This window comes from Pseudoduganella sp. jia 9 (assembly GCF_055502615.1).
Window position 1 is genome coordinate 115,343 of the sequence record NZ_JBUPWE010000008.1, and the last position, 56,972, is coordinate 172,314.

General features: G+C 67.8%; 45 protein-coding genes, 2 tRNA genes and 1 riboswitch (2 of these 48 running past the window's edge). Of the genes, 21 read left to right on the forward strand and 26 right to left on the reverse strand.

Features of this window, described 5'->3' with window-relative positions:
- The 3 genes from ACY34H_RS11760 to ACY34H_RS11770 all read right to left on the reverse strand — a co-directional run.
- A protein-coding gene (locus ACY34H_RS11760) for an ABC transporter permease (protein ID WP_464977675.1) crosses the window boundary here: on the reverse strand, positions 1–460 show its 5' end (the start). The gene continues 512 nt to the left of window position 1, outside the view; 460 of the gene's 972 nt are visible here — the first part of the coding sequence; the start codon lies at positions 458–460; its stop codon lies off the left edge, out of view.
- Positions 451–2,052, reverse strand: a complete 1,602-nt coding sequence (locus ACY34H_RS11765; protein ID WP_464977676.1) for an ABC transporter substrate-binding protein — start codon at positions 2,050–2,052, stop codon at positions 451–453. The genes ACY34H_RS11760 and ACY34H_RS11765 overlap by 10 nt, the downstream gene beginning before the upstream one ends.
- Before the next feature lie 244 nt (positions 2,053–2,296).
- On the reverse strand, positions 2,297–3,577 hold the full coding sequence (locus ACY34H_RS11770; RefSeq protein ID WP_464977677.1) for an aminotransferase class V-fold PLP-dependent enzyme: 1,281 nt from the start codon (positions 3,575–3,577) through the stop codon (positions 2,297–2,299).
- Positions 3,578–3,744: 167 nt separating this feature from the next.
- Positions 3,745–3,967: riboswitch (cobalamin riboswitch) on the forward strand.
- A gap of 174 nt (positions 3,968–4,141) precedes the next feature.
- On the opposite strand from ACY34H_RS11770, the gene ACY34H_RS11775 reads away from it, so the two are divergent.
- Complete coding sequence (locus tag ACY34H_RS11775) at positions 4,142–6,280, forward strand: TonB-dependent receptor (RefSeq protein ID WP_464977678.1); 2,139 nt, start codon at positions 4,142–4,144, stop codon at positions 6,278–6,280.
- Between the two features lie 13 nt (positions 6,281–6,293).
- Here ACY34H_RS11775 and ACY34H_RS11780 read toward each other — a convergent pair whose 3' ends face one another.
- A complete protein-coding gene (locus ACY34H_RS11780; protein WP_464977679.1) occupies positions 6,294–7,190 on the reverse strand; it encodes a LysR family transcriptional regulator in 897 nt (298 codons plus the stop codon).
- Between the two features lie 102 nt (positions 7,191–7,292).
- Here ACY34H_RS11780 and metE point away from each other — a divergent pair, with 102 nt between their 5' ends.
- The 4 genes from metE to ACY34H_RS11800 all read left to right on the forward strand — a co-directional run bounded on the left by metE (position 7,293) and on the right by ACY34H_RS11800 (position 12,249).
- The gene (gene metE / locus ACY34H_RS11785; RefSeq protein WP_464977680.1) at positions 7,293–9,584 is read left to right on the forward strand and encodes a 5-methyltetrahydropteroyltriglutamate--homocysteine S-methyltransferase; all 2,292 of its coding nucleotides are present in this window, start codon (positions 7,293–7,295) and stop codon (positions 9,582–9,584) included.
- Positions 9,585–9,666: 82 nt separating this feature from the next.
- A tRNA-Gly gene (locus tag ACY34H_RS11790) sits at positions 9,667–9,742 on the forward strand.
- A gap of 35 nt (positions 9,743–9,777) precedes the next feature.
- Positions 9,778–9,853: transfer RNA gene (locus tag ACY34H_RS11795), tRNA-Gly, on the forward strand.
- A gap of 350 nt (positions 9,854–10,203) precedes the next feature.
- Positions 10,204–12,249, forward strand: coding sequence for a TonB-dependent receptor (locus tag ACY34H_RS11800; protein WP_464977681.1), 2,046 nt, complete (start codon positions 10,204–10,206; stop codon positions 12,247–12,249).
- 9 nt (positions 12,250–12,258) lie between these two features.
- On the opposite strand, the gene ACY34H_RS11805 is transcribed toward ACY34H_RS11800, so the two are convergent.
- Positions 12,259–13,704, reverse strand: coding sequence for an NAD-dependent succinate-semialdehyde dehydrogenase (locus tag ACY34H_RS11805; RefSeq protein WP_464977682.1), 1,446 nt, complete (start codon positions 13,702–13,704; stop codon positions 12,259–12,261).
- Positions 13,705–13,942: 238 nt separating this feature from the next.
- On the opposite strand from ACY34H_RS11805, the gene ACY34H_RS11810 reads away from it, so the two are divergent.
- From ACY34H_RS11810 to ACY34H_RS11820, 3 genes are all read left to right on the forward strand, one after another.
- Positions 13,943–14,584 (forward strand): glutathione S-transferase family protein, encoded by a 642-nt coding sequence (locus ACY34H_RS11810; protein WP_464977819.1) that lies wholly within the window; start codon positions 13,943–13,945, stop codon positions 14,582–14,584.
- A gap of 150 nt (positions 14,585–14,734) precedes the next feature.
- On the forward strand, positions 14,735–16,405 hold the full coding sequence (locus tag ACY34H_RS11815) for a DUF5060 domain-containing protein (protein WP_464977683.1): 1,671 nt from the start codon (positions 14,735–14,737) through the stop codon (positions 16,403–16,405).
- A 31-nt stretch (positions 16,406–16,436) separates the two neighbouring features.
- Entirely contained in the window at positions 16,437–17,723 is a 1,287-nt protein-coding gene (locus tag ACY34H_RS11820) for a DUF1593 domain-containing protein (protein ID WP_464977684.1), read from the forward strand.
- Positions 17,724–17,752: 29 nt separating this feature from the next.
- On the opposite strand, the gene ACY34H_RS11825 is transcribed toward ACY34H_RS11820, so the two are convergent.
- A complete protein-coding gene (locus ACY34H_RS11825; protein WP_464977685.1) occupies positions 17,753–18,637 on the reverse strand; it encodes a MipA/OmpV family protein in 885 nt (294 codons plus the stop codon).
- Positions 18,638–18,744: 107 nt separating this feature from the next.
- Here ACY34H_RS11825 and ACY34H_RS11830 point away from each other — a divergent pair, with 107 nt between their 5' ends.
- Positions 18,745–19,749: a formylglycine-generating enzyme family protein gene (locus ACY34H_RS11830; protein WP_464977686.1), complete on the forward strand. Its 1,005-nt coding sequence runs from the start codon at positions 18,745–18,747 to the stop codon at positions 19,747–19,749.
- Here ACY34H_RS11830 and ACY34H_RS11835 read toward each other — a convergent pair.
- Entirely contained in the window at positions 19,739–21,157 is a 1,419-nt protein-coding gene (locus ACY34H_RS11835) for an arylsulfatase (RefSeq protein WP_464977687.1), read from the reverse strand. The two genes, ACY34H_RS11830 and ACY34H_RS11835, sit on opposite strands and share 11 nt — an antisense overlap.
- A gap of 166 nt (positions 21,158–21,323) precedes the next feature.
- Here ACY34H_RS11835 and ACY34H_RS11840 point away from each other — a divergent pair, with 166 nt between their 5' ends.
- From ACY34H_RS11840 to ACY34H_RS11860, 5 genes are all read left to right on the forward strand, one after another.
- Entirely contained in the window at positions 21,324–22,946 is a 1,623-nt protein-coding gene (locus ACY34H_RS11840; RefSeq protein ID WP_464977688.1) for a mechanosensitive ion channel family protein, read from the forward strand.
- A gap of 127 nt (positions 22,947–23,073) precedes the next feature.
- Complete coding sequence (locus tag ACY34H_RS11845; RefSeq protein ID WP_464977689.1) at positions 23,074–23,325, forward strand: hypothetical protein; 252 nt, start codon at positions 23,074–23,076, stop codon at positions 23,323–23,325.
- 110 nt (positions 23,326–23,435) lie between these two features.
- A complete protein-coding gene (locus tag ACY34H_RS11850; protein ID WP_464977690.1) occupies positions 23,436–24,380 on the forward strand; it encodes a nucleoside recognition domain-containing protein in 945 nt (314 codons plus the stop codon).
- Between the two features lie 189 nt (positions 24,381–24,569).
- The gene (gene adh, locus ACY34H_RS11855; RefSeq protein ID WP_464977691.1) at positions 24,570–26,090 is read left to right on the forward strand and encodes an aldehyde dehydrogenase; all 1,521 of its coding nucleotides are present in this window, start codon (positions 24,570–24,572) and stop codon (positions 26,088–26,090) included.
- A 13-nt stretch (positions 26,091–26,103) separates the two neighbouring features.
- A complete protein-coding gene (locus ACY34H_RS11860) occupies positions 26,104–26,484 on the forward strand; it encodes a DUF779 domain-containing protein (protein WP_464977692.1) in 381 nt (126 codons plus the stop codon).
- Positions 26,485–26,498: 14 nt separating this feature from the next.
- On the opposite strand, the gene eutC is transcribed toward ACY34H_RS11860, so the two are convergent.
- Entirely contained in the window at positions 26,499–27,293 is a 795-nt protein-coding gene (gene eutC / locus ACY34H_RS11865) for an ethanolamine ammonia-lyase subunit EutC (RefSeq protein ID WP_464977693.1), read from the reverse strand.
- 10 nt (positions 27,294–27,303) lie between these two features.
- Entirely contained in the window at positions 27,304–28,725 is a 1,422-nt protein-coding gene (locus ACY34H_RS11870; protein WP_464977694.1) for an ethanolamine ammonia-lyase subunit EutB, read from the reverse strand.
- Positions 28,726–28,920: 195 nt separating this feature from the next.
- Here ACY34H_RS11870 and ACY34H_RS11875 point away from each other — a divergent pair, with 195 nt between their 5' ends.
- A complete protein-coding gene (locus ACY34H_RS11875) occupies positions 28,921–31,917 on the forward strand; it encodes a glycoside hydrolase family 2 TIM barrel-domain containing protein (protein ID WP_464977695.1) in 2,997 nt (998 codons plus the stop codon).
- A gap of 43 nt (positions 31,918–31,960) precedes the next feature.
- Here ACY34H_RS11875 and ACY34H_RS11880 read toward each other — a convergent pair whose 3' ends face one another.
- The 11 genes from ACY34H_RS11880 to ACY34H_RS11930 all read right to left on the reverse strand — a co-directional run bounded on the left by ACY34H_RS11880 (position 31,961) and on the right by ACY34H_RS11930 (position 43,545).
- Complete coding sequence (locus ACY34H_RS11880; RefSeq protein ID WP_464977696.1) at positions 31,961–32,674, reverse strand: DUF4198 domain-containing protein; 714 nt, start codon at positions 32,672–32,674, stop codon at positions 31,961–31,963.
- Positions 32,675–32,854: 180 nt separating this feature from the next.
- Complete coding sequence (locus tag ACY34H_RS11885; RefSeq protein WP_464977697.1) at positions 32,855–34,552, reverse strand: PQQ-dependent sugar dehydrogenase; 1,698 nt, start codon at positions 34,550–34,552, stop codon at positions 32,855–32,857.
- Between the two features lie 101 nt (positions 34,553–34,653).
- Positions 34,654–35,286, reverse strand: a complete 633-nt coding sequence (locus tag ACY34H_RS11890) for a DUF3299 domain-containing protein (RefSeq protein WP_464977698.1) — start codon at positions 35,284–35,286, stop codon at positions 34,654–34,656.
- On the reverse strand, positions 35,283–36,545 hold the full coding sequence (locus ACY34H_RS11895) for an ABC transporter permease (RefSeq protein WP_464977699.1): 1,263 nt from the start codon (positions 36,543–36,545) through the stop codon (positions 35,283–35,285). Before ACY34H_RS11895 ends, ACY34H_RS11890 begins: the two co-directional genes overlap by 4 nt.
- Entirely contained in the window at positions 36,542–37,303 is a 762-nt protein-coding gene (locus ACY34H_RS11900; RefSeq protein ID WP_464977700.1) for an ABC transporter ATP-binding protein, read from the reverse strand. The genes ACY34H_RS11895 and ACY34H_RS11900 overlap by 4 nt, the downstream gene beginning before the upstream one ends.
- Entirely contained in the window at positions 37,303–37,707 is a 405-nt protein-coding gene (locus ACY34H_RS11905) for a MerC domain-containing protein (RefSeq protein ID WP_464977701.1), read from the reverse strand. Before ACY34H_RS11905 ends, ACY34H_RS11900 begins: the two co-directional genes overlap by 1 nt.
- A 24-nt stretch (positions 37,708–37,731) precedes the next feature.
- Entirely contained in the window at positions 37,732–39,834 is a 2,103-nt protein-coding gene (locus tag ACY34H_RS11910; protein ID WP_464977702.1) for a TonB-dependent receptor, read from the reverse strand.
- 242 nt (positions 39,835–40,076) lie between these two features.
- Positions 40,077–40,919: an undecaprenyl-diphosphate phosphatase gene (locus ACY34H_RS11915; RefSeq protein ID WP_464977703.1), complete on the reverse strand. Its 843-nt coding sequence runs from the start codon at positions 40,917–40,919 to the stop codon at positions 40,077–40,079.
- A 19-nt stretch (positions 40,920–40,938) separates the two neighbouring features.
- Positions 40,939–41,550 (reverse strand): exopolysaccharide biosynthesis protein, encoded by a 612-nt coding sequence (locus tag ACY34H_RS11920; RefSeq protein WP_464977704.1) that lies wholly within the window; start codon positions 41,548–41,550, stop codon positions 40,939–40,941.
- Entirely contained in the window at positions 41,547–43,112 is a 1,566-nt protein-coding gene (locus ACY34H_RS11925) for a TerC family protein (RefSeq protein WP_464977705.1), read from the reverse strand. The genes ACY34H_RS11920 and ACY34H_RS11925 overlap by 4 nt, the downstream gene beginning before the upstream one ends.
- A gap of 121 nt (positions 43,113–43,233) precedes the next feature.
- Positions 43,234–43,545: a hypothetical protein gene (locus ACY34H_RS11930; protein ID WP_464977706.1), complete on the reverse strand. Its 312-nt coding sequence runs from the start codon at positions 43,543–43,545 to the stop codon at positions 43,234–43,236.
- A 155-nt stretch (positions 43,546–43,700) separates the two neighbouring features.
- On the opposite strand from ACY34H_RS11930, the gene arfB reads away from it, so the two are divergent.
- A complete protein-coding gene (gene arfB, locus ACY34H_RS11935; protein WP_464977820.1) occupies positions 43,701–44,096 on the forward strand; it encodes an alternative ribosome rescue aminoacyl-tRNA hydrolase ArfB in 396 nt (131 codons plus the stop codon).
- A gap of 61 nt (positions 44,097–44,157) precedes the next feature.
- On the opposite strand, the gene ACY34H_RS11940 is transcribed toward arfB, so the two are convergent.
- The gene (locus ACY34H_RS11940) at positions 44,158–45,996 is read right to left on the reverse strand and encodes an AI-2E family transporter (protein ID WP_464977707.1); all 1,839 of its coding nucleotides are present in this window, start codon (positions 45,994–45,996) and stop codon (positions 44,158–44,160) included.
- Positions 45,997–46,165: 169 nt separating this feature from the next.
- On the opposite strand from ACY34H_RS11940, the gene ACY34H_RS11945 reads away from it, so the two are divergent.
- The gene (locus tag ACY34H_RS11945; RefSeq protein WP_464977708.1) at positions 46,166–47,023 is read left to right on the forward strand and encodes a thioredoxin domain-containing protein; all 858 of its coding nucleotides are present in this window, start codon (positions 46,166–46,168) and stop codon (positions 47,021–47,023) included.
- A 54-nt stretch (positions 47,024–47,077) separates the two neighbouring features.
- On the opposite strand, the gene ACY34H_RS11950 is transcribed toward ACY34H_RS11945, so the two are convergent.
- Complete coding sequence (locus ACY34H_RS11950; RefSeq protein WP_464977709.1) at positions 47,078–47,845, reverse strand: hypothetical protein; 768 nt, start codon at positions 47,843–47,845, stop codon at positions 47,078–47,080.
- 409 nt (positions 47,846–48,254) lie between these two features.
- Between ACY34H_RS11950 and ACY34H_RS11955 the strand changes: the two genes are divergently transcribed.
- The gene (locus tag ACY34H_RS11955; protein WP_464977710.1) at positions 48,255–48,995 is read left to right on the forward strand and encodes a PEPxxWA-CTERM sorting domain-containing protein; all 741 of its coding nucleotides are present in this window, start codon (positions 48,255–48,257) and stop codon (positions 48,993–48,995) included.
- 125 nt (positions 48,996–49,120) lie between these two features.
- The gene (locus ACY34H_RS11960) at positions 49,121–49,915 is read left to right on the forward strand and encodes a sterol desaturase family protein (protein ID WP_464977711.1); all 795 of its coding nucleotides are present in this window, start codon (positions 49,121–49,123) and stop codon (positions 49,913–49,915) included.
- A gap of 31 nt (positions 49,916–49,946) precedes the next feature.
- Here the strand turns inward: ACY34H_RS11960 and ACY34H_RS11965 are convergent, their stop codons facing one another.
- The 4 genes from ACY34H_RS11965 to ACY34H_RS11980 form a co-directional block, all read right to left on the reverse strand.
- Positions 49,947–50,771 (reverse strand): hypothetical protein, encoded by an 825-nt coding sequence (locus ACY34H_RS11965; RefSeq protein ID WP_464977712.1) that lies wholly within the window; start codon positions 50,769–50,771, stop codon positions 49,947–49,949.
- A gap of 21 nt (positions 50,772–50,792) precedes the next feature.
- Positions 50,793–52,202, reverse strand: a complete 1,410-nt coding sequence (locus tag ACY34H_RS11970) for an alkaline phosphatase (RefSeq protein ID WP_464977713.1) — start codon at positions 52,200–52,202, stop codon at positions 50,793–50,795.
- Between the two features lie 31 nt (positions 52,203–52,233).
- A complete protein-coding gene (locus ACY34H_RS11975; protein ID WP_464977714.1) occupies positions 52,234–53,691 on the reverse strand; it encodes an alkaline phosphatase in 1,458 nt (485 codons plus the stop codon).
- 82 nt (positions 53,692–53,773) lie between these two features.
- On the reverse strand, positions 53,774–54,463 hold the full coding sequence (locus ACY34H_RS11980) for a hypothetical protein (RefSeq protein WP_464977715.1): 690 nt from the start codon (positions 54,461–54,463) through the stop codon (positions 53,774–53,776).
- A 232-nt stretch (positions 54,464–54,695) separates the two neighbouring features.
- Between ACY34H_RS11980 and ACY34H_RS11985 the strand changes: the two genes are divergently transcribed.
- Positions 54,696–55,499, forward strand: coding sequence for a ThuA domain-containing protein (locus ACY34H_RS11985; RefSeq protein WP_464977716.1), 804 nt, complete (start codon positions 54,696–54,698; stop codon positions 55,497–55,499).
- Positions 55,500–55,765: 266 nt separating this feature from the next.
- Positions 55,766–56,972, forward strand: the 5' portion of a protein-coding gene (locus ACY34H_RS11990) for a cation:proton antiporter (RefSeq protein WP_464977717.1). It continues 2 nt past the right edge of the window; the window shows 1,207 of its 1,209 coding nt (coding positions 1–1,207); the start codon lies at positions 55,766–55,768; the stop codon is cut by the window's right edge — 1 of its three bases falls inside, at position 56,972.

Sequence of the window (56,972 nt, forward strand, 5' to 3'; positions counted from 1 at the left end):
ACACGGCCAGCGTGGCGCGATCGAGCACGCCGCCCGGCTTCAGCCCGGCCAGCACGCCGAACGTGGGGCCGATCAGCAGCGAGAACGCCATCGCCAGCAGTGACAGGCGCAGCGTCGGCCCCAGCTGCCGCGCGATCTCGATCATTACCGGCTCCGCCGTCACCTGCGACACGCCCAGGTCGAGACGCAGCAGGCGGCCCCACCAGTCGCCGAGCGCCGCCAGCCAGGGGCGGTCCAGGCCCAGCTCGAGGCGCACCGCCTCGGCCGCGGCCGTCGTCACCATGTCGTAGCCATAGCGGCCGGCGGCGATGCGGTAGGCCATGTCACCCGGCAGCATGCGGGTCATGAAGAAGCACAGCGTGCCCACCAGCAGCGCCACCATGGCCGCCTGCAGCAGGCGGCGCGCCAGCATGGCACCCAGCCGGCGCCATGCGGCCGCAGAAAAAGTCGTCATGTCCATCGGAGTTGCGAAATCCTGTAGCTGCGTTCGAAGGGATCGATGCTGGCGCCGGCGATGCGGCGGCTGGTGGCGCAGACCTGGCGGTACCAGACCACGGGGATCACCGGCAGCTCGGACTGCAGCACCGCCGCCACCCGGGCGCGTTCGGCAGGGCCGGCGGGCGTGGCGGAGGTGGCGGGCGTGGCGGCGGCCAGGCGGCCAAGCAGGTCCGGCACCTCGCCGTTGCGCCAGCCCATCGCGCCCCAGTCGCCGCCGTCCGGGCCGAAGTCCTGCAGCAGCGTGGCCACCGGGTCGGGCACGTTGCCGAAGTTGCGCGCCACCAGCCCCATTTCCAGCATGCCGCTGCGGTGGCCGGCGGGAATGTCGCTGGAGTTGCCGATCACGACGCGCACGGCGATGCCGATCTGGCGCATCTCTTCCTGCAGCGCGGCGGCGATCAGCGGCAGTTCGGGGCGGTCGACGAAGGTGGTCAGCTTCAGTTCGAGGCGCTGGCCGGCGCGGCGGCGGATGCCGTCGGCGCCGGGCTGCCAGCCGGCCTGCGCCAGCAGGCGACGTGCTTCGGCCGGATCGGTGCGCAATGGCGGCAGGGCGCTGTCGTGCCACTGCGTCATCGATGGCGGGAACAGCTGCGTGGCGCCCAGGTCCGCATCGCGCAGCAGCGCGCGGGCGATGCCCTGGCGTTCCACGCACAGTGCGATGGCGCGGCGCACCCGCACGTCGGCCAGCAACGGATGGCCGGCATTGAGCTTGAGGAAGGTGGTGCGCGGCAGCATGGCCGACAGCAGTACCGCCTTCGGGCTGCGCTGCAGCGCGCGGATGCTGGGCGGGTCGAGCGAGAAGGCCAGGTCGGCCTGGCCGCTCTGCACCAGCAGCGTGCGGGTCTCGGCGCGCGCCACGCTGATATAGCGGGCGCGCCGCACGCGCCCGGGCAGGGCCAGTCCGCCATAGCCGTCGAAGCGCTCGACGTCGAACTGCTGCGGCATCGAGATCGAGGCGATGCGGAACGGACCGCTGCCGACGATGCGCACCACGTTTCCCCGCGCGTCGAACGAGGCCGGCGCGAGGATCTGCAGCGTCGAGTGCGTGAGCAGCCAGGGCAGCGGCGCAAAGGGACGGTGCAGGCGGATCACGATGACGCCGCGTTCGGCGGCCATGGCGCGGATGCCGGCCAGGCGCAGCATGCCGGGCCGTTGATGGGCGCGCCGCAGGCAGGCCAGCACGCTGGCCGGCGTGACCGGCGTGCCGTCGTGGTAGCGCCGGTTGCCGCGCAGCGGGAAGCGCCATTCCAGCCCGTCGGCGGAAACCTGCCATGCCACCGCCAGCGCCGGCTGCAGGCGCCCGCGGTCGTCGACGTCGAGCAGGGTCTCCACCACTTCCATCCGGGCGAACATGTAGCCGGCCCGCGACGGATCGAGACCCGTCATTTCCCACGGGCCGACGACGGTCAGCACGTCGGCGGCGGCCGTGGTGAACACATGGCTGTGGGGCACGCTGCTGTCGTCGGAATGCGCGCTGCGCCAGGGCAGCAGCGACGCGGCCGCGCCGGCCAGCAGGACGCGCCGCCGGCGCGAAGGAGCAGTGATCCGCATCATGAGTCAGGCGTCCAGCCGAAGGCCCGGCCGTGCCGGCGGGTACGGTTTCTCGTTGCGGGGGAGGCAGGGCTTCAGACGGCTGGGCGTGATACGGTAGGAATGCATGTTTACTGGCGGCGAATGACGCCGGGACGGCGGCGCGAAAAGCGCTGAGTGTGCGGCATGCGGCCGGGCATGGCAAGGGCGGCACGCGCCGGCCGGGGTAAAAATCCGCAAAGTGCCGCGCCCGGCGCCGCAGTCGCGCTTACGCCGGTGCCAGCTGGCGGATCGCCGTGGCCAGCCGTGCCAGGTCGTTGCCGCGCGTGAAATACGACGGCGTCACGCGGATGCAGCTGCCGCCCGCCGGCCCGGAACGCGCCACGGTGAAGATGCCGAAATCGTCGGCAAGGCGCCGCGACAGCGCCACGTTGTCGTCGAAACCGGTGCGGCCGCGCAGGCGGAACGAGGTGACGGCACCGCTCATGCCCGGCTCCTCGGGCGTGAGGATCTGCACGCCCGGCACGTCGATGACCTGGCGCACCCAGTCGTCGCGCAGCCCGCGCAGCCGGGCCGCGCGTTCGGCCAGCGGTACCTGGCCATGGAACTTCAGCGCCGCCGGGATCGTCATGATGGCGGCCATGTTGACCGTGCCGGCATGGACGCGGGCGCGGATGTCCGTCGCGGGGAAGCTCGTGGCGCCGGCCTGCATGCCGATGTCCGGCAGGCGTGCTTCGCGGATGTACAGGAAGCCGAGGCCGAGCGGGGCGCCCACCCACTTGTGCAGGTTGGCGCCGACGAAATCGGCGCCCAGGTCGGGAATTTTGTAGTCCAGCTGGCCCCAGGACTGCGCCACGTCCACGATCACGTCCACGCCGCGCGCCTTGGCCATGCGCACGATATCGGCGACCGGGAGAACCAGCCCGGTGCGGTGGCTGATGTGCGTCAGCAGCAGCAGCCTGGTGCGCGGGTGCCTGCGCAGGGCCTGTTCGTAGGCATCGATGACGTTCTGGCGGGTCGCCGGCTCGGGGATCTGCACCGTCGCCACGCCGGCGCCGCTGCGGCGGGCCAGGTCGTTCATCGCGTCGATCATCGTGTCGTAGTCGAGATTGCCGTACATGACGGTCTCGCCGGGCTTTACCAGCCGGTAGTTGCAGATCAGGTTCTGCAGCGACTCGGTGGCGCCGCGCGTGATGGCGATTTCCCCGGTCGCCACGCCGGCGTGCGCCGCCAGTCGGGCACGAATGGCTTCGATGCCGTCGCGGTCGAACTCGCGGCGCAGGAAGTGCGAGTTATGGCGGTTCAGGTAGTCGATATTGCGCTTGAAATCGTCGGCCACCGGCCGCGCCATGATGCCGTAGTAGGCGTTTTCCAGGTTGACGAAGTCGCTGGCCACGTCGTAGCTGGCGGCCAGTTGCTGCCAGTCGCGGACGGGTGCGGCGTTGGCGGCCGGGACGGCGCCCTGGGCGCCTCCCGCGGCCGCGATCCCGGCGGCCATGCTGGCGGCGGTGCGCAGCAGGGCGCGGCGCCGTTGGACGAATGTACTCATGCATGCTCCTCGTTGGTAGGTACGGCAAAGATGGATGGCGGGCCGCTTCGATACTACCCATCCGCAGCGCCGCAGGGAATCCCGCCGATGGGGCAGCGACAATCCGCGCGCGATCCGCTATCGGTGCCGGCGGCCCGCGTGACAATCTGTCAGGCATGGCTGTAGAATCCCGCCCTTGAGTGAACGGTGTCCCGCCATCGACCGATGGCGGGGTGAAACGGGAAGCCGGTGACGCGCGGGATATCCATCCCCGCCATTCCGGCGCAGCCCCCGCTGCTGTAAGCCTGACGAACCGGTTCAACGCCACTGCCTGGGATTACCAGCGCGGGAAGGCAGGAACCGGGGAGGACGACGGCGAGCCAGAAGACCGGCCGGTCACGATGATTGTGCAAAGACCCGGGGTGTGGTCTTTCCGTCGGGCGTTCCTGTTATTCCAGAACCGGCTGTGCAGTGCGTGGCGCATGCGCCGTGCGCATCCTTGCGCATGCGCATTCACATGCGTGTGCGTATGTGTGTGCATGGCCGGGTCGGGGCAGGAACGCCGACACCTCTTCAAGGATGAACATGCATTACAGGATGCAGACGGGCCATTGGCAAAGGGCGGCCTGGGCCGCAGGTACGCTGGTACTCGCCATAGGCGCCGACAGCGCGGCGCAGGAGCAGTCGCTCGCCACGGTGGAAATCACCGAATCGCGCCGGATGCCGGGCGGCAGCCTGTCGCTGGACGAGCGCAACGGCACCGGCTCGCGGCTCGGCCTCAGCGCGCGCGAAACGCCGGCCAGCGTGAGTTCGCTGGGCAGTGCCGATATCGTCGAACGCAGCCTCACGCGCGCCCAGGACGCGGCCGTGCGCATGCCCGGCATCAGCGAAGCGCCGGCACCCGGCAACGGCGGCACCAGCCTGTCGGCACGCGGCTTCGGCGGCCACAACTCGGTGGCGCAGCTGGTCGACGGCACCCGCCTGGTCGTCGCCGCCGGCACGATCACCTATCCGTTCTCGACCTGGCCGCTCGAAGCGGTGGAAGTGCTGCGCGGCCCGGCTTCGGTGCTGTACGGCGACGGCGCCATCGGCGCGGCCATCAACTATGTCACGAAGCAGCCCCGTTTCGATCGCACCCGCCGCGAAGCCTTCCTCGGCATCGGCTCGTTCGATACGCTGCAGGGCGGCATCGGCATCAGCGGCCCCGCCGGTGACAGCGTCGCCTATTCCGTCTACGTGGATGCGGAGAAGAGCCACGGCTACCGGCGCGACAACGGCTACCAGCGCCAGAACGTGTCGGCGGCGCTGGCATGGCGCATCGGCCCTGGCCTGACGGCCACGGTGTCGCTGGACGCCGGGCACAACGACGACGCGCGCTACTTCGGCACGCCGCTGCGCAACGGGCAGCTGGACAAGAGCCTGCGCCGTACCAGCTTCAACGTCGGCGATGCGCTGGTGCGCTACAACGACCGGATCGGCCGCCTGCGCCTGGAGTACCAGGCCGCGCCGGGTGTCCGCCTGCGCAACGAGAGTTATTACCTCACCAGCAGGCGCCACTGGCGCAATGCGGAATCGTACACGTTCAATGCCGCCGGCACGCTCGTCAACCGTGGCGACTACCTGGAAATCCTGCATGACCAGGAGCAGTCGGGCAACCGTTTCGACGCCGTCATCGACGGCCGCATCGCCGGCCGCGCCAACCGCGCCGTCATCGGGTTCGAGTGGTACCGCACCCGCCTGGTCCACGGCAACAACGCGCCGTACGGCGGCGTCAGCGTGATCGATCCCCACGATTTCGCGCCGGGCAGTTTCACCAGCCCGGTCGCCACCGTTCCGGGCCGCCGCGCCGTACTGGAAAACCGCGCGTTCTTCGCCGAGAACGTGCTGGACATCGCGGCGGACTGGAAGCTGGTCGCCGGCGTGCGCCGCGATGCCATGGATTTCGATCACGAAGACCTGCGCACCAGGGCGGCGCTGGGCAAGGACTACGCGCCGGTCACGGGGCGGATCGGCGTGGTCTGGATGCCGGCCGCGCAGCTGTCGCTGTACGGCCAGTTCGGCACCGCCACGGACCCGCTGAGTGGCGCGCTGGCGCTGCCGAACGGCTCCGTCAGTTTCGACCTGACGCGCGGCCGCCAGCTGGAATTCGGCGCCAAGGGCGGCGTGCCGGCGCTCAACGGCGAGTGGACGGTGGCCGCCTACCGCATCGAGAAGCGCAACCTGCTGTCGCGCGATCCGGACAATCCGGGCCTGGCCCAGCAGATCGGCCAGCAGTCCTCGACCGGCCTGGAAATCGCCTTCGCCGCCGAACCGCTGCGCGGCTGGACCATCGACGCCAACGCCGCGGTGCTGCGCGCCCGCTACGACGATTTCAACGAGATCGTCGGCGGCCGGCCCGTCTCGCGCGACGGCAACACGCCGGCCGGCGTGCCGGAACGCACCGCCAGCCTGTGGACCCGCTACCGCTTCCTGCCGCGCTGGGATGCCGGCCTGGGCGCGCGCCATGTCGGGCTGCGCCAGTCGAACGCGGCAAACACCGCGAACCTGCCGGCCTACACCGTGCTGGATGCGTCGCTGGCCTGGCGCCGCTCGGATGCGCTGTCGCTGGCGCTGGCCGTCAGGAACCTGGCCGACCGCGACTACGCGCTGTCCGGCAGCGGCGGCGTGCGCTGGCTGCTGGGCGCACCCCGCACGGTGCAGCTGACGGCGCGCACCAGCTTCTGAGCGGCGCCTGCCGTCACGTCGAATAGCTCTCCGCCTTGCGCGCCATGGCGATGAAGGACTGCAGGTAATCGGTGTCGTAGTCCACTTCGCGGGCGCCGAGGTAGATGTGCTTCTGGATGCCCGCCGGCCCCAGGCGCAGCGTGCGCAATTGCAGGTGCGGCGCATAGTCCGTCACCAGCCACTTCGGCAGCGCCGTCACGCCGCGGCCGCTGGCCACCATCTGCAGCATGATGTCGGTCGTCTCGATGGTCTTGTGCTTGCGCGGCGATACGTTGGCCGGCAGCAGGAAGGTGCTGTAGATGTCCAGCCGCTCGATCGGCACCGGGTAGGTGATCAGGGTTTCCTCGTTCAGCTGCTCGGGCCGCACTTCCTCCTGGGCCGCCCAGGCGTGGTCCTTGTGCACCACCAGCACCTGCTCGTAGTCGAACACCGGCTCGAAGCGCAGGCCCGGCTTCAGCAGCGGGTCCGGCGTGACCAGCAGGTCGATCTCGAAGCCGAACAGCGCGCCGATGCCGCCGAACTGGAACTTCTGTTTCACGTCCACGTCCACCTGCGGCCACGCCGCCAGGTAGCCCGAGACGATCTTCAGCAGCCACTGGTAGCACGGGTGGCATTCCATGCCGATGCGCAGGGTGCCGCGCTCGCCCTGGGCGTACTGGCGCAGCCGGTCCTCCGCCAGGTTCAGTTGCGGAACGATGCGCTGCGCGACGGCGTGCAGGTACTGGCCGGCCTGCGTCAGCCGCAGGCTGCGGCCTTCGCGCAGCCAGAGATCCGTTCCCAGCTGCTGCTCCAGCTTCTTCATGCTGTGGCTGAGGGCGGACTGGGTAACGTGCAGGACTTCGGCGGCGGCCGTCAGCGATCCCTGCTTTTCCACTTCCAGCAAGGTGGCGAGATGAATGCGCTCCAGCATGATCTATGAGTGAAATTCATTGATGTGTGAGAAATGACCATTTTACTTCATTGCTCGTGGTCATTACCATCGTGTCATTGATTTCTTACCAAGGAGCACGGCATGACCATCGTCCACAACCTCGGGTTTCCCCGCATCGGCGCCAGCCGCGAACTGAAGTTTGCCCAGGAGGCCTACTGGAAGGGCGAATCGTCGCGCGACGAACTGGAAGCCACCGGCGCCGAATTGCGCAGGCGCCACTGGTCCGCGCAGGCCGGGCTGGACCTGGTGCCGGTCGGTGACTTCTCGTTCTACGACCAGGTACTGGACATGAGCGTCACGCTGGGCAACCTGCCGCAACGCGTGCAGGGCTTCCACGGCAACAAGCTGGACAATTACTTCCGCGTGGCGCGCGGCCGCTCGGCCCAGTCCGCCGAACAGCATGCGGGCTGCTGCGGTGGCGTGGCCGCCGGCGAGATGACCAAGTGGTTCGACACCAATTATCACTACATCGTGCCGGAATTCACTGCCGGCACGACATTCACGCTCGATGCCTCGCGCCTGCTGGAACAGCTGGCCGAAGCCCGGGAGCGGGGCGTGAAGGCCAAGCCGGTGATCGTCGGGCCGGTCACCTATCTGTCCATCGGCAAGGCCAAGGATGGGTCGGACAAGCTGGCGCTGCTGCCGTCGCTGCTGTCGGCCTATTCGCAGTTGCTGGACACGCTGGCGGAACAGGGCGTGGAATGGGTGCAGGTTGACGAACCCGTGCTGGTTACCGAACTGGATGCCGACTGGCAGCACGCCTTCAACCTGGCGTACCACCAGCTGAAAGCCTGCCGCGTCAAGATCCTGGTCGCCACGTATTTCGGCCAGCTGCAGGAAAACCTGTACCTGCTGGCCAACCTGCCGGTGGCCGGCGTGCACGTCGACGCGATCAATGGCCAGGACGATATCCGTCCGCTGCTGAACCTGTTGCCCGACCATAAGGTGCTGTCGCTGGGCGTGATCAACGGCCGCAACATCTGGAAGACCGACCTGGAGGCGGTGCTGGACTGGCTGGAGCCGCTGGCCGCGCGCCTGGGCGGGCGCCTGTGGATCGCGCCATCGTGCTCGCTGCTGCACGTGCCGGTGGACCTCGACAGCGAGCAAAAGCTGGACCCCGAAATCAAGTCCTGGCTGGCGTTCGCGCTGCAGAAGCTCGACGAGCTGCAGGTGCTGGCGAAGGCGCTGCGCACGGGGCGCGATTCGGTGCAGGCCGAACTGGCCGCCAACGCCGCCGCGCTGGCCGCGCGCCGCGCCTCGCCGCGGGTCAACAACCCGGCCGTGCAGAAGGCCGTCGCGGCGATCGATGTCCGTTTCGGCGAACGCCGGAGCGCCTACGGCAAGCGGGCCGCCGAGCAGGCCGCGCTGCTGAAACTGCCGGCGTACCCGACCACCACCATCGGCTCGTTCCCGCAGACCGCCGGGATCCGCCATGCGCGCAGTGAATTCAAGGCGGGGCGGCTCGACGATGCCGGCTACAAGGCCGCCATGCAGGCCGAGATTGCCCGCAGCGTGCGCGAGCAGGAGGCGCTGGAACTGGATGTGCTGGTCCACGGCGAAGCCGAGCGCAACGACATGGTCGAATACTTCGGCGAACAGCTCGACGGCTATGCCTTCAGCCAGTCCGGCTGGGTGCAATCGTACGGCTCGCGCTGCGTGAAACCGCCCATCCTGTTCGGCGACATCAGCCGCCCGAAAGCCATGACGGTGGAGTGGATCGCCTACGCCCAGTCGCTGACGGCGAAGCCGATGAAAGGCATGCTGACCGGCCCGGTCACGATCCTGAACTGGTCGTTCGTGCGCGACGACCAGCCGCGTGCGGCATCGTGCAGGCAGCTGGCGCTGGCGATCCGCGACGAAGTGCTGGACCTGGAGAAGGCCGGCGTGCAGGTGATCCAGATCGACGAGGCGGCGCTGCGTGAAGGCCTGCCGCTGCGCAAGGCGCAATGGCGGGAGTACCTGGACTGGGCGGTCGAATCGTTCCGCATCGCGGCCAACGGCGTGGCGGACCGTACGCAGATCCATACCCACATGTGCTACTCGGAGTTCAACGACATCATCGCCTCGATCGCCGACATGGATGCCGACGTGATCACGATCGAGACCTCGCGGTCGGACATGGAACTGCTCGATGCCTTCGACGACTTCAAGTATCCGAACGGGATCGGCCCGGGCGTCTACGACATCCACTCGCCGAACATCCCGACCCGCGAGCACATCGTGCAACTGATGAAGAAGGCTGCCGAGCGCGTGCCGGCCGAACGCCTGTGGGTCAATCCGGATTGCGGCCTGAAGACCCGCCAGTGGGCCGAGGTGCTGCCAGCGCTCTCCAATATGGTCGCCGCCGCCAAGGCGCTGCGCCAGGCGGCCTGACGTTGCGGCGGTCCGCTGCTGCGGTGGGCCTGGGCTGGTGGCTTGGCAAACCGCCATGGCTTCTGTTATAGTTCTGCTCCGCGCGGGAGTAGCTCAGTTGGTAGAGCGCAACCTTGCCAAGGTTGAGGTCGAGAGTTCGAGACTCTTCTCCCGCTCCAGTTTCACTGGAACCGCGCCGGCATCACCACTCCATGCGGGAGTAGCTCAGTTGGTAGAGCGCAACCTTGCCAAGGTTGAGGTCGAGAGTTCGAGACTCTTCTCCCGCTCCAGTTAAAGAAAAGGCAGCCTTCGTGGCTGCCTTTTGCTTTTTACGCTGGCGTCTCCCACATCTCGGCCTGCAGTCCGCCAGCGGTGCCGGCAAATGCCGCGACAGCGGCGGCGGGCGGCCCGCCTCGCTCGCATTCGCGGCCACATCACATTCGAAATGAACACAGGTCCTCAGGAGGCGACCGCCGCGGCTGCCCGATACCTGGCCTCTGGAGCGACCGTGACAAAACGCGGCATGTTGCCGTTGTTAATGAGAATGATATATCATTATTGGCTGATCGGCCATCCGCCGCCGTGCATGGCGCCGTCATGTCCGGTGGCTGAACCACTATTGAAAAGGTAATTGAGTGTGATGAAAAGACGTCCGTACCTGATGCTTGTCGCCGTCGCGGCCGTATCCAGCCAGAGCGCGCATGCCGACGATCCGGCAATCGTCATGGGCGAAGTGCGCATCAGCGCGCAGCGTGCCGGCGGGCCGCTGCTGAGTAACCGCATCCTGACGTCGGTCGACGTGCTGGGGGCCGACAAGGTCGAGGACAAGAACGTGATGAACAGCTGGGAACTGGTCGGCCAGCTGCCGGGCGTGCAGCTCACCGAGACGCGCATGGGCGCGGAATCGGGCAAGGCCACGTTCCGCGCCTTCAACGGCGAGGGCTACATCAACGGCATCAAGGTGCTGATCGACGGCATACCGAGCAACGTCAACAGCGGTAACCAGCGCTTCATCGACATGATCTTCCCGCTGGAGATCGACTACATCGAGGTGGTGCGCGGCACCAACGATCCGCGCTACGGCCTGCACAATATCGGCGGCAACATCAACTTCGGCACCCGCCAGGGCGGCAACTACACGGACGGCCGCCTCACCTTCGGCAGCTACGACACGCGCGAGGCGCAGCTTGCCATTGGCCGCGAAAGCGGCGGCTTTGCGCAGAACTACTTTATCGCCGCACAGAAGTCGGACGAGTTTCGCGGCACCGGCTCCGAAAAATACTCGGTCGGCGGCAAGTGGTTCGTCACGTCGGCCAGCAAGGCCGTCAAGGCGGGCCTGGTGGTGCGCGCGTACAAGCACGATGCGGGCGAGCCGGGCTTCCTGACGGCGGCGGAACTGGCCGCCGACCGCCGCCAGTCGCCGGCGAAGAACGCCAACGACCGGAGCGAGCGCGAGATGCGCCACGCCAGCGTGCACCTGGACTGGCAGATCTCGCCGGATGCATTCCTCAGCAACCGGTTCTACTACAACAGCTACGACGACGATCGCCGCGTCACGTTCACCAGCAATCCAGCCGGTTCCGCGCCGCGGCAGCGCCGCATCTGGGACGAGCGGCAGGTGGGCTACCTGGGCAACCTGACGTGGCGCGCCAGCGATCTCGTCACGCTCGATGGCGGCGTCAACGCCGAGCAGCAGGACAACGGCTACCGCCGGTCGCGCTTCAGCCATGCCGTGCCGACCGATTTCGGCACGCCCGTGCTGGTGCAGAACGACGATGCCTATACCCTCGACAACGTGGGCGCTTACGTGCAGGCCATCATCCGGCCGAGCGAGACGCTGAAGATCGTGCCCGGCTGGCGGGCCGACAAGTTCTCCGGCCACAGCACGCTGATGGCGGGCGGAACGGCGCGGCTGCAGGACTATGGCTGGATCAGGCAGCCCAAGCTGAGCATGGTGTACAACCCGACTGCCGATGTGAGCCTGTACGCCAACTGGGGGCGCACGTTCCAGATCCTTACCGGTTCGGGCGCGCCGGCCTACCTGGTGCCAGGACAGGCCACCTTCGACGCATCGATCAATACCGGCAAGGAGGTGGGCATCAAGTTCAAGCCGGCGCCGCGTGCCGAGATGCGCCTGGCCGTGTGGCGGCAGGACGCCACCGGCGAGGTGGCCAACATGCCCGCCACCGGTACCACGGTCGGCCTGGGCGAAACGCGCAGGGAGGGCGTGGACCTGCAGGTTTCCGGCCGGGTAAACGACAAGTTCGACCTGTGGGCTTCGCACTCGCTGCAAAAGGCCGAGGTAGTGAAGGCCTTCACGGCGGCCGGCGCCTCGCTGGCGGGCAAGGAAGTGTTCTCCACGCCCCGCTACATTTCGACGGCCGGCGCCGAATACCGCGCGTCGGACAAACTGCGCTTCGGCCTGCAGGGCCGCGCCCAGGGCGGCTACTTCATCGACAGCCCGAACGAGCAGGGCAAGTTCGGTGGCTTCGTGCTGTTCGACGCCAGCCTGCGCTACCAGCTGTCCGAACGGGCCAGCATCGACGTGCAGGTAAAGAACCTGGCCGACCGGCGCTACGAATATGCGTGGTACGACAATTTCTTCTGGCCGGCTGGCCAGGCCCAGCCGATGTTCTCGTCCGGACCTGGCCGCTCGGCGTACGTCTCGCTGAACTTCAGGATGTAAGGACGCGCCTTACACGCCGACCATCGACACCGCCTTGGTGTTCAGGTACGACTCCAGCGCTTCCGGACCGCCTTCGGAACCGTAGCCGGAGTCCTTGATGCCGCCGAACGGCAGTTCGGCGCTCGGCGTGGCCGGCTGGTTAATCCACAGCATGCCCACTTCCATCCGGTTCATCAGCAGCTGGGCATTCTTGATCGAGCGCGTGAACGCGTAGCCGGCCAGGCCGAACGGCAGCCGGTTGGCCTCGCTGATCGCGTCTTCCAGGCTGTCGAAGCCGCGGATGCCGGCGACCGGGCCGAATGGCTCGTCGTTGAAGATGCTCGCGTTCAGCGGCACGTCGGCCAGGATCGTCGGCGCGAAGAAGTTGCCCGTGTCGCCGACGCGCAGGCCGCCAGTGGCGACGGTGGCGCCCTTGGTCCTCGCATCCTCGACAACCTGCGACATGGCGCTGACGCGGCGCGCGTTGGCCAGGGGGCCGAGCGTGGTGCCTTCCTGCAGACCATCGCCCAGTTTCAGGCCTTCGGCATGCTGGACCAGCGCGCGCGTGAATTCCGCCTTGACCGCGTTATGCACCAGGAAGCGGGTGGGGGAGATGCACACCTGGCCTGCATTGCGGAACTTCGCCGCGCCGGCGGCCCTGACCGCGAGCTCGACGTCGGCGTCCTCGGCGATGATGACCGGCGCATGGCCGCCCAGTTCCATCGTGGCACGCTTCATGTGCGCGCCCGCCAGGGCGGCCAGCTGCTTGCCGACCGGCGTCGAACCGGTAAATGTCACTTTGCGGATGACCGGATGCGGGATCAGGTAGCCGGAAATCTCGGCCGGATCGCCGAACACCAGGCCCACCACGCCGGGCGGCAGCCCCGCGTCGACGAAGCACTGCAGCAGGGCCGCCGGCGATGCCGGGGTTTCTTCCGGCGCCTTGCAGAGGAAGGAGCAGCCGGTGGTCAGGGCTGCCGACAGCTTGCGCACGATCTGGTTGATCGGGAAGTTCCATGGCGTAAAGGCGGCGACGGGGCCGACCGGCTCCTTCAGCACCAGCTGCTGCGCGGCCGGGTTGCGCGAAGGGACGATTCGTCCGTACACGCGCATGCCTTCGGCGGCGAACCAGTCGATGATTTCCGCGCCGGCCAGCGCTTCGCCCTTGGCTTCGGCCAGCGGCTTGCCCTGTTCCTGGGTCAGCAGGCGGGCGATGTCGCCGGCGCGCTCGCGCAGCAGCGTCGCGGCGCGGCGCATGATGGCGGCGCGCTCGGCCGCCGGAACCGCGCGCCAGGTTTCGAAGCCCTGCTGGGCGGCGGCCAGCGCGCGGTCGAGGTCGGCCACGCTGGCGTGGGCCACCGTGCCGATCGGCTGCCCGGTAGCGGGATTGATCACGGGAATGGTCTTGCCGCCGGTGGCATCGATCCACTCGTTGGCGATGAGAAGGCGGGTATCTGGATAGCTTGGCGTAGTCATGGGAAAACCTCTGTGTGGGGAAAACGATGTTACCGCGTATGGCGATCTCCTGCAGGCAGCGTGCGGAAGCGTCGCCATCACCGTCGCGCGCGCCATACAGCATGGCCGGTAGCTGCGCCGCACCCTCGTTTATACTCGGCCTGGGTTCGGGGCAAGGCAAGGCTGGCCTGTCCGGACCGGGCGCCGTCCGCCACCGGAAGCGCGCCAGCCAGCCGTTTTGCCGACGAGGAGACGCATGATGACCATCACCATTACCGCCTTCGAACATTCGCCCGATGGCGGCAAGGGACTTTCACGCGACACGCGCGTGCGCTGGGCGCTGGAGGAAACAGGCCAGCCCTACAAGGTGCGCCTGGTGACCTTCCAGGCGATGAAGCAGCCGGCCCACCTGGCGCTGCATCCGTTCGGCCAGATCCCCACGTACGAGGAAGGCAATCTCGCGCTGTTCGAGACCGGCGCGATCGTCCTGCACATCGCCGAGCGCCATGCCGGCCTGCTGCCGCACCATGCCAATGCCCGCGCCCGGGCGATCGCATGGATGTTCGCCGCCCTCAATACCGTGGAACTGCCGATCATCGAACTGTCCACCGTCATGCTGCTGGAACGCGATGAACCGTGGTATGCGCAGCGCCTGCCGCTGGTCGAGGGCCGTGTACGCGACCGCCTGCTCCAGCTTTCCACCCGCCTGGGCGAAGCGGAATGGCTCGACGGCCCGTTCAGCGCGGGCGACCTGATGATGGTGTCGGTGCTGCTCAGGGCCCGGTCGTCGGGCATCCTCGACGGGTTTCCGAATCTTGCCGCCTACGTCGCCCGCGGCGAGGCCCGCCCGGCCTACAAGCGCGCGTTCGCCGCGCAACTGGCGGTCAATTCCGGCGGCTGACCGCCTGGGCGGCAAAGTGCGCTGCGCGCCGCGCAATCACGGAATTGATCGTGAGGCGTGGATGCTTGAGTTCCGCGCATGGCTCTGATACGGTGGCACGGTCATCAGACAAGCTGCTGCTGAACAATAAAATACGGAGACACCCACGGCATGGCACGACCTATCCCGTCGCGCGCGGCTGCGCGCGCGCCCAACCGACCGATCGGCGACCTGCTGGTCTACCTGTTCGCATCGCTGCTGTTCGCATGGGGCCTGTGTGCCCAGGCGGCCGCCCAGGAGCGCGTGGAAAAATACGGCCTGTACGAAGTAGTCCTGAAAGGTAAGGATGCCGGCAATCCGTTCATCGACCTGGAGCTGACCGCCACCTTCTCGCGCGGCAGCGAGCGCTATACGCCGGAAGGCTTCTACGACGGCGACGGCACCTACCGCGTGCGCTTCATGCCGCCCAGCGCCGGGCAGTGGACTTATGTCACCCACAGCAACCATCCCGACCTGGACGGTAGGAAGGGTACCTTCACCGCCGTGGAAGGAACGAACCGGGGGCCGGTGCGCGTGGCCAACACCCACCACTTCGCGCATGCCGATGGCACGCCGTTCCTGCCGTTCGGCACCACCATCTACGAGTGGGCGTTCCAGCCCGAGGCGAAGAAACTGGAAACGCTGGCCACGCTGAAGAAGGCGCCATTCAACAAGGCGCGCATGCTGGCCGTGCCGCCGTACAAGGCCAACTATATCGACGGGCCGGGCAGGCTGACCGAGTTCCCGTTCGTCGGCACGGCGCGCGACAACTTCGATTTCTCGCGCTTCAATCCCGCGTACTTCCGCAGCCTGGAGCGCGACGTGAAGCGGCTGTCGGACCTGGGCATCCAGGTCGACCTGATCCTGTTCCGGCCGTACGACAAGGGCCAGTGGGGTTTCGACACCACCAGCGACGCCGTCAACCAGCGCTTTGTGCGCTACATGGTGGCGCGCTTCGCCGCGTTCCAGAACATCTGGTGGAGCCTGGCGAACGAGAACAGCTACATCCGGCACCTGACGGACGAGGATTTCGACCGCTATTTCCAGATCGTGCAGAAGTACGATCCGTACCAGCACCTGCGCTCGATCCACAACGCCGACCGCATCTACGACTACAACAAGCCGTGGGTCACCCATGTCAGCCTGCAGTACTACAACGCGGTAAAGGTGTTCGGCGTGTCGCCGATGCTGCGCGACATGTACCGCAAGCCCATCGTGCACGACGAGATCAATTACGAGGGCAACTCGCCCAGCCGCTGGGGCCAGCTTTCCGGCGAGGAGCTGACGCGCCGCTTCTGGGTCGCGCTGGTTGGCGGCGCCTATGCGACGCATGGCGAGGTTCTTGAAAATGGCTGGATCGCCGGCGGCGGCCACCTGGCAGGCACCAGCCCGGAACGCATCGGCTTCCTGCGCAAGATCGCTGAGGCGGGCCCGAAGGGCGGCCTGGCGCCGATCGACCAGCTGTTCGTGATGAATGCCGCCGGCCAGCCCGGCGAATACTATCTTTACTATTTCGGCGACGACAAGCCAGCCGAATTCCCGTTCGTCCTGCCGGTCAAGGGCCTGCGCAAGGGGATGAAGTTCAAGGCCGACATCATCGACACGTGGAACATGACGGTCACGCCCGTCCCCGACACGTTCGAGATCGGCGAGCCGCCCCGCTACCGCGTCGCGGACGTGAACAAGCGGGTGATCAAGCTGCCGGGCAGGCCGTACATGGCGCTGCGCATCCAGCGTGTCGGCGAAATGCCGAAGGCCGCGCCGAAGCCAGCGCCCGGCGCCATCGTCGACGAAGAACTGTAGGGCGCCCTCGCGCCGCCCGGAGGAAGAAACCATGACGAAGCGGCTCGAATGCTGGAAGAAGCTGGCCTTGCCGGCATGCGCCGCGGCTGTCCTGCTGCAGGGCGGGCCGGCCGCGGCGGCGGAACCGGCCCGGCACCGCATCGTCGTTTCCACCGACATCGGCGGCACCGACCCGGACGACGACCAGTCGATGGTGCACCTGCTGGCCTATGCGGACAGCTTCGACATCGAAGCACTGGTCTCGTCGCCGTTCGAATCGGATGCGGGGCGGACCGGCAACATCCTGAAGGTGATCGCCGAATACGAGAAGGATTACCCGCGCCTGAAGCGCCATTCGCCGCGCTACCCGGTGCCGGACGCGCTGCGCGCCGTCACGAAGCAGGGTGAGACCGGCTCGACGGGCCTGCGCGGCTGGGGCGTGCCGACCGACGGATCGCGGGCGATCGTGGCCGCGGCGCGGCGCGACGATCCGCGCCCGCTGTGGGTGCTCGCCTGGGGCAATATCGGCGACGTGGCGCAGGCCCTGCACGATGCGCCGGACATCAAGGCAAAGCTGCGCGTCTACTGGATCGGCGGGCCGAACAAGAAGTGGGGGCCGGCCGCCTACGACTACATCGCGCGCGAACATCCGGACCTGTGGATCATCGAATCGAATTCCACCTACCGCGGCTGGTTCACCGGCGGCAACCAGCAGGGCGACCTGGGCAACAAAGCCTTCGTTGCCCGCCACCTGAAGGGCCACGGGGCGATGGGCGACTATTTCGCCGGCCACCTGCACGGCATGATGAAGATGGGCGACACGCCGTCGGTGACCTACATGCTGGGCGACACGCCGCTGGACCCTGGCCGCGATTCGTGGGGCGGGCGCTATGTGCGCGCGTGGGAGCGGCAACGCGTGACCTTCGACCGGCCCGCGACCGCCGCCGACAGGGTCGAAGCGTTTTCCATCGTCGAATTCAGGCTGGCCAGCGACGCGCTGCCGGTGGCCGCGGCCAGGCTGTTCATCGACAGCCAGTCCTTCCCCGGCTACCGCCACGAGGACGGCACCTGGCGCTTCCTGTTCTCGCCGAAGGAAGCCAGGACGTTCACCTACGAGATCCGCAGCGACAAGCCAGGCGTGGCGCCAATGACCGGCGCCTTCACGGCAGTCATGCCGGCCGCGGAACGCACGCCGTCACCGCGCTACCCGAACTGGTGGACCGACGATCCCGATCCCCGCGTGGCCGAAGGCGCGCACCAGGGCGCTCGGACGGTGAGCCGCTGGCGGGCAGCCTGGCTTGCCGACTTCGCCCGGCGCATGGCGCGCGCGGACCGTTAGCGGGACCGCTCTGCCGCGCTGGCCTGCGTCTATTCCCAGGCGCGCGCCGCGGAGCGGTGGATCGTCCACGTGAACCCGGCGCCCACCGATAGCCCGCTAGTCTTGCGGAACAGCGGACTGTCGCGGTTGGCCGCGTGGCTGTGGTTGTCGTAGCGGGTGAACCCGAACACACGCCAGTCCGGCGTCAGCCGCCGCGACAGGCTCAGGCCGAGCCGCGTCATCATCAGGCCGCCCGACGCCGAGTACTGCGGGCGCGCCGCCGTCGCATACTGCGGCGCGACATCGTAGAAATACGCATTCAGCCGGGCATTGCCGTACACCGCGCCCAGGCTGGCATCGGCATGCCACTTGCCGGTGCCGTCGCCGGTCTCGAATACCACCCGCGGTTCGAATACCAGGCCCCGGCGCTCGAAGCCGTTGCGCAGTTCCAGCGGCACACGCAGCGGCAGTTCCAGCCGCAGGCGGCTGTTCGGCGAAGGCTGGGCCAGCAGCACCTTCAGGCGCGGTCCGAACTCGAGCAGCGAGTTCAGGTCCGGCATGCCTTCGCGCGCGTCCACGTCGTCGGAGCGGGCGGGCAGCGACAGCGCAAAGCCCAGGTCGAGTTCCACCCGTTCGCTGTTGATCAGCCGCGCGTTCACGCCGGAGCGGTCGGCGCGGATGATCTTGCCGCGGTAGATCACCAGCGGCAGCACCAGGCCGCGCGCGGAGCGGTCGTCGGCACCGGGATAGGCGGGCGTGGAGGCCGCGCCGCCGAACACGCCGATTTCCCACAGCGGCAGGTCCGGTGCCGGCACCGCCTGCTGCTGGGCGGCCGCGGGCGCCATCATGGCGAGGCAGGCAAGGAGGGAGGCCGGCAGGGATGTCAGCACGGAGGCTGGCAGCAAGGTCGATGGCAGGATGCGTGGCATGGGCATGGTTGTCGGGTGCTGGATGATGCCGGCACATTACCATGGGCAGGCCGTCCGCAGTGCGGGAAGCCATACGCTTTATACTCGCGCTTTGCTCCAGTATCCGACCGTCCATGACGACCAAGCCCACGATGTCCGCCGCGCCCGTGAAACCCTGCTGCGCCGCCTCGCGTGCCGGCACCGATGCGCCGGTGGTATCGGGGCAGCCGCCTTCGACGTCGCCATCGCCATCGCCCGGCGCGCCCCTGCCGCGTGCCGCGGTCGTGCTGCCGGCCGCCACCTTCCTGATGGGAACCGACTACGCCCGTGCCAATCCCGGCGACGGCGAAGGCCCGGTGCGGCCCGTCTCGCTGTCGCCGTTCTCGATTGATGTGTACCCGGTAACGAACGCCGATTTCGACGAATTCGTGCGCGCCACCGGCTACGTCACCGAGGCCGAGTGCTTCGGCACGTCCTTCGTGTTCCAGGGACAGATCCCGGACGAACGCTACGACGAAGTGGTGGAGGACACGCTGGCGGCGGCGCCCTGGTGGTGCCTGGTGCGCGGTGCCGCATGGCGTACGCCGGAAGGGCCAGGTTCATCGATCGGCAGCCGCATGGCGCATCCGGTGGTGCACGTCTCGTGGAACGACGCGATGGCGTATGCGGCGTGGAGCGGGTCGGTGCTGCCGACCGAGGCGCAGTGGGAGTATGCCGCGCGCGGCGGCCTCGAACAGAAACTCTATCCCTGGGGCGACGAGCTGGCGCCGCGGGGGCGGCACCTGTGCAATGTGTGGCAGGGCGACTTCCCCGTGCTGGATACGGCAGAAGACGGCTTCGCCGGCACCTGCCCGGTCGACGCCTTTCCGCCGAACGGCCATGGCCTGTATTCGATGACCGGCAATACCTGGGAATGGTGCGCCGATGCCTGGAGCACCGGATTCAGCGCCGCGCCGGGCCGCGATCCGCAAGGCCCGCAAGGCGTAGCGGCCGGCGCCGCGCGCGTGATGAAGGGCGGTTCCTTCCTGTGCCACGCCTCGTACTGCAACCGCTACCGTCCCGCCGCGCGCACCATGAACACGCCGGACAGCGCGGCATCGAACATCGGCTTCCGTTGCGCCCGGCCGGTCAGCCCTTGACGGGTTCGGGCGCCGGGTCCGGGTATTCGACGGACGCCACGTGTTCGCGCGCCATGCCGTCGGCCATCCGCTTCACGATGTCCGGGTGCTCTGCGGCGATATTCCTGCTTTCCTTCGGATCGCGCGACAGGTCGTACAGTTCCAGCGGCCCGCCGCGCTTCATGCGCAGCGCCTTCCACTTGCCCCAGCGCGCCACCTGGCGGAACTCCGGGTCGTAGAACTCCCAGTACAGGAAGCGGTCTTCCGCTTCGCGCTGGGCATCGGCAAGGAATGGCTTCAGGCTCACGCCATCGCTTCTCTCGCGCGGCGCGCCGGCCAGGTCCAGCGCGGTCGGCAGGAAGTCGGGGAAATACACCGGCACGTCGCTGAGGGCGCCGGCCGCGACCTTGCCTGGCCAGCGCACGATCCACGGCGTGCGGATGCCGCCTTCGTACATGTCGCGCTTGTAGCCGGTGAGGCCGCCGTTCGAATCGAAGAAGTCGGCCATCCGGGTCTGCTGCGGCGTCGGCTCCGAGCGGGGGCCGTTGTCCGAGGCGAAGAAGACCACCGTATCCTTGTCCAGCCCCGCGCTTGCCAGCTTGTCGAGCAGCCGGCCGATGCCGAGATCGAGATGGTGGATCATCGCCGCATAGGTCTTTTCGTCGTCCGACCAGCCCGCGCGGTCCGCATAAGGGCCAAGATCGGGCGACGTGAACGGCGAGTGGGGGCTGTTGTAGGCGGCGTACAGGAAGAACGGCGCCGCCTTGTGGCGTTCGATGAAGCCGAGCGCATCGTCGGTGATCATCGTGGTGTCATAGCGGCCGTGCCTGCCGTTCGCGTTCTCGGGGATATCGACCACGCGGTCGTCGTGCACGCGCTGCGCCGGCCAGTAGCCGTGGGTGGTTTCCAGCGGCGTCAGCCAGCCCCTGAATTCGTCGAATCCGAACTGGACCGGAGTGGCCTGCGTCTCGAAGCCGTCGAGGTGCCACTTGCCCATCAGGCCGGTGCGGTAGCCCGCGTCGCGCAGGTACTGCGCCACGGTCTTGTCTTCGGGCAGCAGGTTCGGGCGACGCCACAGCTGCTTGCCCTTGCCCTTGGTGCCCAGCTTGCCGCCGGCCAGCGCCGTGTTGTCGCGGATGCGCGCGTGGCCTGTGTGCATGCCCGTCATCAGTGCGCAGCGCGACGGTCCGCACACCGGCGCACCCGCGTACGCCTGGGTGAAACGCATGCCTTCCCTGGCCAGGCGGTCGATGTTCGGCGTGGCGATGCGGCGCTGCCCGTAGACGGCCGTGTCGCCGTAGCCCATGTCGTCGGCCAGGATGAAGATGATGTTCGGGCGCCGCGCCCCGGGCTGCGGCGCAGCAAGGGCGGGGCCGGATGCGGCGGCGATGGCGGCCAGCGCGCTGGCGATGAATTCTCTGCGGATCATGTGGACTTTCCTTTGGCACACGAGCTTAGCACGCGAAAAAACGGCGCCTGCTCAAGTTGTTGAGCATTGAATTGGCTTTGCTCTCAAGCAACTGTGCGGGTGCCGGCGGCGAGGAATGGTAGACTTTGCATCCTGACAAGTAGTAGCCGAAGGAGGCGTCCCACGCATGCGTTTCATTTTCCGTAGCCTGATTTTCCTGCTGTTTTCGCTGGCCAGCCTTCCGGGCCACGCACTGTTTGCCAAGCCACCCGCTCCGACCGCCGTCGTCATCCAGCCCGATCCGCTGGGCCGCGAAACGCCGCGCGCGATGGTGTCCGGCCTGATCGAAGCCCTGGCCGAACTCGATTACGATCGCGCCGCCCTGTACTTCGACCTGCCTGCCGTGAGCAGCAACCGCCAGCGCATGCAGGCGATCAGCCAGGCGCGCGGCTTCCACGCGCTGCTCGACGATGGCGGCTCGCTGCGGCCGTTCGCCGCGCTGTCGAACGAAGCCGGCGGTACGCTCGACGACGACCTGCCGATCGACCAGGAAGCCATCGGCGAAATCACCGTGAAGGGCAAGGCGGTGCCGGTGCTGCTGACGCGCGGCCAGGATGGCGAGCGCCAGGTCTGGCGCGTGTCGAAGGAAACGCTGTCGCAGATCGCCGCCGCCACCGGCCGCATGAGCGCCGCGCAGGAGGCGCAGCAGGCGGCGGAAGACAAGGAATTCATCGTGGCCGGCGCGCCGCTGAAGGACTGGGCGATCCTGCTGGGGCTCGGCATCCTGGTCTTCGGCGGCCTGTGGATGCTGGCGGCGCTGCTGGTGGCGGCCACGCGCCGGCTGGTGGCCGATCCGGCCGCCAACGGCATGTACCGCTTCGTCGAGGCGGCGCTGCCGCCGCTGAGCCTGCTGATCGCCGTCGGCATCTTCTACAACTGGGCGGACCGGCTGCCCGTCGCCATCGTGGCGCGCCAGATGCTGCTGCGCTATGCCGGCATCGTCGCCGTGATCGCGGTGGTCTGGTTCGGCCTGCGGCTGGTCGACGCGGTCGCCGAACTCGTGCTGACGCGCATGCGGCGGCAAGGCCGGCGGCAGATCGTTTCCGTCATCACGCTGGCGCGGCGCACCGTCAAGGTCCTGCTGCTGCTGTTCTCCGGCATCGGCATCCTCGACACGTTCGGCATCGACGTCACCACCGGCATCGCGGCGCTGGGCATCGGCGGTATCGCGCTGGCGCTGGGCGCGCAGAAGACCGTGGAAAACCTGGTCGGCAGCGTGACCGTGATCGCCGACCGCCCGCTGCAGGTGGGCGACTTCATCAAGGTCGGCGACGTGGTCGGCACCGTCGAGGACGTGGGCATCCGCTCGACGCGCATCCGCACCGGCGAACGCACCGTCGTCACGATTCCGAACGGCGACCTGTCGGCGCGCCAGATCGAGAACTTCGCCGAACGCGACCGCTTCCTGTTCAATCCCGTGATCGCCGTCGACCATGCCACGCCGTCGGCCAAGCTGAAGGAAGCCATCGCCATCGTCCAGGGCGTGCTGGCCGAACATGAACATATCGCCGACGGCGCCCGCGCCAGGCTGGGCAGCATCGGCGAGCGCTCGTTCAACATCGACGTGTTTGCCTATATCGACGTGCGCGAGTTCGATGTGCAGGTGGTCATCCGCGAAGCGCTGCTGCTGGCGATCTACGAGCGGCTCGAAGCGGCCGGCATCGACCTGGCGTTCCCGAACCAGACCATCCTGCTGGCCTCGGGCGGCGAACGGGCGGCGGTGGAAATGGCGGAGGAACTGCCTCGGTGACAGCCACGCGGTGGATGCGCCGATGGCGGTCATTGCGCTGCATCGGCCGGCAATCGACCTGTAAAAGTAGTCAATTTAGTTGATTTCGCGTAAGATGTCGGGCCCCGCCCAAACACCGCCCCGCACCATGAACAGCGAAGCCACCACCCTCAGGGAAGCCATTGCCCTCGTCCTGCGCGCCTGCCGCGCCGCGATGCCGTTTTTCCTCAGTATCGAAACGTGGCTGATGGTGGCCGTGGCGGCGGCCACCGTCGGCGGCTTCTGGCTGGCCTTCATGGGCGACCTGCGCAGCCTGCTGCTGTTCGGCGGCGCCATCGGCTATCTGGTGCTGCGCCCGGTGCTGCACGCGAAACGCATCCTCGGCTGGCCGTTCGTCTAGGCGGCATCTAGGCGGCATTCGCCGCCTCGTCGCTGTACATATGCCGGATACGCCGGCCTGCGCCGGTACAATGTCCTTTCAATCAACGAAAGGGCTGCCATGGCCGCACCATGGAACTGATCGACATCGTCCTGAAAGCCGGCCGCTCGGCCGTCGAACTGTCGCTGTTCATCCTGCTGCCCATCATGGTCGTCATGCTGTGCCTGATGCGACTGCTCGAAGCACGCGGCGTGATGGACTGGGTGGTAGTCCGGCTGGCGCCGGTGCTGAAACCGGTCGGCCTTACCGGCCTGAGCGTCTTCGCCGCGCTGCAGATCAGCTTTGTCAGCTTTGCCGCGCCGATCGCCACGCTGGCGATGATGGAACAGCGCGGCGCGTCGGACCGGCACCTGGCCGCCACGCTGGCGATGGTGTTCGCCATGGGCCAGGCCAATGTGATGTTCCCGATGGCCGCGCTGGACCTGCGGCTCGGCTTCGCGCTCGCGGTGTCGCTGGCCGGCGGCATGCTTGCCGCCGCGGCCACGTACTACGGCTTCGGCCGCGGCCTGTCCGGCGCTGAAAAGCCGATGGACGAGACGCTGAAGCATCCGGTGGCCGAGGACGGCAAGGGCATCCTCGACGTGATCAACCGTGCAGGCGCGGAAGCGTTCCGGATCGCGGTCGGCGTGATCCCGATGCTGGTGCTGTCGCTGGTCGCCATCACGATCCTGCGCGGGCTCGGGCTGTTCGCCTGGCTCACCGGCCTGCTCGCGCCGCTGCTGCAGGCGGCCGCCATCGATCCGAGCCTGGTGCTGCTGACGCTGACCAAGGCACTGGCCGGCGGCACGGCGGTGTTCGGCCTGCTCGACGACATGCACCGCGAAGGCACCGCCCAGATCCCCCATGCTGCGCTGGTCAACCAGAGCGCTGGCTGGCTGATCCACACGATGGACATTCCCGGCGTCGCCATCCTGATCTCCGCCGGCAAGCGCGTGGCAAGGGTGTGCACGCCCGCCATCCTGGGCGGCTGCATCGGCATCGCCGCGCGTACCGTGGCCCATGTCCTCCTGGGCTGAATACCGTCGGGGTAGCCGTTGGGTGCGTACCACGGCGCTGCATGCCGCATGGTTCAGCTGCCGCTTTGTGGAATAATCAACTTCGTGACATGCGGCCGGCGATAGACCGGAAACAGGATGCCACGGCGCTTGCATATCCTGCATCACGCGCAAGCGTTCCCTTACTCCAACAGAGAAACAGAGGACGACATGAATCTTGCCGATATCAGCAAACTGGGCGTTGCCAACCCGTTCCGCGAACGCTACGACAACTACATCGGTGGCCGCTTCACCGCGCCGGTGAAGGGCGAGTACTTCGCCAACGTCACGCCGATCACGGGCCAGCCGTTCTGCGAGGTGGCCCGTTCGTCGGCCGAAGACATCGAACTGGCGCTGGATGCCGCCCATGCCGCCCGCGAAGCCTGGGGCAAGACCTCGCCGGCCGAGCGCGCCAACATCCTGAACCGCATCGCCGACCGCATGGAGCAGAACCTGGAGCTGCTGGCCACCGCCGAGACCATCGACAACGGCAAGCCGATCCGCGAAACCAAGGCCGCCGACATTCCGCTCGCCATCGACCATTTCCGCTATTTCGCCAGCTGCATCCGCACGCAGGAAGGCGCGATCTCGACGATCGACGATGAAACCTACGCTTACCACTTCCACGAGCCGCTGGGCGTCGTCGGCCAGATCATCCCGTGGAACTTCCCGATCCTGATGGCGGTATGGAAGCTGGCCCCCGCGCTGGCGGCCGGCAACTGCGTGGTGCTGAAACCGGCCGAGCAGACGCCGGCGTCGATCATGGTGCTGGCCGAGCTGGTCGGCGACCTGCTGCCCGCCGGCGTACTGAACATCGTCAACGGCTACGGGCTGGAAGCGGGCAAGCCGCTGGCCTCCTCGAAGCGCATCGCCAAGATCGCGTTCACCGGTGAAACCGCCACCGGCCGGCTGATCATGCAGTATGCCGCCCAGAACCTGATACCGGTCACGCTGGAGCTGGGCGGCAAGTCGCCGAACATCTTCTTCGCCGACGTGATGGATGCCGACGACGACTACTTCGACAAGTGCCTGGAAGGTTTCGCGATGTTCGCGCTGAACCAGGGCGAGGTGTGCACCTGCCCGTCGCGCGTGCTGGTGCAGGAGTCGATCTACGAGAAGTTCATCGAACGGGCGCTGGACCGCGTGGCGAAGATCAAGGCCGGCAATCCGCTCGACGCGAACACGATGATCGGCGCCCAGGCCTCGCAGGAACAGCTGGAAAAGATCCTGTCCTACCTCGACATCGGCCGCCAGGAAGGCGCCGAAGTGCTGGCCGGCGGCGAACGCGCCACGCATGACGGCGACCTGTCCGGCGGCTTCTACGTGCGGCCCACCGTGTTCAAGGGCGACAACAAGATGCGCATCTTCCAGGAAGAGATCTTCGGCCCGGTCGTCTCCGTGACGACCTTCAAGGACGAAGCGGACGCGCTGCGCATCGCCAACGACACCTTGTACGGCCTGGGCGCCGGCCTGTGGACGCGCGACGGCAGCCGCGCTTTCCGCGTCGGCCGCGCCATCCAGGCCGGCCGCGTATGGACCAACTGCTACCACCTGTATCCGGCGCATGCGGCATTCGGCGGCTACAAGCAGTCCGGCATCGGCCGCGAGAACCACAAGATGATGCTCGACCATTACCAGCAGACGAAGAACCTGCTGGTCAGCTACAGCGCCAAGGCGCTGGGCTTCTTCTGACGCCGTCGCCGCCATGGCGGATGCGATCGCAAGGGTGACCGCGACCCCCGCCGCGCTGGCCTTCATCGGCGAGCTGCGGCGGCGGCATGGTCCACTGATGTTCTTCCAGTCCGGCGGCTGCTGCGACGGCAGCGCGCCGATGTGCTACGCCCAGGGCGAATTCAACCTGAGCGATACCGACGTGCATCTCGGCGACCTCGATGGCGCGCCGTTCTACATGGGCGTGGAGCAGTTCGGCTACTGGGAGCATACGCAGCTGATCATCGACGTCGTGTCCGGCAACGGCGGCATGTTTTCGCTCGATAACGGCACCGGGCGGCGCTTCCTCACCCGTTCGCGCCTGTTTACGGATGAGGAGTGCGAGCGGTTGCGGGCCAACGCCATGGGACGTTAGCTGCTGCCTGTCTGTCAAAGCAGGAAACGCCCCTGATCCTGGTGGTCCAGCGCCACCAGGTCCTCCGTCTCGTCCTTCAGTTCCACCCCCGTCAGCTGCCGCCGCCGCGCTTCCGCCAGCAGGTAATGCAGCCTGCCGGCTGCGGCGTCATACGGCAGCCCCGCCGGCCGCACGTTCGAGATGCAGTTGCGTCGTTCATCCGTCAGCCCCACGCGCGGCGCCCATGTGACGTACAGCCCCATGCTGTCCGGCGAGCTGAGGCCCGGGCGTTCGCCGACCAGCACGACGACGGTCCGCGCGCCCAGCAGCTCGCCCACCTCGTCGCCGACCGCCACGCGTCCCTGCAGCACGACCGACACCGGCGCAACCGACCATGCCTCGGCCTGCAGGCGCGCGCGCAAGGCGGCGAGGAACGGTGCGGCATGCTGCGCGACCGCCAGCGAGGACAGGCCGTCGGCCACCACGAACGCCAGGTCGTACGATCCTCCGGCCGTGGCCAGCAGGGTACGCGAGGCCGCATCGAGCCGGCGCCCCAGGTCCGGCCGCTGCAGGTAGACATGGCGGTTCGCGGCGGCGCTGTGCAGCGCCAGGCACTGCACAGCCCCAGGCCATGCGGCGTCGAGCGCCCGCGCCAGGGTGCCGCTGTCGAGTTCAGCGTGCACGGCGTCGCGGGCGCGGGCATGGGCCAGCTGGAAATCGAGCTGGGCGGAAGTCGGCTGGCTGACGCCGGCGTGGCCGAGGGCGATGCGGGCCGCGCTGAAGCGGCGCAGCGCCAGCCAGGCATCCGGTTTGACGACAGGGTCGGTCATGGCGGCTCCTTCAGGAAATGCGCAGCAGCGCCTGCTCGAACGGCGCCGGCAATGCGCGGCCCAGCCGGAAGCCGCCATCCAGGCTGCCATCACCGCCGCTGTCGCCATCGCCGGTAAAGATGCCCATGCCGCGCAGCCACGCGGCGAACTCGGGCGCCGGCGCCAGGCCCAGCGCGCGGCGCAGGTACAGCGCGTCGTGGAACGAGGTGGTCTGGTAGTTCAGCATGATGTCGTCCGCGCCGGGCACGCCCATCACGTAGGTGCAGCCGGCCGCGCCGAGCATCGTCAGCAGCACGTCCATGTCGTCCTGGTCGGCTTCGGCGTGGTTGGTGTAGCACACGTCGCAGCCCATCGGCAGGCCCAGCAGCTTGCCGCAGAAGTGGTCTTCCAGGCCGGCCCGGGTGATCTGCTTGCCGTCGTACAGGTACTCCGGGCCGATGAAGCCGACCACGCTGTTCACCAGCAGCGGCGCGAACCTGCGCGCCACCGCATAGGCGCGCGCCTCGCAGGTCTGCTGGTCGAGGCCGTGGTGGGCGCCGGCCGACAGGGCGCTGCCCTGGCCCGTCTCGAAGTACATCACGTTGTCGCCAGCCGTGCCGCGCCCCAGCGACAGCGCCGCCGCGCGCGCTTCGCCCAGCAGCGCGAGGTCGATGCCGAAACTGGCGTTTGCCGCCTGCGTGCCGGCGATGGACTGGAACACCAGGTCGACCGGCGCGCCCCGTTCGATGGCGGCAATGGTGTTGGTCACGTGGGTCAGCACGCACGACTGCGTGGGAATGGCATGGCGGGCGATGATCTCGTCGAGCATCGACAGCAGCCGCATCACCTGCGGCACGTTGTCGGTGGCGGGATTGATGCCGATGACGGCATCGCCGCTGCCGTGCATCAGGCCGTCGAAAATGCTGGCGGCAACGCCGGAAGGATCGTCGGTGGGATGGTTCGGCTGCAGCCGCGTCGACAGCGTGCCCGGCAGGCCGATCGTGTTGCGGAACCGCGTGACGGTGCGGCACTTGCGCGCCACCAGCACCAGGTCCTGGATGCGCATGATCTTCGAGACGGCGGCGGCCATTTCCGGCGTGATGCCCGGCGCGATGCGTGCCAGCGCCGGCGTATCGGCATCGTCGCCCAGCAGCCAGTCGCGGAAGTCGCCGACCGTCAGGTGGCGAATGGGGGCGAACGCGGCGGCATCGTGCCCGTCGACGATCAGGCGCGTGACCTCGTCGCTTTCGTATGGCACCAGGGCTTCGTTCAGGAAGGTGGCCAGGGGCAGGGCGGCAAGGGCCATCTGCGCCGCCACTCTCTCTTCGGCGCTGCCGGCCGCCACGCCGGCAAGGTAGTCGCCCGACCTGGCCGGCGTGGCCTTCGCCATCAGTTCGCGCAGGCCGGCGAACCCGTAGGTGCGGGTGCCGACGATATGGGTAATCCGGCTCATGGCTGCCTCCGATCGGTGATGCCCGGGATGTCGGGCTACGGATGATCCTAACTTAGCACAAGGCGGTGCCGGCGCGTCGCCGCCGCGGCGCATGGGGAGGCGATCATCGGCGTGAGTGATTCGCGGGCAAGGGCGCATTGCGGGGAGAATGCCGCCAAGATAGGCGTCCTGGTGAAACTTCCGAACGAACCGCCGATGAACGCATTCCAACGTACCACCCACGCTTTCCTGCTTGCCATCCTGTGCGCCGGCACATCCGCCATCGCCGCCGAGGCATATGCGTCGCGCGATCCCGCCTTCACGCGTTCGCTGAACGGCGAGTGGGCCTTCCGCTACGTGCCGGGCCTCGATGCAGGCGCCGACGGCGGCTTCGCTGCGCCCGGTTTCGACGTGGCGGCTTGGGCCACCATCCCGGTTCCCGCCAACTGGGAGCTGAAGGGCTTCGCCGAACCGTCGTATGCCGACGAACTGAAGGATGGCCTCGGCCTGTACCGCCGCACGTTCGCCGTGCCGGACGGCTGGCAGGGCAGGCGCACCTTCCTGCGCTTCGAAGGGGTGGCATTCGGCTACGAGGTCTGGGTCAACGGGAAGAAGGCCGGCGAGTCGAGCGCCAGCGCGTTCAACCGGCACACCTTCGACGTCAGCGGACTGCTGCGCGATGGCAGCGAGAACGTGCTGGCGGTCCGGGTGACCACCAAGCCCCTCGGGTTCGAATTCGACCTGAACGACGACTGGTCGCTGTCCGGCATCTACCGCGACGTCACGCTGTTCTCGGTGCCCGAGACCCATGTGCGGGACCTGACGACAGCCACGAAGCTTGGCACAGGCGGTGCGGCGGAACTGTCCGTTGCCGTGGACCTGAGCCGGCCCGATGGCGACGTTCGCGCGCAGTTGTATGGGCCGGACGGCCGCCTGGCCGGCGAGGCGGCGCTGCAACGCGGCACTGCGCAGGGCAGCGCCGGCACCATCCGCGTGGCAAAGCCCAGCCTGTGGAGCGCCGAGACGCCATCGCTGTATCGCCTGCGGCTGACGGTGTCGGTGGGTGGCAAGCCGGTGCAGGTGCTGGAAGAACGCGTGGGCCTGCGCGAAGTGTCCATCGCCAACGGCGTGCTGCTGCTGAACGGGCGGCCGATCAAGATGCGCGGCGTGAACCACCACGACCTGGAACCGCGGCATGGGCGGGCCATCACCGTGGAGCAGATGCGGCGCGATATCGAACTGATGAAGAAGGGGAACGTCAATTACCTGCGTACGTCGCACTACCCGCCGGACGTGCGGCTGCTGGAACTGTGCGACGAGATGGGCATGTACGTGATGGACGAGGTGTCGATCGGCCACGGCGAAAAAAACCTGGAGAAGCCCGAGTACCGCGCCAATATCCTGGCGCGGGTGGAGCCGACCATCCTGCGCGACAAGAACCGGGCGTCGGTGCTGGTCTGGAGCATCGGCAATGAGAACCCGATCACCGATGCCGAGCTGGAAGCGGCCAGGCTGGCCAAGTCGCTCGATCCTGGCCGGCCGGTGACCATCCCGAAGATCGGCAGCTATTTCGCCGCCAATTACGAGAAAATCCCGGCCTGGGTCGAACTTCATGCGCCGCATTACCCCACCAATGCGCGCATGGCCGATTACGCGGCGAAGCTGGACCGGCCGACGATCTTCACCGAGTACGCGCATGCGCTGGGGCTGGCCACCGACCGCCTCCAGGATCAGTGGGACATCATCCAGAAACACCCGGTGTTTGCCGGCGGCTCGATCTGGCACTTCATGGACCAGGGCATCCTGCGCAACAGCGCGCAGCCGGTCGACACCGGCAAGCCCACCCAGCTGGTGTGGCTGAACGAACGGCAGTACTTCGACACGCACGGGCTGGACGGCGCCGATGGCGTGACCTATGCGGACCGTACGCCGCAGTCCGATTTCTGGCAGATGCGCAAGGTCTATGCACCGGTGCAGATCGCCGAACGCCAGGCGGCCGTGCGCCCCGGCAGGCAGCAGATTGCGCTGACGGTCGAGAACCGCCACGATTTCCGCTCCCTGGCCGGGATCACGCTGCACTGGGTGCTGCAGCGCAACGGCAAGGGGATCGGGCAGGGCAAGGCCGCGCCACGCACGCCGGCACGCGGCAGGGAAACGGTGCGCATCCCGGTCGAGATTCCGGCCGACGCCGCCGGCGATGTGCTGGCGCTGGAAGTGCGCGCCGTCGACGAGACCGGCATGCAGGTCAACGAACGGGTGGTCCGGCTCGACCTGCCCGCGGCGTCGCGTCGACAGGTGCTCGACGAGGCGCTGGCATCGACGCCCGGCGAGCCGCTCAAGGTCAGCGAAACCCACTCCGCGTACAGGATCACCGCGCCGCACTGGATCCTGACAGTGAAGCGCCATTCGGGCGACGTATCGATCACCGACCGCGACGGCCGCATACTGGTGGCCGGCCTGGCGCCGCATACCGGCCGGCGGCCGACGATGGTCGAACAGCTCAATGGCAAGGAGGGCGGCCTGTGGACCGCCACGGCACTGGCCACGCTGCAACAGGCGAAGGTCGCCATGACGCGCGTCGGCACCGGCGTGCAGGTGGAGGTGTCCGGCCGCTATCCGAAGCCCGGCGCGGAGGATGAGGCGCTGGTGGGCGGCTACCGGCTCACGATGGACACCGCCGACGCCGGTGGCGCCATCGCCGTGCAGTATGCCTTCCGGCCCGATCACGCGAAGGGCACGCTGTCGGAGGCGGGGCTGTCCATCGCCGCGCCGGCCAGCCTGGGCGAATTCCGCTGGATCGGCCAGGGACCGCATGCCGGCTATCCCGGCAAGGACCGGCTCAACGAATTCGGCCTGTTCCACCTGAACGAGGCCGACCTGCGCTTCCGCGGCAACCGCCGCGAAACGGACGTGGCGGCGCTGACCACGGCCGCCGGCGCGGGCTTTGCCGTGACGATGCCGTCAGGCGACGTGGCGGTCGAACGGGAAGGGGAGCAGATCCTCGTCAGCCACAACGCGCTGATCGGCAGCCTGGGCAACAAGCTGACGAAGCCGGAAGTCATGCTGCCGCTGGACGGCATCCGCGAGATCGCGGGGACGTTCACGCTGTACCCGCTCGCATCGGCGTGGCCGGCGCCGCTGCTGCGCTGGTTCGGCCAGCCGGCCGCCGCGACCGGCGTGTACCGGCCGTTCCACCATAGCTACGATCAATAGAGCGTTGTGCAGGGCCGCGCTGCGGGTTGCGCGGCGAGCGTTGTCAGTGCGCCGCTTCCGGTGCCATCACCGGGCCGGCCGGCAGCGCGGCCAGTCCCTTCGGCTGGCTGACGGTCAGCGACGTCACGTAGCTGGCGCTGGCATAGGCCTTGCCGGCTCGCTCGCCGCCGGTCTTGTCGGTGTGCTTGGTTTCCAGCACGTACACGCCGCGCCACGGCAGGTCGAACTGCACCGCGCCCTGCTCGTCGGTCGTGGCTTCCCGGGTCCAGCCGCTCGGCACGGTGGCGTTGACGGCCACTTTCGGCAGTGGCTGGCCCTTGTAGAACACCTTGAACTGCCCGGCGGTCCCGGTCGGCACGATGTCGAGCGCCAGCTTCGGCTGCTGGGCCGCGAAGTTCGTCACCAGGCGCGCGGCCGGGATCCACACGTGGGTGCTGACCTTGCCATCCTTGGTGGTCTCCCACGACGGGTAACTGGCTTCCTCGGCCACGACCGATTCGCCGGCGGCCGGCGCGCCGGACAGCACGAAGCCCTTCGCGGTCTTGTCGGCCGTCAGCGCGCGCTCGCCCGCGGCGCCGATCAGCGTGGCGCTCGGGGCCACGAACTTGTCCAGCAGCCCCGGGGTCGTCTCGCGCTGGTTCAGGCCGAACTCGCCGAACTGCAGCTTGACGGTCTTGCCGTCCTGTTCCAGCCAGACATGGTGGGCCTGGGCGGCGGGGGCGGCGAGGATGGCGAGGGAGAGCAGCAGTTTGTTCATGGGGTTTCGGGCGGGGGTTATTGTGGGCAGGTATTGTAATGGGAATCATTCGCATTGGCAAATGAGCCTTTGGCTGGGCAGCGCGATGTTGCAAATGGCGGTTGAGTGGCAGACCCTGCGACGCTGCCGCCATGTCCACATCGGGCTGCACAATCTCGGCTGCAGCCCTTTCGCCAACCGCTACTTCGGCGCCACCCGCCAGATCTCGCCGGTCACGTCGTCGTCCACCAGCAGCGAGCCGTCGTCCTGTACCACCACGGAGGAGGGGCGTCCCCACACTTCCTTGTCGCTGACCACGAAGCCGGTCATGAAGTCCTGGTATTTCCCGGACGGCACACCATCCTTCATGAACACGCGCACCACCTTCGAGCCGGTGCGGGTGGCGCGGTTCCAGGAGCCGTGCAGGGCCAGGAACAGGTCGCCGTCGTATTCCACCGGGAAGCGGGCCTTTGCGGCGGGCGGCGCGGCGTACATGATCATGCCGAGCGGCGCCGAGTGCGCGGTCAGCAGCAGGTCCGGCGCGGTGACCTTGCCTTTCAGGTCGGGGCGGTGCCCTTTCAGGCGCGGCTCCTCGTGGTCGCCAATGTAGTACCACGGCCAGCCGTAGTGGGCGCCGGCCTTCACGCGCGTCAGGTAGTCGGGCGGCAGGTTGTCGCCCAGGAGGTCGCGCTCGTTCACGCTGCACAGCAGGTCGCCCGTGCGCGGGTACAGGTACATGCCGACGCAGTTGCGCAGGCCGGTGGCGAAGGTGCGCCTGTTCTTGCCGTCCGGGTCGAACGCCAGCACCAGCGCGCGGTCGAATTCGGAACCCCACGGTGCGCCCAGGCCATGCTTTTCCTCCCACTGCGCCAGCGGCTCCGGCGGTGTCAGGCCGATCTCCTCGGCCACGTTCGATGCCGATCCGATCGACAGGAACATCGTCTTGCCGTCGGCGGAGAACACCAGCGTGCGCGACGAATGGCTGCCGGTTTCGGCCGTCAGCTTCGGCACCACCACTTCCGGCTCCGCGGTGGCGACCAGGTCGCCGTTCCGGTACGGGAAACGCACGATCGAGTTCACGTTCGCCACGTACAGGTACTGCGGGTTCGGGCCGGCGGGCCAGAAGGCGAAGCCGAACGGCCGGTCCAGCTTAGCGGCGAACACGCTGACCCGGTCGGCCTTTTCGCCGGTGGACGAGCGGAACACCTTGATCAGCCGCTTCGTCGTCGACGAGATGAAGATGTCGCCGTTCGGCGCCTTGGCCATCACCCGGCCGCGGTCCGGATCGGTGGCCCACAGGTTGACGCTGAACTTGTCCGGCACGGCGGGCAGCACGCCCTGCGGGCGCGGCACGGTGCGCGGGTTGTTGCCGGCGCTGGCGCTGGCAAACGGCGGCGGCAGGTCGGCCATGCGCACTTCGTGGATGCGGCCCGGCGCGTCGTCGCTCCAGTGTTCCTCGCCGCGCGTGGCCGCCGTCGCCGCCTGCGCCGGTGCGGTTGCAGCGGCGGCAGACTCCTTGCCCTTCGCGGTGCCGAGCCAGGCAACGAGCGCGGCCCGCTCGCCGGCATCGGGCACGGCGATCGGCATCGTCGTGCCGGGCGCGTAGGCCGCCGGGTCTTTCAGGAACAGGTCGAGCTCCTGCGCCGTCCAGCGTTTGCCCCGGGCGCCGGCGGCTGCCAGCGCCGGCGAATAGCCGAAGCCCGGTACGCCCGCCACCTTGCGGCCGAGCGTGTTGAACAGCGGCGGGCCGGCCAGCGCCGCCATGTCGGGCGTCGCCGTGTGGCAGATCGCGCAGTTGTTCTGGAAGATGCGCTTGCCGTCCGGCGCGGCGGAGGCGGAAGCGGCCAGCAGCAGCCCGGTAGTGGCAATGGCAAGCCTGGTCGCGGTGAACGAATGCATGGGATTTCCCGATTGGTGGTCGATACCGGCATTGTCAACCGGCCGCCGGGACCCTTTCAATCATTCCGATGAGAGAAACGCGGGCGTCACCGGCACGCCGCTCAATGCGGCACCTCGTAGCGCACCACGGCTTCTGCCCGCATGTCGTAGCCGATCGCGTCGATCAGGCCCGCCACGCTGTCGGGGCTGCGGTTGCGCGCAATGCGCAGCGTGCCGCTGACGTGGATCGGATCCATCATGCCGATGCCCGTCACCGGCCGGTCGAGCGTGACGTGGATTACCTGGTTGGCCGGCGGCGGCGGCGCGTGGATGCAGGCGCCGAAGTAAGGCACCAGCAGGAATTCGCCGACGGCGTCGCCCTCGCTGTCCAGCGGGATCATGTAGCCGCCAATGCGGATACGTTCGCCGTCCATCGTCGGTTCCACCGGTGCGTCGGCCCATGCCGCGCGCAGCCGTTCCAGCGCCGCCATCGCCCGGGGATCGTTGTCCTGCAGGCGGGCGATGTCGTCGTTGAAGGTCTTCACCGGTTCCCAGTCCTGCGGTGCCAGCGCAAACCATTCGACGTCCTGCAGCGGCTTGGCGGCCCTTGCGGCAGGAGCCGGGGACGGGGCAGGGGCAGGGATAGTCGCAGGAGGTGCCGGCGGCGCCTGCGTATCGTCGCGCATCCACAGTGCACCGCCCGCGGCGGCGGCGATGCCCGCCAAGATCGCCAGGATTGCCGGTATGCGCTTCATGTCCTGGGCGCCAGTCCATCCGCCAGCGCCAGCCGGTAGGCGCGTACCCCCGGGATGACGCTGGCAATGAGCCCGGCGGCAAGTACGGCGGCAAGCAGCCGCATCTCCCCGATGCCGGGCCGGAAGGCATCGATCGACAGCCCCCAGTGCGCCTGGGCCCATGGCGCCAGCGCCAGCGCCGCCACTTGCAGCAGCGCCATTCCGGCGGCGGCGCCGGCCACGGTCAGCCCCAGGCCTTCGCACAGCAGCAGCAGGAAGATGTGGGCCGGCCGGGCGCCCACCGCGCGCAGTATCGCCAGCTCGCGCCGCCGTTCGTTCAGGCCGGCCAGTACGGCGGCGGCCAGCCCGGCCAGCGCCACCGCCAGCACCAGCGCGGCAATCGCGCGCATCAAGTGCTCGACCGAGCTCGTGATGTCCCACAGCTGGCGCAGCGCCACGCCGGGGATGACCGCGGTCAGCGGTTCCGCCGCATCGCTGCCGATGGCCCGCTGCATGCGCAGCGCGGCGGCGCGCTGCTTCAGGCCGACCAGCACGGCCGTCACCTGTTCGGGGTGCAGGTCGAACTTGTGCACGTCCGCTGCGCCGATCGACAGGCCGGGCACGTGCGCGCCGCCATGCCAGTCCAGGTGGATCGCCGTCATCGCCGGGAGGGCGATGTGCAGCGCGCGGTCCACCGGCGTGCCGGTCGGTGCGAGCACGCCGGCGACCGTGAACGGCTTGTCGTGATGGTGGGATTCGCCCAGGTCGGCGGCGCCGTGGCTCAGGGTCAGCCTGTCGCCGGGCCGGTAGCCGAGGCGGCGTGCCACCTCCGCGCCCAGTACCACGTCGAACAGGGCATCGAAACGGCCGCCGGCCGCGAATGCCAGCGCGCGGCCGCGGCCATGCCGGTAATGATCGAAGTAGGCCGTGGTGGTGCCCACCACGGGAAAGCCGCGGTGCGAGTCGCCCAGCGCGATCGGGATGGTCCACGCCACGGCAGGGTCGGCGGCGATGCGCTGCGCGCTGTGCCAGTCCATGCCGGCAGCGGGTTCGCCGATGTGGAACACGGAGGACAGCAGCAGTTGTATCGGGTGGCTGCGCGGGCCGACGACGAGATCGGTGCCGGCCAGCGCCGTGGAAAAGCCGTCGCGCGCGGCATGGCGCAGGCGTTCGACGCCGAGCAGCAGGGTAACGGACAGCACGATCGAGCCGAACGTCAGCAGCAGGGCGAAACGGCGGCTGCGGGCGCTGTGCCAGGCCAGGCTCAGGATCGCCATCATGCCGGGCGATGCAAGCCGGCCAGCGCGACGCTCCGGTCGAAGCGCGCCGCCAGCCGCAGGTCGTGGCTGACGAACAGCAGGGCCGACGGCGCGGCGCATTCGGACAGCAGCAGGTCCATGAACTGATTCCTGTTGGCGTCGTCGAGCGCGGAAGTCGGCTCGTCCGCCATCACCAGGTCGGGCTGGCCGATCAGCGCCCGCGCCGCGGCCACGCGCTGCTGCTGGCCGACGCTGAGCTGCGCCACCGGCCGCCGGTGCAGCGCCGCGGGCAGTCCGAGCCGGTCCAGCAGGCGCTCCGCCTCGGGCCGCGGTCCGCCGTGCGCCGCGGCGCGCATGCGGCGCGCGCGCGAGAAGCGGCAGGCCAGCAGCACGTTGTCGACCATCGACAGCCACGGCAGCAGGTTGAACTGCTGGAACACGATGCCGATGCGGTCGGCGCGGAAGCGGTCGCGTTCACCCGCCGGCAGCGCGGCGATGTCGGTGCCGGCGATCCGCACCGTGCCGGCCTGCGGCACGGCCACGCCGGCCAGGAGCGCGAGCAGCGTGCTCTTGCCGCAGCCGCTCGGGCCGTGCAGGAACACCCGCTCGCCCGGCGCAATCGCGAAGGAGTCGATGGCCAGGGAATCGGTGCCAGAGGAATCGATGCCAGAGGAATCGACGCCAGGGCGGGGCGCGGCGGCATCCGTCCAGCTGAAACGCACGCCGTCGAGCGCGACAGCCGGCGCCACCGCCGCGCCGGCCCGTGCGGGCGCCGCCATCACCGCCGTGCGCCCGGCGGCAGGCTGGCCGCGCAGCGCCGGCAGCAGATCCGGTTGCGCATGTGCGCGCCGAACAGCAGCAGCGCGCCGGCGACGCTCACCACCGCTTCGGCATCGTGGCCAAAGCGCGGCTCGACGACGAACATGGCGATGGCCAGGCAGGCCAGGCCCGCGCCGCCCAGCAGCGGTACCGCAAGGCGCCGGTGCGCCAGGTAGCCCGGCCCCAGCGACAGCAGCGCGGCAACCACCGCCACGCCCAGCAGCACCTCGTGCACATGCCCGTCGTCGGCCCAGGTCATGGCGGGCAGCAAGGCCAGCAGCACGGGCATGGCCAGGCAGTGGACCATGCACAGGGTGGAGGTGAACAGGCCCGCGGCATCGGCCACGCCGGTCAGTTTGTTCATGGAGTTTCCTTTCGTCGTGGCGGGTCAGAAGAAGTAGCGCAGCGAGCCTTCGAGCTGCGTGCGCGGCACTGTCGACACCAGCAGGCCGGCGGCGGTACCGTAGGCGATATCGCTGGCGAACCTGTGCGGCTGGACGACCAGCGCCAGCGACGCCTGCACTTTTCCGATGTCGTAGCCGGATTTCAGGCTGTAGCGGATGTACGTGGGCATGTCGCGCTGCACCGAGGGGATGCCGGTGTAATACGGGTTGCGGGCGGTCGCGTAGATGTCGCCGTTCAGCGTGACGCGCCCGGCGCCGAGCGCGCTCCGGTACTGCGCGCCGGCCTTCCACGTGTGCGCCGGCACCGACAGCAGCGCGCCGGCGCCGGGTGCCGGATTGTCGAGCCGGGCGCGCAGGATGCGGCCGTAGCTGAGGTACGCGCTGGCGGCGCGGCCGGGCTGCCAGTTGACGTCGATCTCGTAACCCCTGCGCGTGGTCTGGCCGGACGGCAGGAACACGTCCGGCGCGGTGTTGACGATCTCGTCGTCGTTGCGGATGGTGTAGACGGCGCCCGCCACGTTCCAGCCGGCAGCCGGACGGGCCTGGATGCCCAGGTCGTGCGAGCGCACCTTGCTCGGATCGATGCCCGCGTTGATGCGGCCGCCCGGCGCGCCCAGCGGCCCGAGGCTGCCGCTGGCGCTGATCTGCTCGGCGGCCGGCGAACGGAAACCTTCCGCCACGTTGGCGAACACGTCCAGGCCGGGATGCGCGCTCCACAGCAGCCCGACCTTCGGCGTGAATGCCGATCCCCGGTAAGGAGTCGAGGCCGCCGGTAGCTTGCGGTTGACCAGGTCGTACTCGAAGCGGTCGTAGCGCGCGCCGGCATGCAGCTTCAGGGCCGGCAGCACGCGGTACTGGCCTTGCGCGAACGCGCCGTAGGTCAGCAGGTCGAGCTCCTGGTTGTTGATGTAGCTGGCGGTGGGCTGGCGGTCCCGGTACTGGCGGCGCAGCGCATCGCCCTTGTCCGAGCGGGTCTCGACACCGGCGGTCAGCACGGCGGTATCGCCGAATGCCCAGGTCGTGCCGGCCCGGCCGCCAAGGATCGTGCGGTCGTCGTAGCCGAAAGTGTGCAGCGTGGTGCTGGTGGCGATCGCGCGGCTGCGCTGGAAATCCTCGGCATACACGGTGGCGAACCAGCCTGCAGCGCCAGTCGGCTGGCGGTTGAACACCAGCGTCTTGCGGTGGGCGTCGCCGAAGCCGGGCAGGCCGAACTGCGTCGAATGCGGGTCGAGGCCTGCTTCCATCGCCGGCAGCGACAGGTAGCCGGCGCCCGCGTAGTCGGAGCGGTAATAGCTGGCGCGCAGGCTGTAGATGCCGTCGCCGATGGTCGTCGACAGCTTCCAGAACAGGTTCGTGCGGTCGTTGCTGGCGCCGTGGCGGAAACCATTGCTGCGGTAGCGGTCCGCCACCAGCAGCGAGCGCACCGCGCCGTATTCTCCGGACAGCGTCAGCGACGCGCGGCGGCCGCCGTAGCCGGCCAGCGTGATCGCCGCGCTCGACGGCGTGGCGGCGCCGCCTTCGCGGGTGGCGATGGCGATCGAACCGGCGCGGTTCTGGTCGCCGTACAGTGCCGAGACCGGGCCCTTGATGACGGCGACGCTGTCGATCATGTCCGCCGTCATCCATTCCAGGAACGCCGGTCCATGGCCCGCGCCGCCCTGGCTGGACGGGATGTTCTGGGGCACACCGTCGATGTAGATGGCGGTATCGGCGCCGTGCGTGCCCTGGGTGGCGAAGCCGCGCATGCGGAAGCCGTTGCCGGTGTCGCCCTGGTCGATGTTGTTGGCCACCACGCCGGGAATGCGCTGGAAGATGTTGGAGATGTCGCGGCCGACGGCCAGCGTGGCGATGTCGTCGGCGGTGATCGTGTTCACGGTGCCGGGCAGCGCGCCAGGCGCCACGGACGGTGCGGTACGTTCTTCTTCCACCTTGCTGCCGCGGATTTCCACGACCTGCGACGGTGCCTCGCCGGCCGGTTCACCCGCGGCGCGGGCGATGCCGTGAATCGCGCAGGCGATGAAGACGGCGCGCGGCAGCGCACGGACGGGCGGGGCGGGAGGGACGGCGCGGCGTGGCAGGGAAAGCAAGATCGAGCTCCAGGCAAAGGCGAAAGGACTGAACTATACGATAATGAGAATGCATTATCAAGTGAGTCAAGCCAAAAACCGGGTCGGTCCCCTTGGTTGAAGCCGGTGGCCGGGGCAGCAGTCAAGGACTGGCGGGGACAGACCCCTGAGGCGCCGCTGCCATGTGCGGCTTCATGTTGTGGTCGTGAAAAGCAAACGGCGGCCGAAGCCGCCGTTTGCTGGTCACCGCGGCATGCCTGCCGTCAGATCGGTGCGATGCGCCCGGTGCCCAGCAATGCGAGCAGCACGATGCCCAGCATGATCCGGTAGATCACGAACGGCATGAAACCGCGGCTGCTGACGATTTTCAGGAAGCCGACGATGACCGCGTAGCCGACGAAGAAGGCCACCACGGTTGCCAGCGCGGTCGGGCCGGGTGCCACCGGGCCGGCCACGCCCCAGCTTTTCACCAGCTGGTAGCCGCCGGACGCCATCACGGCCGGAATCGCCAGCAGGAAGGAGTAGCGTGCGGCGGCCTCGCGCGAATAGCCCATCAGCAGGCCGGCCGTGATGGTGCCGCCCGAGCGGGACACGCCCGGGATCAGCGCCATCGCCTGGGCGAAGCCGAAGACGATGCCGTCGCGCCAGGTCATCTGGCCCAGCGACAGCCGCTGCTTGCCGAAGCGGTCGGCAAAGCCCAGCAGGACGCCGAAGGCGATCAGCATGGTGGCGGTCAGGTACAGGTTGCGCAGGTAGGTTTCGATGGCGTCCTGCAGCAGCAGCCCGAGCACGCCGATGGGGATCGAGCCGACGATGATCAGCCAGCCCAGGCGCACGTCCGGGTCCTTGCGCAGGGAGGGATCGGACAGGCCGCGCAGCCAGGCCGCGGCGATGCGGGCGATGTCGTGGCGGAAGTAGATCAGCACGGCGAGCTCGGTGCCGATCTGCGTGATGGCGGTGAAGGCGGCGCCCGGGTCCATGCCGGAGGGCAGGAACGGGCCGATGATGCGCAGGTGCGCGCTGGAGGAAATGGGGAGGAATTCGGTCAATCCCTGGACCAGTCCCAGCAAGGCGGCTTCCAGCCATCCGATCGATGTTGCGGTCATGCGTGTTTATCCTGAAATGTCAAAAAGTCATCATGATATACAACAATGCCTTCATTGCAGCAAATACAACACCTGAAACGAGCACGGCCGACGCGGCGGCGGTCGCCAGCCCGGCCACGATCCACACGCCATCGCGCTCCAGCACGCCGAGCGCCAGCATGCTGATCGCCAGCGACGGCAGCATGTTGCCCAGTGGGATCGGCAGCAGCACCACGATGGCGAGCAGCAGGCAGATCACGCCCACCACGTATTCCATCGGCGGCAGCGCCCACGCACTGCCGCGCGGGCGCAGCATGCGTTCGGCGCGCAGCAGCCATGGCCGGATGCGGCCGATCAGCGCCTGGAAATCGGTGCGCGCGATCGAGCGCGTGGCGATGAAGGCCGGCAGCCAGGGCTTGCGCGCGAACGCCAGCTGGGCGGCCAGGATCACCAGCGGCGCGCCGAGGATCGCCGAGGTGCCGGGCAGCGTCGGCAGTACGTTGGGGCACGCGAACACGAACAGCAGCGCGGCCAGCGCGCGGTCGGCCAGCGCCGTCAGCAGGTCGCCGATCGAGATGCGTTCGCGCGTGCCGTCCTCGGCGAGCTGCTGCAGTACTTCCGACAGGGCGGGGCCACCCGCTTGCTTGCTCATGGGATAGCCTCGCCCGGGGTATCGGCAACGATGCGGCACACCAGCACCTTGGCGATGCGCCGTTCCTCGACGGCGAGGATTTCATAGCGCAGGCCATCGAGTTCGAGCACCTGGCCCGTTTCGGGGAAGCTCTCGAAGTGTGCCAGCAGGAAGCCGGCCAGCGACGTGTAGTCGGTATCGTCACTGACCAGCGTATCGGTTTCCAGCACCTGTTCGAGCAGGTGCAGGTCGGCCGCGCCGTCGACTTCCCATACACCGGGCGCCTTCGGCTGGATGGTCAGTTCCTCGTCCTCGTCGGGGAATTCGCCGGCGATGGCTTCCAGGATGTCGACTGGCGTCAGCAGGCCCTGCACGACGCCGTATTCGTCCGTTACCAGCACGACCTGGCCGTGCGAGCGCTTCAGCGTCTCCATCGCCTTCAGCACGCCGGCGGTATCGGGCAGCACGATCGGCGTGCGCATGCGGCCGCCGGAGTCGTCGATCGGACGGTGCTGCAGCAGGTCGCCGATCAGGTCCTTGGTGCGGGCAATGCCCAGCACGTTGTCCAGCTGGCCCCGGCACACCGGCATCAGGCTGTGCGGCGTTTCCTGAAGTTGGTGCAGGATCGTGCCGGCGTCATCGTCGAGGTTGACCCACGACATTTCCGAGCGCGGCGTCATGATCGAACGCACCGAGCGGTCGCCCAGGGTCAGCACGCCGCTGACCATATTGCGCTCCTCCACGGCAAACGCGTCACGTTCCACGGGCCGGGCGTCCTGCGTGTCGTCCGCGGTTTCGGTGCGCTTGCGGCCACCCATCAGGCGCAGCACGGTGTCGGCCGTGCGGTCGCGGAACGGCACGCGCGCCTGGCTTTTCAGGAAATTGCGGCGCGCGAACTGGTTCAGCGTCTCGATCACGATCGAGAAGCCGATGGCCGCGTACAGGTAACCCTTCGGGATATGGAAGCCCAGGCCTTCGGCCACCAGCGACAGGCCGATCATCAGCAGGAACGACAGGCACAGCACGACCACGGTCGGATGCGCGTTGACGAAGCGCGTCAGCGGCTTCGATGCCAGGATCATCACGCCGATCGAGATGATGACGGCGGCCATCATCACGCCCAGCTCGTCGACCATGCCGACGGCCGTGATCACGGCATCGAGCGAGAACACGGCATCGAGCACGACGATCTGCGCCACCACGGCGCCGAAGCCGGCATACACCTTCGACCCGGTCGGCGCATGGGTGACACCTTCGAGCCGCTCATGCAGTTCGATGGTGGCCTTGAACAGCAGGAACACGCCGCCGGCCAGCAGGATCAGGTCGCGGCCGGAGAAGCCCTGGCCCGCCACGAAAAACAGCGGCGTGGTCAGCGTGACCAGCCAGGAGACGATCGTCAGCAGGCCAAGGCGCATCAGCATCGCCAGCGACAGGCCGATCAGCCGCGCCTTGTCGCGCTGGTGGGGCGGCAGCTTGTCCGCCAGGATCGCGATGAAAATCAGGTTGTCGATGCCCAGGACGATTTCCAGGACGACAAGCGTCAGCAAACCCGCCCAGATTGCCGGGTCGAAGAGCCATTCCATTTGATAAAACCTCGTTAAGACAACAGTACTTCTTGAAGGAAAAACAGGAGAGTGCGGGGGGCCGCGCGCCGGCAAGCGCAGGCGAACGCAGGCGAACGCCAACCGGTACGGCGCTGCCGTATCAGGCTGCGGGAGGCGGTTTTATCGGCGGCAGGGGATCGCGCCCGCGCCGGGACGGCACGAACGAGGAGACCGAAGCATCGGGTGGCGCGGTGTACGGCAGCGGTGCGGCGGCGTGCACGGTGTCATGGAAATCCATGCCGGCGGGCGGTTCGTCCGGATCGATGTCGCACACGGCTTCACCGGCCTGGCTGTCGATCGACAGGACCAATGCCTCGATGGGCGCCGGCGCATGAGCGGCGACGGACATCGACAGCGCGAGGACATTCAGGGGGAACAGCAGGGCAAGGAAGATGACGAATAATCGTCTCATAAACATAACGTTACACGGAACGCGGCAAGTGTACCACGCCTCGGGGCGCGCGGCCGTCCGTGTTGGGGCAGCGCAGGGGGCCGGGCATCACGTTCATGGATTACGCTATCATGCGCGTCGCGGCCGGTGCGGCCGGTCAGGTTCAGCGAGGCGGCATGGCGGTCATCAATCCCAGTGAAGTAGAGTTCAACGCCATCCGTGCCCAGGGGCCGGGCGGGCAGAACGTCAACAAGGTGTCGTGCGCGGTGCATGCGCGGTTCGACATCGCAGCTTCGTCGCTGCCGGCGCGCGTGAAGGAACGCCTGCTGGCCATGCGCGACGCGCGCATCACCCAGGAGGGCGTGCTGGTGATCAAGGCGCAGGCATCGCGCAGCCTGGAACAGAACAAGGAAGAGGCGCTGCGCCGCATCCAGGAGCTGGTCGACGCGGCGGCGCACGTTCCGGTTGTGCGCCGCGCCACGAAGCCGACCCGCGGCTCGCAGGTGCGGCGGGTCGATGCCAAGGTGCGCAGCGGGAAGATCAAGGCGCTGCGGGGCAAGGTCGCCGACTGAGCTGCGAACCCCATGCCTTGCCGGCCCCATGCCTTGACCGGCGTTATGCCTCGGCCGGCGCCTATGCCTTGGCCGGCTTCGATGCCTTTACTGGCGCCACGAACGCCAGCGCTTCCTCGAACGATTGCAGCACCATGTCGACCCGCTCGGCCACCAGCGCGGCATCGGCCTGGCCGTCCTCGCGCGGCCGGATCGTTACCAGCGGCACGTCGGGCAGGGTGTCGCGCAGCGCGGCGACGGCTTCGCACCATGGCCCGAACGCGGTATCGATCGGATAGACGACGAACACGGTCGACACGAGATGCTCGGCATCGGGCCGCGTTTCGCCGTCGTCCTCTTCGTCCAGCATGATGCTGCGCGCATCGATGCCGGCTTCGCGCAGCGCCAGCACCAGCAGCTCGCTGCGGAATTCCTCGCGGATGTTGGCGAATCCCACGCTGAGCACGATCGAGCGGGCCGGCACGTCGAGCGAACCCTGCCAGCGCCCCAGGCGCTCTTCGCGCAGGTGGCGCAGGTGGGCGCCGATGCTTTCGTTGAGCATCGAGACGTTCATGCGGCGCGCCCGCCCGGTGTGCTTGCCGGCGGCCAGCGTGTCGGCCACCAGCGCGATGGTGGCGCGCAGGCGCTCTTCCTGCACCTTGTCGGTCACGCCGCCGCGCAGGTCGCCGATGGCCAGCGCCAGGCCGGGCAGCATGACCTGGTCGCAGTAGCGCGCCAGCGTGGACTTGCGCAGGAACACGCGGGCATCGCCGATGATCGCGGCCGCGTCGCCGGACAGCGCGCGGTGGAAGAAGCGCTGCGCCGCGCTGGCGTCGGGCGCCTCGGCCAGCAGGATGGTCACCGGCTCCAGGCCCTTGATGTAGCGGCCCGCCACCACCAGGCACAGCGTCAGCGGCGTCGACAGCAGCAGGCCCACCGGCCCCCACACCGCGCTCCAGAACAGCGCCGACACGATCACCGCCAGCGGCGACATGCCCGAGCTGTGCCCGTAGACGCGCGGTTCGATCACGTTCGCCAGCACCACTTCCAGCGCCACGAACAGCGCCAGCGCCAGCAGCGCGAGCGACCAGCCCGGATCGACCGCGGCGGCGAACAGCGCGATCGCTCCGCCGGCGATCAGCGCGCCGATGTAGGGCACGAAGCGCAGCACCGCACACAGGGCTGCCCACAGCACCGCATGGGGAATCCCCAGCAGCCACAAAATCACGCCGATGACGGCGCCGAACACGATATTGACGATGAACTGGGAAAAGAAGAAGCGCGAGACGCCGTGCGCCGCATCCTCCAGCCCCTTCAGCGTGCGGCTCACCTCGCGCTGCCCGGCCAGGCGCACCAGCCGGTCGCGCAGGTTTTCCTGGTCGAGCAGGATGAATACCAGCAGCACCAGCACGAGGCCGACGGTGCCGAGCGGGCCGGAAACGACGCCGATGGCGCGGGTCAGCGAATCCTGCGTGGACGTCGGCTCCCGGATCACCACCGGTACCGGCTGCGTCGCGCCGCGGCGCGCGCGCAGCGAGGTGCCGGTCGCCGGCGCGGCCGGCTCGCCCTCCAGCAGTTCGGTCGGCAGCCGGGACAGCGGCCGCTCGGTCAGTACCTGCACTTCCTTCAGCTTGGCGCGGATCTCCGCCCGGTACTGGGGCAGGTCGGCCGTCAGCGCGTACAGCTGGGCGACCAGCACCACGGCCGCTCCCGCCAGCGCCGAAATCGCCACCACCAGCGCGGCAAACGTGGCGATGGTGCGGGGGATGCCCAGCGAGCCGATGGCGCGGATCAGCGGCGCCAGCGCCAGGCTGAGCACCAGTGCCAGCGTGATCGGTTGCAGCACTTCGCGGCCGAAATGCAGCAGGGCGATCGCGCAGGTGACGGTCAGGAGAAAGTTGGAAGGGCGTTTCGGAAACATGAAGAACCGGCGTGATTGACGATCCGGCCGCTGCCGGGCAGCCGAACGGACGAGTTGGACATTGCCGGATGATAGTGCACTTCGGCGGTTTGAAGCGCGGATGTGCACCGTGCGGCAACATTATATAATTGTTATATTTATAACATTTACTTGCAAAGGGGGAGTCACGATGAAAGCATGGCTAACAGCTGCCGCGTGGGCCGGTGCATGGATGCCGCCCGTTGCTGCGGCATTGCTGTCCGGCGCCGCCGGCGCTGCCGGAGCCGCAGCGGTCAAGGAGCTGAAGCCGTCGGAGGTGGCTGCCTTTGTGGCCCGCCACGACCTTGCGATCGTGCAGGTGACGTCGCCTGACAGGAAGTGCGGTTATTGCATCGGCGCCGACAAGAAGTTCGACACGATCGCCGCGGCAGCCGGCGGCCGCAAGTTCGCGTTTGCCCGGGTACAGCACTCGCCATGGCGCGCCATGCCCGACTGGGGGCAGCTGATGTCGGTGTGGGGCGTGCCGGGCCACGCGGTTTTCCGCGACGGCAAGCAGGTCGGGCAGGTCGAGATGGCCCGCGACCGGGAATATGTCAGCATGTTCTACGATAAGGTCGATACCGTGCTGGCCGGGCCACCGAGGGAGCCGGTGCCTGTCGCCGCAGCGGCGCAGCCAGCCCCGGGGCCGCAGCCAGCCCCCGGGCCGCAGCCAGCTCCCGAGCCGATGGACGCGGCGGAAGCCGCCGACCTGCGCCTGATGGTGCGGCGCGACCTGCTGCTGGCCGCGATGAACGAATGCGGCAAGCGGTTCCCCGCCGGCGCGGACAAGTACGGCGCGGCCGTGAAAAGCTGGGAAGCATCGCGCAAGGAGGCGCTGAACCGTGGCGCAATGCTGTTCCTCCGCGGCCGCGGCGACCCGAAGCAGTTCGCCGGCGAGGAAGTCGAGGCACTGAAGCAGTGGATGGCCGGCCTGGGCATCGGCATGCAGAAAAAGGCCGAGCCGGCCGATTGCGACCGCATGGTGGGGGCGATGGCGGCGCTGAAGTAGTGGGCTAGTTAGTGGGCTAGTTAGTGGGCTAGTATAGTGGGCTGGTGTAGTGGGCTAGTACTCGCGCCGATCCAGCGGCGCGTTCGGGTCGCGCCGGTCGGCAACGTTCCCGCGCCGTCCTTCCGTGTACCCGGAAGACAGGACATGGCTGGCGAGCCGGCCATGACGGACTGGAAGCGGGTTGCCGAATCCGTCATCTTCCGGTTCCTCGGCGCTGTCGTGCGGTATGGCCGCGTGCGGTATGGGCGCGTGCGCCATGGTTGCGTGCGCCGTGGTTGCGTGCGCCATGGCCGCGGGCGGGGTGCCGGCGGACGGTGTGCCGATGTGCGGTCTGCCAGCGGGCGCCGGTGCAGCCGGCTGCGTGGGCGGCGGGATGTTGTGTGCCCCGGCCAGTTTCGCCGCCGCTGCGATCTCGCGCCGCCGCACGCTGGCCAGCTTCCATGACTTTTCGCCGGGCATCAGCACATTGATCTCGACCCATGCATTGCGCACGGTATCCGAACAGGCCGCCACGAACTGGTTGGGTGACACCGATTGCCCTTTGAACATCAGCCTATCGCCGATGACCTCGGCATATCCATGCTCGGAACGGCACCATACCCGCAGCCGAGTGCCTTCAGGCAGGAACAGGCTTTTCCACTGATAGCCGCGCAGCACGGGAAGGGCGGGGCGCTCGGCTTCCATGCGACGACTCTCCAGCCAGGCATGAATCGCCTCGTCCGCGAGCTCGTCCGGTGTCAGCGGAGCGTGCGATTGCTCGATGAACTGCAATAGCGCGAGCATGGTGTGTGGTGCTACCGGCAGGGCCACTAATGGAATCATTCTGAATCTCCTCGCTGGAACAGGCTGCATCGCCCTGTATTTCTCTGAAAAGTGACGTAATTCATCGCTTACTACTCAATTGGACAGTTTCAGGGAAAAATAGTTCGAAACAGGGCAGTTCAGCGATGCGGTTCAGATGTTCTCCATAAGGGAACGGCAGGGGCGAACCAGGCCATGTATCGGCCGCGCCACATACCCGCGCGGGCGCGCACAGCGCTCAAATTGTTCTGGACAGTTGGTCACTGCCACCCATTGTCTGATATAATTTCCCTATGCAATTATTGTTTTTATAAAGCAATAATCAGCCTCTCTTCCCAGCCCGGCAAAAGTGTTACGTCGAGCTGTCGTCGGCCCAAAAATCGCCGGCAGTTTCTCCCCTTGCTGTCCGACCTTTATTGGAGCCTGCGCCATGCGCCTCAAATCCGTCCTGCTGTCCCTGTTCGCTGTCGCCACCCTGGGCGCCGGCCCGGCCTATGCGGCCACCAACCTCGTCGCCAACGGCGACTTTGAAAAAACCACCAACGGCACCAACAAGCAGCTGTCCGCCACCGTCACCAGCGAAGCAAAGCGCACCACCATCACGGATTGGACCAGCAGCAACGGCAATGATGGCGGCTACAACTTCGTGCTGGACGCGAAGACCGCGCCCACCAGCGATTCGGTGATCTGGCTGAAGGGCAACGACAATGGTTACAACCCGCTGGACGGGCGCGGCAACATCTTCGCTTCCGATTCGCAGTACTGGCCGGGCGTGCTGTCGCAGACCGTGAGCGGCCTGACCGCCGGCAGCGCCTACACGCTGAGCTTCGACTACGCGCTGGCCCAGCAGGTCGGCTTCAACGGCGCCAATGCGGACAACTACTGGCAGGTGGGCTTCGGCGGCACCAGCCAGGACAGCACCGCGCTGTCGATCGCCAACGGCGGCTTCAGCGGCTGGCAGACGGCGACGATGACGTTCACGGCCAACGGCGCCAGCCAGGTGCTGTCGTTCCTCGCCAAGGGCACCGCGCCGGGCGCGCCGCCGTTCCTGCTGCTGGACGGGGTGTCGCTGGTGTCCGCCGTCCCGGAACCAGCCACGTGGGGCATGCTGCTGGGCGGCATCGGCCTGGTGGGCTTCGCGGTGCGCCGGCGCGTGAAAAAGACCGCCTGAGTCGCGCAAGCCTGATCGATTACCGCAGATCCTGAAGCATCGAAGCATCGAAGCATCGAAGCATCGAAGCATCGAAGCATCGAAGCATCGAAGCATCGAAGTGTCAAATTGTCGAAGCATCCGCCATGCTGAATGAGTTCGCCATCGCCGCGCTGCGCCTGTTCGCCTGGCTGGTGCTGCTGACAGTACTGTTCGTGCCGCTCGAACGCTGGTTCGGCGCGCGCCATCCGCGGCGCTCGCGCCGCGAGCGGCTGCACGATCTCGCCTACTACGTGATCAGCAGCCTGGTGCCGGTCGTCGTGCTGGCCGCGCCGATGGCGCTGCTGGCCGCCGCTGCCCAGTACCTCGTGCCGGCCGCATTGACCGAGGCGCTCGGGCAACTGCCGGCGGCGGCGCGTATCGCGCTGGCCTTCGTCATCGCCGAGACGGGGTTCTACTGGGGCCACCGGCTCAGCCACGAGCTGCCGTGGCTGTGGCGCTTCCATGCGCTGCACCACACCACCGAACACATGCACTTCCTTGCCAATACCCGTTCGCATCCGGTCGACATGGTGGTCACGCGGCTGTTCGGCCTCGTGCCGCTCTACCTGCTGGGCCTCGCCAGCCCGGGCGTGGCAGGCAGTGGCACGCCGGCGCTGCTGCTGGTGCTGGGGACGCTGTGGGGGTTCTTCATCCACGCCAACGTCCGCTGGCGTCTGGGGCCGCTCGAATGGCTGGTGACGACGCCGGCTTTTCACCACTGGCACCACAGCCGCCGCGATCACATCGACCGCAACTACGCGTCCACGCTGCCGTTCCTGGACCGCCTGTTCGGCACCCATTACCTGCCGCGCCACTGGCCGGCCGAGGTGGGCACAGATACGCCGCACGCCGCCTCGCTGCGCGGGCAATTGCTCGATCCGCTGCTACCGCGGCCCTGATCCGATCCGCTGCGATCCGATCCGGGCCGGGTCAATCCAGGAAGTCCGCGTACTCCCGCTGCGCATAGCCGTTCAGCTTCCGCCACGGCAGGTCGCGCGTGACGCCGGCCGCCGCCTTCAGCTCGGTGCGGTTGTAGAACGTGCCCGCCTTGTCGCCGCTCTCGATCACGAGCGGAACCTGCTTTTTCTCGTCCCACAGCACACGTTCGTACAGGCCGTCGCGTTCGCGCTCGCGCCAGCGCGCGCCGGGCACGGGTGAACGGCGCGTCGATACCGCCATCGATTGCAGGCCCCTGGTGTCGAGCAGGTGGTAGGCGTGGTCCCATGAGCCGTCGAAGCCCACGTTGTCGAACTCGCCCGGCGGAATCGCGATCACCTCCTTCGACTGCGCATCGACGTAGGCGAGGCGCAGCCTGCCGCCCTCCATGGCCACGTGGCGCGGCAGCGTCACGGGATTGAAGTGCTTGTGGCCGATGCTCTTGCGGGCCGCCACCTTGTGCGGCCCCGCGGCCTTCCCGTGCCCATCCCCATGCCCGTGCCCATCCCCATGCCCGTGCCTGTCCCCATGCTCGTCCTCATGCCCGTGCCCATGGCCATGCCCGGTGCCGGGCAGCACGCGCGCGGTCCATACGTGGCCGGCGCGGCGCAGCATGGTTTCCTCATAGCGCGCTTCGCGCGTCACGCCTTCCGCCGTGACGACCTTGCTGTAGCGGGTGATGTGCAGGTCCAGGTCCGCGCCGGCGTGCGCGCCGCCGGCCGCGAGGGTCAGAGCAATGGCGCCCGCCAGGAAAACCGCCGCGCGCCTGCTCCCGCTGCTGATCCTGCTGATGCTGCTGCTGCTGCTGCTGCTGCTCATGCTCGATCCCCTGCCCATGCGTTACAGACCACCGGCGGCTTTCAGCAGGCCGAACACCTTGGTGTTGTCCAGCGTGCCCTTGAACGTCTTCGCGCCGGCGCCGGTGGCGAACAGTTTCACGTCGCCGCCGCCGTGCGTTTCGGTGGACAGCCGCACGCCGGTCTCCTGCAGGTAGTTGTCGGCCAGGACGGTGGCGCTGTCCAGCCTGGTGCGCAGGTTGGGGCGGTTCGGGCCGTTGCCGAACACCAGCGTGGTGTAGGTATTGCCGTCGGCATCGCGGCTCGGCTGGTTGTCGCGGTAGCCGCGGTTGATGTCCAGGATCGGGTTGCCGCGCTTGCCGTAGCCGTTGATCGTCAGCGTGTGGTCATGGTCGGCGGTGACGACGATCAGCGTGTTGGCCAGGGTCGGGTCGGTCTGCTTCGCCTTGGCCAGCGCGGCCTTGACGGCGTCGTCGAGCGCGATGGTATCGGTCAGCGCGCGCTTGGCGTTGGTGCCGTGCAGCGCGTGGTCGATGCGGCCGCCTTCCACCATCAGGAAATAGCCGTTGGTGTTCTGCCCCAGCAGTTCCATGGCCTTGACGGTCATGTCGGCCAGGCTTGGCTGGAGCGCGCCTTCGCCGAGCGGCGGCGTCGCCGTGCGGTCCAGCTCGTATTCCAGCTGGCTTCTGCTGCTGTACAGCCCGATGAACTTTTTGCCGGCCGCCGCCGCGGCCATCTCGGTCTTGCTGGCGGCGACCGTATAGCCCTTGGCCGCCAGTTCGGCCAGCAGGTTGCGGCCGTCGGCACGCCCGGCCGGGTTGGTGCCGGCGGCGTAGGGCGTGAAGTGGTTCCGGCCGCCGCCCATCAGCACGTCCACGCCGTCGCCCAGCGCCGTGTTGAAGCCGGCGCCGCCCGGCACCAGCTGGGCCGCGATCGCGTACTGGGCGTTGCGGTTGCAGATGTGCGAGAACGTGGCCGCGGGCGTGGCGTGCGTCAGCTCGGTCGTGGTGACCGCGCCCACCGCCTTGCCCCTGGCCTTGGCCAGTTCCAGGATCGTCGCCGCGGGGCTGCCGTTGCCGGGGGCGCAGTTGTTAATGCCCAGGTTGCCGTTGGCATCGCGGCCCGGATTGGTGGCCACCGTTTCGGAAGACATCGAGATGACCTCGTTGTTCATCTTCACACCGGTCATGTAGGCCGCCATCGACGGTGCGCTGTCGGTGGTTTGCGCATCGTTGGAAAAGGTCTTGATGCGCGCGGTGCGTTCCAGCGTGTCCATCGTCAGGCTGCCGTCTTCGCCATATTTGTAGATGCGCGCGGCGGTGATGGTGGACGGGCCCATGCCGTCGCCCAGGAAGAAGATGATGTTCTTTGCCTCGCCGGCGGCGTGCGCGGCGGGGAAGGAGAGCGCCAGCGCGGCGCCCAGCAGGGTACGTTTCAGCGGTGTGCGTTTCATGTGCGGTGGTTCCGTATCGATTGTTCTTGGCTTACAGGCCGGCGGCGTTCTTCACCAGGCTGAAGACCCTGGTGTTGTCGATGGTGCCGGAGAACGTGTCCGCGCCCTTGCCGATGGCGCCCAGGAACACGTCGGTACCGCCGTGCGTTTCGCTGCCCACGCCCATGCGCACCGCGGCTTCCTGGTGATAGGTGTTGGCGCTGGTGGCGTTGTCGTCCAGTGCCGCCTGGCTGCCGCGGCTGGCCTGCACGCGATTTTCGCCGTTGCCAAAGCCGATGATCGAATACGGCGCGCCGTCCAGATCCTTGTCGGCTTCGCCCGTCACGTAGTTCTTCACCACGCCCAGCACGCCGGCATTGCCCGCCGCCGTCTTGCCGGTGCGTTTCGCGTAGCCGTTCAGCACCAGCGTGTGGTCATGGTCGGCGGTGACGACGATCAGCGTGTTCTTCAGCTCCGGGTCGGTGGCCTTGGCTTTCGCGATCGCCGCCTTGATGGCGTTGTCGAATGCCACGGTGTCCTGCAGCGCCTTCCTTGCCGTGGTTTCATGCAGCGCGTGGTCGATGCGGCCGCCTTCCACCATCAGGAAGTAGCCCTTGCCGTTGCGGGCCAGCACGTCCATCGCCTTGGTCGTCATGTCGGCCAGGCTGGGCTCCTTCGCGGGATCGCGGTCCAGGTCGTAGCTCATGTGGCTGGACGTGAACAGGGCCAGCAGTTTGTCCGTCTTCGTGCCGTCGAGCGCGGAAAATTCGGTGGCGTTGCTGGCGACGGCGTAGTTCTTCGCCTTCAGTTCGGCCATCAGGTCGCGGCCGTCGGCGCGCTTGCCGCCATCCTTGACAGGCTTGAAGAACTGGCTGCCGCCGCCCATGATCACGTCCAGGCCAGTGGTGCCCAGCGCGCTGTTGTAGCCGGTGGCGCCCGGCACCAGCGCCGCGGCGATGTCGTTCTCCAGGTCGCGGTGGCAGATGTGGCTGTAGGTGGCGGCCGGTGTCGCGTGCGTGACGCGCGCGGTCGACACGACGCCGGTGCCCAGCCCCTGCGCCTTGGCCAGTTCCAGCAGCGTGGTGGCCGGCGTGCCGTTGTTCGTGCCGCAGTTGTTGCCCAGCCGGTTGCCGGCGCTGTCGATGACGGGGTCGATCGCCGTGGTGTTCTGCGACATCGAGATGACCTCGTTGTTCATCTTCACGCCGGTCATGTAGGCCGCCATCGACGGCGCGCTGTCGGTCACCTGGGCGTCGTTCGAGAAGGTCTTCACGAAGGCCGTTTCCGGCAGCGTGTCCATCGTCAGGTCGCCGTCTTCGCCCACCGAGTAGATGCGCGCCGCGGTCATCGTGGTCAGGCCCATGCCGTCGCCCAGGAAGAAGATCACGTTCTTCGGTACCGTGACTTCCGGCGCGGTGGTGGTGGGAGCGGGGGCGCCGTCGCTGTCGCTGCCGCAGGCGGACAGCAGTACCGCGCTCAGGCCGGCGATGAAAATGGACTTGCGGTTCATGGGATGGTTTGGCAGTTGGAAAAATCGCAACTTTAACCATGCAAGATGACCGCCTGATGACGGCGCTGCCGCCGCAAGCCCCCTAAGGCTGGACTGGCTGCCCGGCGGCGATGGCCGGGGAGTGGTCCTTCAGCACCGTCTGCCCGTTGACCAGCCATGCCACGCCGAACGCGGCCACGGCGCAGGTTTCCGGCCAGAATACCGACTGGCCTTCCAGCGCCAGGCCCATCCAGGCGATCGCCGCGAACGACAGCAGCATGACGGCCCCGCAGATCTTGTACACCACCTTGCGCCGGAACGCCTGGATATTGTCCGGCGGCGTGCCCGCGCCGAAGCGGAAGAACACCAGGTAGAACGACAGCGCCGCGAACGTGATCGCGAACAGCAGGTGGTAGCCGAGGATGCCGTGGTTCGAGTAATGGGCCTGCGTGCCCAGGTCGGGATAGCGCGCCAGCAGTTCGGCCGCGTAAGTGGGATCCATCGGGAACAGCGCCGCGCCGATCGCCGCCAGGCCGGCCACGGTGGCCACGATATTGTCGAGCAGGCGAGGGGTGCGGTAGCACGCCAGCAACACGCCGGTCAGCACGGTCGTCGCCACGAAAATGTCGCGCATGCTGGTGTAGTAATAGGCGCTGATCGAATCGGTGGTGCGGATCCCTTCCAGCAGCAGGCCGCCGCCCCGCACGGCCAGCGGCATCAGCAGGCCGGTCCAGCCGATGGTGTTGCGCAACGCCAGATAGGAAACGATATGTTCATTTTCAACTGCACGCATGCTGCCCTCCACAATCTCGCCGGAATCTCGCCAGTATCTCTATTGTAGACACTGTGACAAAGCGTGCATTTTCAATCGTTCGCGCGGTGCTACGCTGTGCGGCCCGTCGAGTACAACGCACGGCAAAACGTGCAGTGAAGTGCCGGCGCTGCGCTGGAAAATCGGCCGATTGATCGGATGGCGGCTCGCTTTCATTCTAGAATTTGCTTTTTTCTTTCGTGGAAGGCTGGCCATGCTGAAATCCATCGCGGGCGCGCTTGCCCTCACCATCGTCTCCAACGCCCCGGCAGGCGCCGAACCGGTCGGGCCGGTGAAAATCCTGATCGTCAGCGGCGGCTGCTGCCACGACTATGCCCAGCAGCGCAAGCTGCTCGAAGCGGGCCTGAAGGAACGCATGGCGGCCGAAGTCAGCCACCTGTACCACGACCCGAAACCGGGCGAAAAGGCCACGCGGCCGGCGTTGCCGATCTACGGCAACCCGCGCTACGCGGACGGCTTCGACGTGGTGATCCACAACGAATGCGCGGCGGACGAGGACAGCGCGCAGGCGCTCGATGCCGTGCTGGCGCCTCACCGTGCCGGCAAGCCGGCCGTGAACCTGCACTGCGCGATGCACTCCTACCGTTCCGGGGAGTGGAAAAAGCCGGTGACGGCGGGCGCCCCGAACGCGCGCTGGTTCGAATTCACCGGCATCCAGTCCAGCGGCCACGGCCCGCAATCGCCGATCCAGCTGTCGGCCACCGGCCAGGGCCATCCGATCGCCGCCGGCTTCCAGCGCTACACCACGGCCAGCGACGAGCTGTACAACAACCTGACGACATTCGACGTGACGCCCGTGCTGTACGGCGTGCAGCCCGAATCGCCGGTGGCGGCGGACCGCACCAGGACCTATGTGGTGGCCTGGACCCATCACTATGGCCCGCAGCGCGCCCGGGTGTTCAGCACCACGCTGGCCCACAACGAAGCGGTGATGGCCGATCCGCGCTACCTCGACTTCGTCGCCCGCGGCGTGCTGTGGGCGGTGGGCAGGCTGTAGAGCAACAGGACGACAGGGGACTGTCCCCGCATGGGGACTGTCCCCGGTTTTCATAGGCGCGATCGAAGCGCTCCAGTGCCGGACACTCTTCGGTGTCCGACATCGCATGTCTCTCGCCGCAACAATCTCCTCTCGCTGGAACCATTCCGCCCTGCTCGATGTGGAAACGGTACCACTATTCCATGAAATCGCTTTCACAATAACCAGCTCTCCGCTACTATTCCCGACAGTACGTAATTACATAACAAATAACGACTGGGAGACCCATGAACACCACCGAAGTGTTTTTGCTGGCAATGCTGATGATTTTCGTCGTGCCGTTCCTGATCTGGCGGCTCGGCCGGACCGATTATTTTGCCCCGCTGGCGATCGTGCAGATCATCATGGGCGTCGTGCTGGGCCCGGGTGTGCTGGGCGCCGCGCTGCCCGAATACCATGCCTTCATCTTCAACCCGGATGTCGTCAAGACCCTGAACGGCATCGCGCTGTGGGGCGTGATGCTGTTCGTGATGCTGGCCGGCATCGAGCTCGACCTGAAGAAGGTGTGGCAATACCGCCGCGAAAGCGCCACCGCCGCCGGCCTGTCGCTGGGCGTGCCGCTGCTGCTCGGCTGTGCCGCGGCATTCGTGCTGCTGGCCTATCCGGGCTGGATCGGGCCGAAGGCGGCGACTTGGCAGTTCCTGCTGGGTACCGGCATGTCGTGTGCCGTGACCGCGCTGCCGGTGCTGGTGCTGCTGATGGAAAAGCTCGATATCCTGCGCCAGCCGATGGGCCAGCGCATCCTGCGCTATGCCAGCCTGGACGACGTGGCGATCTGGGGCGTGCTGGCGGTGATCATGCTCGACTGGGAACGCATGGGCCGCCAGGTCGGCTTCCTGCTTGCCTTTACCGTGCTGACCCTGCTGTACCGCCGCCTGATGGTGCGCCTGCGGCAGAGCGACCGCTGGTATGTGGCGCTGATCTGGCTGGTGGCCTGCGGTTTCGGCGCCGACTGGGCCGGCCTGCACTTCATGGTCGGCGCTTTCCTGGCCGGCGTGGTGATGGATGCCGACTGGTTCGGCCAGGAGGAGCTCGATAACCTGTTCAAGAATGTGCTGCTGGTGATGATGCCGGTCTTCTTCCTCAGCACCGGCCTGAAGACCAAGTGGGACCTCGGCGGCTATGCGGTGTTCTTCGCCGCCGGCCTGCTGCTGTTCGCGTCGGTGGGCGGCAAGCTGGCCGGCGCGCACATTGCCGGCAAGGCGTTGAAGTGGAAGAGCGGCGAAGCGTCGATCATCGGCTGGCTGTTGCAGACAAAGGGCCTGATCGAGATCATTTTCGCCAACATCCTGCTCGACAAGGGCATCATCACCAGCGAAACGTTCACCGCGCTGCTGTTGATGGCGGTGGGCAGCACGATGCTGACCATTCCGGTGGTGCATCCGAAACTGAACCGGGCGGCCAATAGCGGGCTGGCCGGCCAGGCCAGCTCGT

Bases quoted from the DNA above. Each gene is read 5' to 3' on its own strand.
- ACY34H_RS11765 (WP_464977676.1), bottom strand. From the start codon at position 2,052: ATGATGCGGATCACTGCTCCTTCGCGCCGGCGGCGCGTCCTGCTGGCC.
- ACY34H_RS11770 (WP_464977677.1), bottom strand. From the start codon at position 3,577: ATGAGTACATTCGTCCAACGGCGCCGCGCCCTGCTGCGCACCGCCGCC.
- ACY34H_RS11775 (WP_464977678.1), top strand. From the start codon at position 4,142: ATGCATTACAGGATGCAGACGGGCCATTGGCAAAGGGCGGCCTGGGCC.
- ACY34H_RS11780 (WP_464977679.1), bottom strand. From the start codon at position 7,190: ATGCTGGAGCGCATTCATCTCGCCACCTTGCTGGAAGTGGAAAAGCAG.
- metE (WP_464977680.1), top strand. From the start codon at position 7,293: ATGACCATCGTCCACAACCTCGGGTTTCCCCGCATCGGCGCCAGCCGC.
- ACY34H_RS11800 (WP_464977681.1), top strand. From the start codon at position 10,204: ATGAAAAGACGTCCGTACCTGATGCTTGTCGCCGTCGCGGCCGTATCC.
- ACY34H_RS11805 (WP_464977682.1), bottom strand. From the start codon at position 13,704: ATGACTACGCCAAGCTATCCAGATACCCGCCTTCTCATCGCCAACGAG.
- ACY34H_RS11810 (WP_464977819.1), top strand. From the start codon at position 13,943: ATGACCATCACCATTACCGCCTTCGAACATTCGCCCGATGGCGGCAAG.
- ACY34H_RS11815 (WP_464977683.1), top strand. From the start codon at position 14,735: ATGGCACGACCTATCCCGTCGCGCGCGGCTGCGCGCGCGCCCAACCGA.
- ACY34H_RS11820 (WP_464977684.1), top strand. From the start codon at position 16,437: ATGACGAAGCGGCTCGAATGCTGGAAGAAGCTGGCCTTGCCGGCATGC.
- ACY34H_RS11825 (WP_464977685.1), bottom strand. From the start codon at position 18,637: ATGCCCATGCCACGCATCCTGCCATCGACCTTGCTGCCAGCCTCCGTG.
- ACY34H_RS11830 (WP_464977686.1), top strand. From the start codon at position 18,745: ATGACGACCAAGCCCACGATGTCCGCCGCGCCCGTGAAACCCTGCTGC.
- ACY34H_RS11835 (WP_464977687.1), bottom strand. From the start codon at position 21,157: ATGATCCGCAGAGAATTCATCGCCAGCGCGCTGGCCGCCATCGCCGCC.
- ACY34H_RS11840 (WP_464977688.1), top strand. From the start codon at position 21,324: ATGCGTTTCATTTTCCGTAGCCTGATTTTCCTGCTGTTTTCGCTGGCC.
- ACY34H_RS11845 (WP_464977689.1), top strand. From the start codon at position 23,074: ATGAACAGCGAAGCCACCACCCTCAGGGAAGCCATTGCCCTCGTCCTG.
- ACY34H_RS11850 (WP_464977690.1), top strand. From the start codon at position 23,436: ATGGAACTGATCGACATCGTCCTGAAAGCCGGCCGCTCGGCCGTCGAA.
- adh (WP_464977691.1), top strand. From the start codon at position 24,570: ATGAATCTTGCCGATATCAGCAAACTGGGCGTTGCCAACCCGTTCCGC.
- ACY34H_RS11860 (WP_464977692.1), top strand. From the start codon at position 26,104: ATGGCGGATGCGATCGCAAGGGTGACCGCGACCCCCGCCGCGCTGGCC.
- eutC (WP_464977693.1), bottom strand. From the start codon at position 27,293: ATGACCGACCCTGTCGTCAAACCGGATGCCTGGCTGGCGCTGCGCCGC.
- ACY34H_RS11870 (WP_464977694.1), bottom strand. From the start codon at position 28,725: ATGAGCCGGATTACCCATATCGTCGGCACCCGCACCTACGGGTTCGCC.
- ACY34H_RS11875 (WP_464977695.1), top strand. From the start codon at position 28,921: ATGAACGCATTCCAACGTACCACCCACGCTTTCCTGCTTGCCATCCTG.
- ACY34H_RS11880 (WP_464977696.1), bottom strand. From the start codon at position 32,674: ATGAACAAACTGCTGCTCTCCCTCGCCATCCTCGCCGCCCCCGCCGCC.
- ACY34H_RS11885 (WP_464977697.1), bottom strand. From the start codon at position 34,552: ATGCATTCGTTCACCGCGACCAGGCTTGCCATTGCCACTACCGGGCTG.
- ACY34H_RS11890 (WP_464977698.1), bottom strand. From the start codon at position 35,286: ATGAAGCGCATACCGGCAATCCTGGCGATCTTGGCGGGCATCGCCGCC.
- ACY34H_RS11895 (WP_464977699.1), bottom strand. From the start codon at position 36,545: ATGATGGCGATCCTGAGCCTGGCCTGGCACAGCGCCCGCAGCCGCCGT.
- ACY34H_RS11900 (WP_464977700.1), bottom strand. From the start codon at position 37,303: ATGGCGGCGCCCGCACGGGCCGGCGCGGCGGTGGCGCCGGCTGTCGCG.
- ACY34H_RS11905 (WP_464977701.1), bottom strand. From the start codon at position 37,707: ATGAACAAACTGACCGGCGTGGCCGATGCCGCGGGCCTGTTCACCTCC.
- ACY34H_RS11915 (WP_464977703.1), bottom strand. From the start codon at position 40,919: ATGACCGCAACATCGATCGGATGGCTGGAAGCCGCCTTGCTGGGACTG.
- ACY34H_RS11920 (WP_464977704.1), bottom strand. From the start codon at position 41,550: ATGAGCAAGCAAGCGGGTGGCCCCGCCCTGTCGGAAGTACTGCAGCAG.
- ACY34H_RS11925 (WP_464977705.1), bottom strand. From the start codon at position 43,112: ATGGAATGGCTCTTCGACCCGGCAATCTGGGCGGGTTTGCTGACGCTT.
- ACY34H_RS11930 (WP_464977706.1), bottom strand. From the start codon at position 43,545: ATGAGACGATTATTCGTCATCTTCCTTGCCCTGCTGTTCCCCCTGAAT.
- arfB (WP_464977820.1), top strand. From the start codon at position 43,701: ATGGCGGTCATCAATCCCAGTGAAGTAGAGTTCAACGCCATCCGTGCC.
- ACY34H_RS11940 (WP_464977707.1), bottom strand. From the start codon at position 45,996: ATGTTTCCGAAACGCCCTTCCAACTTTCTCCTGACCGTCACCTGCGCG.
- ACY34H_RS11945 (WP_464977708.1), top strand. From the start codon at position 46,166: ATGAAAGCATGGCTAACAGCTGCCGCGTGGGCCGGTGCATGGATGCCG.
- ACY34H_RS11950 (WP_464977709.1), bottom strand. From the start codon at position 47,845: ATGATTCCATTAGTGGCCCTGCCGGTAGCACCACACACCATGCTCGCG.
- ACY34H_RS11955 (WP_464977710.1), top strand. From the start codon at position 48,255: ATGCGCCTCAAATCCGTCCTGCTGTCCCTGTTCGCTGTCGCCACCCTG.
- ACY34H_RS11960 (WP_464977711.1), top strand. From the start codon at position 49,121: ATGCTGAATGAGTTCGCCATCGCCGCGCTGCGCCTGTTCGCCTGGCTG.
- ACY34H_RS11965 (WP_464977712.1), bottom strand. From the start codon at position 50,771: ATGAGCAGCAGCAGCAGCAGCAGCAGCATCAGCAGGATCAGCAGCGGG.
- ACY34H_RS11970 (WP_464977713.1), bottom strand. From the start codon at position 52,202: ATGAAACGCACACCGCTGAAACGTACCCTGCTGGGCGCCGCGCTGGCG.
- ACY34H_RS11975 (WP_464977714.1), bottom strand. From the start codon at position 53,691: ATGAACCGCAAGTCCATTTTCATCGCCGGCCTGAGCGCGGTACTGCTG.
- ACY34H_RS11980 (WP_464977715.1), bottom strand. From the start codon at position 54,463: ATGCGTGCAGTTGAAAATGAACATATCGTTTCCTATCTGGCGTTGCGC.
- ACY34H_RS11985 (WP_464977716.1), top strand. From the start codon at position 54,696: ATGCTGAAATCCATCGCGGGCGCGCTTGCCCTCACCATCGTCTCCAAC.